Raw genomic sequence first — 55,920 nt, forward strand, 5'->3', positions numbered from 1 at the left:
CTCTGGTCCTCAGGGGAAGTTCTTGGAGCGGTTCATCATGTGAACACATCGGATCGAGATCAATTGCGTATCGACCTGCTAAGCGAAGAAGCAATGAAGACCAGCGCGATCGAAGGTGAGATGCTGGATCGTCTCAGCGTGCAATCTTCCTTGCGCCGACATCTTGGACTGGCTCCCGACAGCTATCCATCCAAACCGCGCGAGCAGGGCGTTTCTGAAATGATGGTGGATGTTTATTCCAACTATTCGGAACCACTGTCACACGACACCCTGTTTCGGTGGCATGACATGCTTCTGTCCCATGACAGGCATCTGGAAACGATTGGATCATACCGGAGCCATGAGGATGCGATGCAAATCGTCTCAGGCAGGCTCGACCGCCCAACGGTGCATTTCGAAGCTCCACCTTCACATCAGGTTCCGGCTGAAATGGACCAGTTCGTAGCCTGGTTCAACCGGACCGCACCGGATGGTCCCGAACCATTGCGCGCACTGATCCGGGCCGGTTTGAGCCATCTGTATTTCGAGAGCATTCATCCCTTTGAGGACGGCAATGGCCGGTTGGGTAGGGCGCTGGCTGAAAAGTCCTTGGCCCAGAATATCGGTCAGCCAAGTCTGATTGCCCTTGCTTTCACGATCGAGCGAGAGCGGAAGGCTTACTACGACCAACTCGAACGCCATCAAAAGACGCTGGAAGTCACACCGTGGCTCGTCTGGTTTGCCGAAACTGTCCTTACAGCACAGCAGGTGACGCTTGAGCGGGTTGGTTTCTTTATTTCCAAGACGCACTTCTATGATCGGTACCGTGATCAGTTCAACACTCGCCAAAGCAAGGTAATCGCCCGTTTGTTCAAGGCTGGGCCGGATGGGTTCACAGGGGGATTGAGCGCTGAGAACTATATCTCGATCACGGGAACATCGCGCGCCACAGCAACGCGGGATCTCCAGAACCTGGTAGAGAAGGGCGCTTTGATCCGAACGGGTGAACTCCGGTACACGCGATATTGGTTAAAGCTAGATCGGGACGGGTAGGGGGCTGAAGTACGGCACGAAGGGCGGGAAGTGGAAGTTCGCTGCAGTCGCTACGCATGCTCGCAGGAAATGCGGAAGCTGACGTTTAGATAGCTTCCCAAGCGAGCATCTTTCTGTCCCGCCGCAAGGCGGCTCCGAGTTCGTACTTCATATGAATGGTCCATGCCGAAACTGGCGCAATGGGCGGGAAACGAACCTTCGTCGTGTCAATCCCGAACTCCGCTATGCGGCCTAAGCCGAGCTAGAGCTTGTCCACGCCGGTCATATTGATTGAATTCCGAAAGTGTGGAAACGTTCATATGGTAGACGCGTTAACGGCGATATTTCACATGAAGCGTATCCTGTTCTCAGTTGTGTTTTGTTTTCTGCCTGCGATGGTGCTGGCGGACAAAGTTGCCTTGGTAATTGGCAATGCGAACTACCAACATGTCAGCAATCTCAAAAACCCGTCGAATGATGCGATCGACATTGCAGAGGCATTGCGCAGGATCGGGTTTGAGGTCACAACAGGTCTTGATCTGGATTACCGCGACATGCGCCTTGCCATACGTGACTTTGGAGAAAAGGCAAAAAACGCCGAGTCGGTCATCGTATACTTCGCCGGCCACGGCATCGAGTTGGACAACACGAACTTCCTGATCCCTGTCAGTGCGGAACTGCGGAGCGACCGTGACATCGAACTCGAGGCAATCCGCCTCAACACATTGATTAGCTCCATCGCGGGCGCACCCGGCTTGAAGATCGTGTTGGTTGACGCCTGCCGCAACAATCCATTCCTCGCGACTATGGAGCGCACAAACAGCACCCGCTCAATTGGACGCGGACTTGCACGTATCGATCCGGGAGGTGTGTTGGTTGGATATGCTGCAAGGAGCGGAACGCTGGCGCTTGACGGCGATGGCCGCAACAGCCCCTATGCTCAGGCTCTGCTCAACCACATCGAGGAACCCGGACTTGAGATTGGCAAGTTGTTTCGGCGAGTCCGCGACAGGGTTTACACTCTGACAGAAGGCTATCAGGAGCCATTTACTTATGGCTCGCTTCCCGCCAGAGACATTTTTCTTGTTCCAGATGCGGCTGCAGGCTCGACGCCAGAGGAAGAAATTGAGCGTGTCGAAGACCAGATTTATGCGGACTTTGAACTTGCGCGTTCGCTCGGAAGGCTTGATGCGATCGAGATGTTTCTGGAGCGATACGAAGGCGAAAGGGATCATTTTGCAGTCGCGCTCGCCCTTTCGTTGCGGGACGACTTGCTTGCTGAGCACCAGAAGGACGAAGTGCCGGGCAACAGTAGTACTGCGCGAGACAAAGTAGCAGCTCTTGTGCCGACATCGCCTCAAAGCGCGAAGGATGATACAGAGACGCGCAGCCTGATCCGTGATATACAAACTGAGCTAAATCGCGTTGGCTGCAGCGCTGGCACAGCGGACGGTGTTGCGGGCCCACGCACGAGATCTGCTTTCTCTCGGTATATCAGCGCTAGAGAGAATCTTGGACTGACGCCTGAGAGCCTCGAGACCAGTGAAACTCTTGCCGCACTTCGAGGAGAGCAAGGAAGAGTCTGTAATCAGTTGGTCGCGCCGTCTTTCGCGACTTTTGATGGTGACTACATTGTCTTAATCAGACGCAGATGGGACGATGATTATTGGCAAACAACCAGTCGGCCCGACAAGGCCTATTTCCCCGGAAAAATCGAGCCACTTGCAGCCTTGCGCATCAATCGCAATGGAGACAAGCTGACCTTGCTATCTGCCCAAGGCTTTGCGGCCGAAGGGCCTTGGTTTAGGGACTTCACTGGCAAATTCGATGACTCCGGTCAGTTGAAATTGCGCTTCACATTGAGTTCGCATTTCGGGCAGGCGACACCCTATAAGGTCAATATAAGCGTCAAACTGCCCGAAGGACTTTCGCCAGGAAGAAGGCTTGTCTACGAGCCGCGCAGGATTGACGGGCAGTTTTTTCTGAATTTTCTAATACGCCGTGTCAGTTGAAACTTTAAAGCGATGTCCTTGCCTGCTCCGCAAGAAGACCGTCGCTCTGGGCTCCTCGTCGCTGTTCGCCGCAGATTTCGCCAAGGTCTTGTTTGGGCCGTCCGCGAAGACGGCCCAAGTTGTTAGATTTCAATGGCCTCTGCGATCGCAAGCGCATCTTCCAGCTCAACACCGAGATACCGGACGGTGCTGTCCATCTTGGTGTGTGTGAAACGGCATGCAAAATTGACCCCTGTATTGGGGTAATCGGCGTCCAAAAGTGACCCCCCTGATATTTCTGTTCAGAAGCTTCCTCAAAGGCTTGAGGGAGCGGTTTGGGGATGTTGGTTGTGGAAACGATTGCGAAGGTCAGGCGGGCGTATTTCATCCAGGGTAAGTCGATCAAGCAGATCTGCCGTGAGCTGCGAGTGTCGCGGAACACGGTGCGCAAGGTGGTGCGTTCGGGTGCAACGGAGTTCAGCTATGACCGTTCGACGCAGCCCCGGCCGAAGATCGATCCCTGGCGTTCCGACCTGGACGAGATGCTTGCCGAGAACGCCCGGCAGCCCAAGCGCCAGCGTCTGACACTTGTCCGGGTCTACGAAGAACTGCGCAATCGCGGCTATGACGGCAGTTACGATGCGGTTCGCCGATATGCGGCCAGTTGGTCGAAGGCGACGCGGGAGGCATCTGCAGCGGCGTATGTTCCGCTGAGCTTCGATCCCGGCGAAGCCTACCAGTTCGACTGGAGCCATGAGACCGTTCTGATCGATGGTGCAACCGTGACGGTGAAGGTTGCGCATGTTCGCCTGAGCCACAGCCGGATGCCGTTTGTCCGGGCTTACCCCCGCGAGACGCAGGAGATGGTGTTCGACGCCCACGACAAGGCGTTCGCCTTCTTCGGCGGCGCCTGCGCCCGAGGCATCTACGATAATATGAAGACGGCAGTGGATGCGATCTTCGTGGGCAAGGATCGCGCTTACAATCGGCGGTTCCAGCAAATGTGCGGGCATTATCTGGTCGACCCCGTGGCCTGCACGCCTGCGTCCGGTTGGGAGAAGGGCCAGGTCGAGAACCAGGTCGGTGTGATCCGACGGCGGTTCTTCGTGCCACGCCCGAAGTTCAAATCCTATGCCGAGCTGAACGCCTGGCTGGAAGATCGGTGCCTGGCCTATGCCCGGGCCAACAAACATCCGGAGCTGCGGGACAGGACAATCTGGGAGGTGTTCGAAGACGAGCGCCCAAGCCTTGTTCCTTACGTCGGCCCGTTCGATGGGTTCCACGCAGTTCCAGCGTCGGTGTCAAAGACCTGTCTGATCCGCTTCGACAAGAACAGGTACTCGGTCGATGCCCGTGCAGTGGGGCGGCCGGTGGAGATCCGCGCCTATGCGGACCGGCTGGAATGCTGGCAGGACGGCCGGATTGTCGGCGGTCACGCTAGGGCGTTCGGGCGGGATAAAACCATCTTTGATCCCCTGCATTACATACCCGTTCTGGCCCGCAAACCTGGTGCCCTTCGCAACGGGGCGCCGTTCAAGGAGTGGGAGTTGCCGGTGCCAATCCGACGCGTGTGGCGCAAACTGGAACACCAGCCCGGCGGCGACCGACAGATGGTCGACATCCTCAGCGCCGTGCTGACCGACGGGATCGATGCGGTCGAGGCCGCATGTGCCGAAGCCCTCAGCCACAACGTTCATTCGGCTGGCGTCGTGCTGAACATCCTGGCCCGGCACCGCGAGCCGCCACCACCCTTGACCATTACCACCCCGGACGCGCTGCAGCTGGCCTGCGAGCCAATTGCAGACTGCGACCGATACGACAGCTTGAGGAGAAAGGCAGATGGAACGTTCAGACGTGATCGACGCGATGGGAAAGCTGAAGCTCTACGGAATGAGAGCAGCGTATGACGAGGTCCTGACCACCGCCGTCAAACGCCAGCATGAGCCGCAACAGATCATAGGGGATTTGCTCACCGCCGAGATCCGCGAGAAGCAAGCCCGCTCGGTCAAATACCAGATGACCATTGCCAAACTGCCCCTGGCCAAAGAACTGGAAGAGTTCGACTTCGAGGCCGCCGAGGTCAACGAGACGCTGATCCGTGACCTGGCAAGTGGGGACTTCCTCGACCATCAACGCAACCTCGTCCTGATCGGCGGCACAGGCACCGGCAAAACCCATCTTGCCGTTAGCATCGCCCGCGCCTGCATCCGAGCTGGCTGGCGTGGGCGGTTCTTCAATGTCGTCGATCTCGTGAACAAGCTCGACGCCGAAGCCCGTGCAGAACGGCAGGGCCGAACCGCCGACCTCATCTCACGGCTCGACTTCCTGATCCTTGATGAGTTGGGTTATCTGCCCTTTGCGCAGACCGGCGGTCAGCTTTTGTTCCACCTGATCAGCAAGCTCTATGAGCGCACCTCGATCATCGTCACCACGAACCTGGCCTTCGGGGAATGGCCCAGCGTCTTCGGTGATGCCAAAATGACCACCGCGCTCCTCGACAGGCTCACCCACCATTGCGAGATCGTCGAGACCGGCAACGAAAGCTGGCGCTTCAAAAACCGCGCATAACGCAAATCCGAAACCCCGCAGGCCCGCCACTGCTGCGTTAAATGGAGACTACGCAGCGCCGGGCCTGCTCAGCATCAAGGGGGTCAATATTGGGCGCCGATAGGGGGTCAGGTTTGAATGCCGATTGACAGGCAGGGGGGCGTGTAAGATGTAGACACATCGCCACCAGATTCAGCTCAATCTCACGTAGCAGCTTCAAGATGTCCTCGTCTGAGAGTCGCTGTATCGCCATGCCAAACCCCTTCTCGCGGCCGGCGCAATGACGCTAGTTTAGGTGGCTAGGACATCAGATTAAAGGTCGGATGCTTGCATTTGACCATGTAACTTAATCTGAACGGATTCAACTTTGTGAAAACCGAGGCCATTTTTGCGTGATAGAGAAATTGTCACCACTCGGTCCAGATTGTGCCCGCATTTGCTATGAGACATAGTAATCTCTATATTTGCCTTTGTAGTAATTATACCCGTCATAGGCGTATTTTGTGGCGCGCCCCTCGTTGACCAGCGTCATCACGAGGCCTGCAATTGGGGCCCCGACAGAGCGCATTTCCTTCAATCCTTCGATAACAGCAGTGCGTGGGGTTTTGTCCCAAGCCACAGCATAAACGACCGCGTCCACCAGTTTTGACAGGATGCGGGCGTCTGTCACCACAAGAGCTGGTGGAGCATCCAGGATCACATGGTCATAGGCCTCGCTCAGCGACTTAATCAGATATTCAAAGCGTTTCGAGGACAGCACATCAGCGGCGTTGATCGCGCTGCGGCGCTCGTTCGCATGAGTTGCCAGCACGTGAACGCCGGAGGTTGGCTCCTCGTAGATCGCGTCCTTGACCGGGGTTATGCCTTCGATCACAGACAGCAATCCGGGTTGTTGCTCTGTGTCCTTGAGCATAGTGCCCAGAGCAGCAATGCGCAGATCGCAATCCAAAATGATCACGGATTTCCCCATCTGACGGCTGGTCATCGCCATCAGCATCGCACTCGTGGTTTTGCCTTCCCGCGGGACACTGGAAGTGAACATGATCACATTTGGTGGGTTGTCCACATTTGACAGCAGAATGCTGGTTCTGAGGTTGCGCACGGATTCTGCAAGAGAGGAATTTGGTTTATTTCGGAGGTTCTCCAAGACAGCGGCGCGTGCCATTCGAGAGCCAACAGAGGGCAGGGTGCCCAAAACTGTGAGACCAGACACTTCTTCCAGCTGTACGGGCGAACGAAATGTATTGTTGAGGAAATCCAGCAAGAAAACAATTCCTACACCAATCGCTCCGCCTAGGAACATTGTCAAAAGCTTCGTGCGGCGTTGTTGCTGTGACTGCGCGCGCAGCGGAACTTCTGCTGGCGACAGGATACGGGCGTCGGAAGTTTGCAGATCGTCCTGCACGTCTGCTTCCTGTAGGCGATTTAAGAAGTTTTCGTATAGGCCCCTGCTGGCCTGGGCCTCGCGTTCAAGCTGGCGCAAGGTGACCTCATCCGCCGCTTGGTCGAAAGCTTTTTGCTCCAGTTCCCTTACTTGTATTATCAATGCGGCTTCCCGTTCCTGTGCAGCGATCAGGTCGTTTTGGGTGGCGGCAACAATTTTTCCAGCTTCTTCAAGAACCTGTTCGAGTATCTGTTCGCGCACCTGCTCAAGTTGTCGCTTGGCAAGCACTAAGGCTGGATTATCTTGAGATACCGATGCGTTCAGCGTAACGACCTGAGCGGCGATTTCGCTCTCCTGTTGCCTGATTTGGGATATCTCAGGCGACGCCCGAAATTCCGAAACCGTGTCAAGCGCATCTGGATCCTCCAAAGCGCTGAGCAACCGGTTGTAGTCGGCCTGAATGCGCGTAGTTTCGCTTTGCGCCCCTATCAGCGTTGTATTTAAAGCCGCAAGTTGCTGTTGAGTTATATCCAGGCTTTGGCCTCTCTCAGCGGCTAGCGCGGAGCGTGCGGCCTCAACTTTGTTTTCCGCAGTTTCCAAATCGACCTGTAACTCCTCCACGCGAACGCTGAGCCAGTTTGTGGCAGCTTCCGTCGCTTCTAGTTTGGCTTCAAGCCGGTCGACGATATACTGGTTGGCAATCGCATTCGCGACATTGGCCGCCGTGTTCCTATCAGTCGAGACGAAAGAAATAGCGAGTACATTTGAACCGCCCACAGGATCCAGTTGCAGACGACGTAACACATTGCGGACAATGACTTGGCGTAGACGCTCTTCCCACGCGAGCTTACGAGCTTCGGCATCGGCGGCCGATGGCGGTGGCGGTGGCGGGGCGATCACGCCGAGATCTTCCATAATGTCGACGATTTCAGGGGGAAGCGTAATATAACTTTTAGCACGGTCCATAAGGCTTGGTACTGGTTCGCGCAAAGTCGGATTGAATTCGGGGTTCTGATCGAGGTTGAGCTGGTCCACCACACGCTCGATCAGATTGGTTGAGGACAGGATAAGCATCTGATCTTCCAGCGAAGCCCTGTCGGAGCCATCTTCGTTCAGAATACTTTCGATGACACTGCTTTGTTCGACGTTAAACATCACGGTGGCGGCTGCGCGATAGGTCGGAACGATCTGGGAATTTGACAAATAGGCGAGCACATAGGCGATCAGTAAGCAGATCGCGATTATCCACTTTCCATACCATAGCTTTAAGGCGATACCACGGATATCAATCGTGTCGTTGATACCCTCCATGGAGGCTGTCTGAGGGGATGGTGTGTTCATTGGGTGTGACAGGATCAAAGGCTCAACTGAATTTTTCACGTTGTACACACCAGAACTAAAACCACTTTGTGACCAAAACAAGAACTCGCGTCCACACCTCTACTACCGGGTATTGATCTGGGCGAGCCAATGGCAGTTTAAAGAGCATTGCAATTTCTTACACTACATTTGTTCCAAGAACACGCCCACAGCAATAGCAGTTTTTTGCTTGCTGTCGCAGACATTCCATTGGCATGCTGAGTCATACACTGAGAGTGTGTTAAAAAGTGTCCAAACTCAATTGGTCGTGCGCGACTTTAAGCAGGTGATGATTTTGGAAATTCTTATCGAGCGGGTTGTCCGCATCTCGGCAATTTTGGTGTTTCTTGTACTTACATGGATGTGCATGGGAGGGGATACGCTCGTTGCTGCTCCAACACCGATTTCAAGCTTTCTTGTTCATTTGGTGATTTTCTTCTTCCTGGGTGCCTTAAGCTATGTGGGATGGGTAGAATTGGCCTCGCGTTTTACTGTTTTGATGATCGTTCTAGCCATAGGGTTTGAAGTCGTGCAAATCGCGCTACCGGGGCGCACTTTTTTCCCCCTTGATCTAGCCGGAAATCTGATTGGAGTGGGGTTGGCCTGGATCTTCTACAAGGTCTTGCTGAATTTTAAGCGGACTATTCGGGTATAGATCCTGCAACTTGGTCTTCGGAAGTCGGTGAGGTTTTAACCGTCGGTTGCGGTGTGATGTTTCTACGTGAACCAGATGTTGAGAAACTCTGCGCCCATCCCATTGCCAGAATAACCGCAAACAAGCCTGCAATCGCAGGCATTTGCAGGCTAAAATCAAAAAGCGAATGGGTGGCCGCCGTCGCAATGACCGCAAGGGCAAAGCACGAAAACGCCCGGTTGCGTTTGCGCGTCACAGTCGCGCGATAAATACGAAAGGTGATGAGCAGAAGTGCGAGATAAAAGGCCGCTACAGCGGGGAGGCCCAGCTCGAACGTATTCTCCAGAAAAGAGTTATGTGCCCGCACCCATTCACCCACGGCCGCTTCGGCGGGTACATACTGTCGGAACACATCGTGAAAAGATCCCAAACCATGGCCCAAAAGCGGGCGGTCCATGATCGCGCGCGCCACTTCCGGATAAACAAGGAAGCGTCCGTTTTCTGCCTCTGTCGCCAGTAACCTGTTGGTCAGACCGGTCGCACTTGTCAGAACAACGAACACAACCACACCCCCAGCAGTGAGCAGAAGCCACGGGTTCCATCGTCGTCCTGAGCCTTTCCAGGTGGCCGCAAACACGACTAGCCCAATCAGCCCTGCGACACCGCCGGCACGTGACTGCGTCAGCGATAGAGCCCCCAAACACAAAAGTGCGCCCAAAGCGTATATCCATGCCCCGTCAAAGAACCGCTCGAGCATTTCACGCAATAGGCTTTGCCATCGATCGTCGTCTGTCCGTGTTCCGCTGGTGACGTGCAGATAGGCTGCAATATTCGCCAGAAAGCCGAAGGCAGCATAAGTGGCATAGCTGTTGCGGTTGACAAATGTTGCGGTAACAACGGGCCCCTGCTCACCCTCCCCCAGAACCGGGTTGTAGCCGGTTCCCATAGTGTAGAGGCCATAGACGGCGAATGCGGTTGAGGCGATGGCTATGATCTTGAGCATCGTGCCTGCGCGAATGCTGACGACCGCAGAGCGGAACGCGATCCAGAAGATCATCATATAGCAGAGGTATCGCATCATGATCTGACGGCCTTGCCCAGGGTCCGCCGAGATGTAGCCTGGTGCGTCGTCCAGAATCTCCCAGACCGGGTGGACATAGGGGGCGGGCGGTCCGGGGATGAGTTGAGCCCAGCTCCATGCGATAACCCCCAGAAAGAGAGTGGCAGGCAGCCATAATCCTCTGGTCTGTTCAGGAAGGCGTTGGGCGCTGTCAATGAACACCTGCACAACAAAGAGCATCAGAACTGCGAGGGACAAGAGTGTCCACGATACCGGCCGGTTGGCGCCAAGCGGTACAGCTGCAAGGAGCACACACACCATCAGCGCCCACATAAGAGCCCATTGCACAAAGGAGAAACGTTCGTGTGGTTTCATTGGGACCTACTTCTACAAGCCCATCAGCCTATGTCCATCATATCCGTGACACCAACTGCGGCCTGGCGCAGTTGAAACACAGTAAAGGCAGATTTCCAGTTTTGTTTTCAGATCATGAAAAGACCACCAAGATCAGTAGACGTCAGAAGGGCAGGGGCTTAGACTGGCGGGCGCTTTGACATGTGCGGGATGTGACTGTGGGAAAGTTCTTGTGTCGTCTTTTGACCGTCGCTCTCGTGATCGCTGCGGTTGTGAATTTCTCAACGGTGTTCGCAACCAGCCCAGCGTTCAACGAAGACGAGCGCCTTGAGAGCGTGGTTGGCGGCTGGCGTGTGCCCAATAGCGCGGCGCACTATGACAAAGCCGAATATCTGCTTGAGCTTGGGTTCACCTATCTCAACGAGATTGGTTTGACCGTTGATCCTGACAATACGGGCGACGTGACGGTCATTGGCATGGAGGAGCTCGAGGCGCGAACCCAAAAGGCACTGGAACTGCTTGAACAATCGCTGCGCCTTGACCCGGCCAATGCCTCCGGCTGGGCATATCTGGCGCAGGCTCAGGGGCGCAGCAATGACATCGATGCCATGCGCAACAGTTTGAAGCAATCATGGGAATTGGCACCCCATAACGTGCAGCTTGCGCCTCTGCGGCTGCAACTCGTGCTTCAGACTTATTATGCTGGTGTTGATGCACCAGAGCATGTGGCACCATTGTCAGAACAGGAAATTACGTCAGCGCGCCGGGATGGTATGGTCCTGAACGCGCAGTCACCGGTCGAGTTTGAAAACTTTCTGCCCAATGAAGATCCTCTTCGTGCCATGTTGGAGAATCTGGGAGACAGAAGCCCTGAGAGCTAACCCGGTAGGGACAGATTTTCTTGGCAGACATGACCGGGCGAACTTCAAGCAGAAGGTAATCTCTTCCGAAGGTGTCGTGAGGACACACGACCACATTTCGCCGCCCTCATCGCAGCGCACATTAGATAACTCACCCTGGACGCACAGCTGCGGCCCAGTAGCCCAATTTTTGACATAAAGAGGGTACACCATTGGTAGGCAGTAACCCAGCAAGGAAACCTTAAATTGACCGGAGCGCGGTGATGTTCAACAGAAAGGACAACCCATAAAATGGCAGTGTTCTTATTCGGCGTAACAGCAGGCTGGATATTTACCTTTGTCTTTTGGTTTGCCTGGTCGTTCAGCCTTTTACTAAGCTTGCTATTGGGTTCGTTGATCGGAACAGCCACAATATTTGTTTTCTTCGTAATGCAATGGATGTTACGGGCATTGTTCAAAGTTCAAGCCCATGGAGATGTCACCGCTAACAGGAACGTGCGCCCTATTCCCCAAAAAGCGATTTCTCGCCCTTAACCCCGTGACCTGACGTCTCTCCTTATCCCCGCTCAGGCCGAATCTGATCATCTCGCAGCGCGTTCACTTGAAATACTGACCTAAGGGTATGTGCAAAAACAACTTAAGATTGTCGCTTGCTCTTGACCTCACCTTTTGCAGGTGGAGCATTTCAACAATTTGATGAATTTTGACCAGATCGTCTTGTTTGGCGTTGATTGGGTGGACATTTGGCAAAATTGTGTTGATTGTGATTTTAACGTTACGTTAACCTAGTAGAAGCGAAGCGCGGTAGAGCTGAGCGTTCACGAGTGAAGGTTTATTTTAAACCACGGGGTAAAAGGATGGTGCGTCCGGTATTTTGATGACGAAATGACTTGAGTGTGTTTAGCCGTAAGGTTGTCAAGTGGTGAGGCTGATTTTTAGCAGCCTGTGTGTAGGAATAGATGTATGCAAAGAATTTCTGGTACGAGTTTGATTTTCGGTACGAGGTTGAGTTCATGAAGGATTTTACTGGCGGTTCAGTTACCAGTGAAAGCTGGCCTTTCGACTCGACAAGCTCTTGCAAATCCGCGCAAAAAGGCAAGCCTGTTTACTTGGCTTCCAAGCGCATCTTTGACATTTTTGTAGGTTTCGCTGCATTGCCCGTTTTCACGGTTCTTTGTGCAGTCATCTTTGTGCTGAACATTTTCTGGAACCGTGGGCCTTTGTTCTTTCGCCAAGAGCGCATGGGAAAAGATCAGCAAAAATTCTCGATGATTAAGTTCCGCACGATGCTGCCGGAAGAAAAAACAACCGAACGTGGCCCCTTCGATAAGTTGGAAGAGTGGCGGATAACCCCATTCGGTCGGTGGATGCGACAGACGCGTCTGGACGAAGTTCCGCAGATTCTGAATATCATCGTAGGAGAAATGAGCCTGATTGGCCCACGCCCGGAGGTGTATGAATTCGCGCAGACTTATTCCAAGCAAATGCCGGGCTATCACATTAGGGAAACGGTACGCCCAGGCATCACGGGCTTTTCGCAGGTCAAGCAAGGCTACACGGACTCTGAGGAAATGGTGCGCCAGAAAACGCTTCTGGACAACTATTACGTACGAGACATGGGCTGGCATCTCGATTTGAAGATTATCTTCTGGACGGTTAGTGTTGTCTTGGGCTCTCAAGGAAAGTGATCAGGCATTTCCCGTGGGGACATGCGCAGCCGTCAGAACATCAATAGCAAAAACACCCCGTATCGAAGGAGATGCGGCCTGCTGTCTGCATTGGGTGCGGGACAATGACATGACCATGTGAGATTCATTGGCCATCTGCTCACGTGGTTCGTTGCAAATCTTTGTGTCCCCAAAACAGATCATGCGACTCTTGCGTGGCCACGAGGCGTGACGGTTCAGCACTCGAGTGCGCCACACGGGCATTCCAGCTGAGCGGAGCCAAAGGAAATTGCAGCAATTGATGTGTGAGGAACAGTCACCCTTCAGGACGACGAATCTACAGACGAGAAGAAAGTGGTGAAATCCGTGCACAACGCCCTAGCTTGGGCTGACGTCGTGCTTGCAATCATGCTTGGACTTGTGTGCTTTCTTCTTCCCGTTTTTGTCGTACTCTTTGGTGATTTTCCAGTTGTGTTCGGCACTGACGAGCTTTTTGCTCATTGTGTAGTAGTAGGGGTGGTGTGGCTTATGCGCAGCCTTCCACGCTTTCAGATCTTTGACAACCTTTTCCCAATGCGCGGCGGTGTAGGACTTGTTCCAGTCATACTTATGGCATCCAACGGTATCCGCATGCGCCGCAGAAACAAATGATCCAAAAAGCCCAAAAACGCAGACTATAGAAAGAGTCTGAAATCTTAACATAACATCACCCTCACAAAGGCCCCTTTAGTATAGTGCATAAGGCGTTACGTGTCCAATCAATCGCGTGACGCGGCAGAGGCGATCTCGGCAATTTGGACGATTTATTGACTCCTCTGCTTCGAATTGAATGCAAAATTACAGCACTCACCGGAGATATTGATTTGCATTCATCAATGACGATCATCCTGCCAGTGGCATCCCGCAACAAGTCAAAGCGTTCGGATCATCTCCAAGTATTTTCTGATGACAATGGCCTCATCAAACTCCCTCTCCATCTTGGCGCGGCCAGCTCGGCCCATGTCACTGCGCGCTTGCGGAGACAGCGCGATAACCTTTTCGATCTTATCTTGAAGATCAGTGGCATCCCGCAGCGCACAGAGATATCCGTTGACCCCATCATCGACCGTGCTGCGGCAGCCGGGTGCATCCGTTGTGATGATCGGGCGCCCTATCGCGGCTGCCTCCAGAAGTGTACGAGGCGTGCCTTCTGGATAAGCTGAGGGCAGAACGACGCAATCGGCCTTCAGAATCTCGCCCGGCACATCATCGGAATAACCAAGATAATTGACATGGCCCTCCGCGACCCAAGTGTCAATTTGCCTACGCGGGATGGCGGCCGGGTTGTCATTGTCGATGCCTCCAAGCAGGCAGAACTCGACATCCGTCCGCGATTTGCGAATATGCCGTGCCGCCTCCACAAATTCGCCGACCCCTTTGTCCCAGAGCATCCGCCCAATCAGCAAAAACCGCAACATGTCACGGCCTGATGGCACGGACAGGGGAGAGAAGGCAAACCTCGACAGATCGACCCCGGAACCGGGCAGAAGATCATGGCGATCATGTTTGATGATACCACTCGTCGTAAATAGGTGGCGATCATCGGAGTTTTGGAAAAAGACCATCCCGGCACGCCCGAGAGCGATCCGATAGAGGGTCTTGGCAATCTGCGCCACTATATCTTCAGATACAAAAACGGTTCCTAGGCCTGCGATATTGTTAATCGTAGGCACACCCATCTTGTGCGCTGCCATTGATCCATAGATATTTGGCTTGATCGTATAGCCCAGAAAGACATCGGGCTGGACAGCTCTGAATGCCGCCAGGAACCGACGATACAGAAAATAATCCGAGACTGGATTCTTATTCATTTTCATAGGAATATCAAAATGCGTGACCCCCATATCTACGAGGTATTCGGTATAGGCATCTTCCGGTGCCATAATCACCACGTCGTGGCCGTCTTGCATCAAAGCCTGAAAGACGTTTTTTCGCAGCCACACATAGTGGCATGTATTGCAGCCCATTGCGATTGTCTTAGACATGTCTCAGCTTCTTCCTAGAGGGTTATTCCATAAAGATCATTTCGCGATCGGATGATGTGAACTCCGCCTTTAGGGTCCGCTCCAGTCTTTCTTCTAAGGTGAATCCAGGATTGAAATCACGAGTCTTGAGTTTTTCCGGCGCGAAGCGTTTGTTTGCATAAACCTTCTGCACGCACACCGAACTGATTACCGCGCAGGAACGGGAAGCAGCAGGAGAAAGGAGTTTTTGTTCGCATTTTCTTGGAATGGAGCAAGAAAGTGCTACGGATGGAGCAGTCTCAACCAATGCTAATTTTCCCTAACGCCTTAAGAGCGCGATAGAAGCGCGGCGAGCTCTCTGGTAGATACGACGGCCAAACACAATGTTTAGCCACCATGCAGCATGACGTTTAAATGAAACGGGAACATGCACTATTGAACCAGTGTCTTCACTGGAAGCATGCAGGTCTTTCCATCCGAGCCCTGAAGAAACAAGTAATCTCGACATACTTCTTCTGTCATACCACTTGTCCGCTATGTCTTCGCCAAAAGGGCCTGCTGAATGATACGGAAAAGACAACGCAACTGTCTCTCCAGTTGTGGATTTAACCGATAGCTCTGCATAATCAAAATGCACAGTCGCGCCATTTACTAACTTGAAACCTTTATATTTGGCGCAGTTTAAGAGAAGTGATACGACTTTACGGGAGTGGCACTCTGCCGAAAGGAAAGTCGGGTAGGCGTTCAAACGAAAAAATTCAGACAAAATTACGTGGTCGTAGTGCTCGATATCGATCTTCGCATAGTAAGGAGTGCCATATTTCTCGAGGGCAGCGGACAGTGTCCTGACAGGCAGCTCTACTTTGGTGTATTCATGCCTTACGCTTTCCTTAGGCCTTGGGAATTGGCCGAGCACGTGCGATCCATTATGGATGTAAAATTCAGCTTTTGTACTATTTGCGTCTCTATCAGCACAAATGATACCATTTTCGACCACTAAGCGACCATCTGAGATTTCTTTGGAGAAACGTTCCTCAATTAATTGGCAAAGAATAGGGTTTGCCTCAAAGGCCACTACTTTATCTGCCTTTAGCAGGTAGTATGGAATATCATCACCATTGTTACTTCCGATGTCAAAAATGGTCTTCATCTTCTTTACCCCTACAACCTCACCTCACGACCGAAAAAGCGCAATAGTGGGTCGCATGTATCCGACAACCTACTACACGCGTAGATGTTCACAACATGCTTCAACACAAACGCTTTCTGCGCGTCCGCAAACCTTGCTGCTTTGATCACCCCCCGCTCTTTTCCCAGCCAGGATTCGCCGCGAAGAAATCCAATCGGCCGGAAATTGGATTTCAGAGCACCTTTAAGGAGCCCGCTAACGCGAAAAGAGCCGTTTTGCCAAGGTACAGATTATCGGGATGATCAAAGTGCGAGAGGTAAGAATACCAAAGCCCGGACATGGCGCAGACAGCGCGCCTCGCTCCTAGGCAATACCTGCTTTCACAAGGCCTTCAAAATAAGCAATTGTCGGAACAAGGCCCTCGCGCAAAGGCACTTTGGGCTCCCAGTCAAGGTGCTTCTTGGCCAGTGAGATATCGGGCTGGCGCTGTTGAGGATCATCCTGTGGCAGTGGCTTGTGGACAATCCTGGATTTCGTTCCCGTAAGTTCGATCACCGTTTCTGCCAGTTCCAGCATGGAGAACTCCCCCGGGTTTCCCGCATTGATGGGCCCCGTCACATCATCGGGTGTGTCCATTAGGCAAATGAAGGCCTCAATCAGATCGTCGCAATAGCAAAAGGAGCGAGTCTGTTGGCCGTCTCCAAAGATCGTAATGTCTTCGTTCTTGAGCGCCTGCATGATGAAGTTCGACACCACACGCCCGTCGTGGGGATGCATGCGCGGCCCGTAGGTGTTGAAAATCCGGGCCACCTTGATGCGTAGGTTATGCTGGCGGTTGTAGTCGAAAAACAGGGTCTCGGCGCATCGCTTGCCTTCATCATAGCATGAGCGAAGGCCGATTGGGTTCACATTGCCCCAGTAGGTTTCGGGCTGAGGATGGATAGTAGGATCACCATAGACCTCAGATGTGGAAGCTTGCATGATCTTGGCATCCAGACGCTTGGCAAGCCCTAACATGTTAATCGCGCCATGCACTGAAGTCTTGGTCGTCTGTACCGGATCGTGTTGGTAGTGGATGGGCGATGCAGGACAGGCTAGGTTGTAGATCTCATCCACTTCCACATAGAGCGGAAAGGTCACATCGTGGCGCATGAGCTCGAAATTGGGTGCATCCATAAGATGACTAACATTGCCGCGTCGACCTGTGAAATAGTTATCGATGCATAGGACGTCATGACCCGCCCCGACCAAACGATCGCACAGATGACTGCCTAGAAATCCGGCACCCCCAGTGACCAAGACACGCTTGGAGGTCGGATTTATTATACCTGTATCACTCATAACCGAACGGCCCAATCTTACTAATTCTCAGCCTTATTATAATTTTTTGTTTAGTCACCCCGCAACTCTTTGTGCCAAAGATAGCGGGCAAGAAACGTCATGGACGACCACCGACATTCTGAACGATTTTAGCGTCTGGCCGTCACTCTCTCGGGATACGCGCTGCCCGTGCGGATCGGGTTCGAGGCAACCGATAGCTATCACCCGGCGCAGGAGCATTACATTGGTCAGCCCAGGTTTGAGCGCTCAAAAGACGGCTTCACGACCAATATCCACTTCCTCGTCAACACGTATGATTTGCCCACATCAATCCGCCTCTGGCTACGCCAATTGTCAACAAAACCTAGCCAATATGCAGGAACGGATATTGTCAAACATGGTATGTTTTTAAGCCTAAAAATGCGCCAATGATTACGTCTGTGCTTTATAAACTGTTTGTTCTTTCGAAGTCCAAAAGTTACAATCTTGGTTGATATCATTCATAAATCGTGATCGAGTTTTAAGGTGTAGATGCTTCTTAGTCTGTCTTCACAATCGAGAAGTGATTATAGACCGTAGAGTTCTTTTGGATATTGGTTTAGCGTTGTCAGTCATATCTTTTGTTAAGTATTCAATTACCTTTACCTTTTCATCGGCTCTAAGGGCAACTTCCAAATGTAGGGGTAGTAACACTGGAATCAGAAAAGGCGCGGGCTTCCAATGAAACCCACATCCTCCCTAAAAAAGGCAAAAAATCCAAACGTTGCCTTCATCCTTTTGGGTGATCGCAAAAAGGCTAGTTCTCGTGTGCGCGGTTATTGGATCGGTGAAGAGCTTGAGACATTAGGACATCAGGTCTCTTACCACCACGCGGCACGACGACGAGACTATGTGCGGATGCTGGCCGTTGCGATACGCCATGACACCTTGATTTTCCAAAAGCATTATTCTCGTTATGATATTGCCCTTTTGCGCATGGCAAAGCTCATGGCAAAGCGGGTTTTTTTTGATATCGACGACGCTCCCTCGCGGGCGGAGCATGGGATATCCCTGAAAAATGCGGCGACCATGATGCGTGAGGCACATGGTGTCTTAGCCGGCAGCTATAATCTCGAGGCCCTGGCGAGAGAGGCCGGGGGCACCGTACATTTCATCCCCTCAGGTATCCGTCTGTCTCAGTATAAGACACGCAGCCAAGGCGACAGCGGGCAAGTTTGTCTTGGGTGGATCGGCAATGGCGCCCATTATGTCGACGATCTGACATCAATCCTTGAGTCCCCACTACGTAACCTTGCCGCGCAGTACGATATCCGTCTCAAAATCGTCGGAGCTTGCGGCGAACCGAAACTCGCAGAGGTCTTCGGAACAATTGACGGGCTGACGCTCGATCTGGTGGATGAAGTGAATTGGGCTGATCCCGAGGCGGTAGCCGCAGCCGTCGCAGATTTCGACATAGGCCTTTACCCCCTTATCGAAAATCCATTCAACATCTACAAATGCGCCTTCAAAGCACTAGAGTATATGGCAACTTCCATTCCCGTCGTTGCGAGTAATGTAGGGGCCAATGGCGATGTCATCACCCATGAATCAGACGGTTATCTGGTTTCATCACCGGAAGAATGGACTGCCTGCCTGTCGCGCCTGATTTCGGACGCTAGTGAAAGGCACAAACTAGGCGCAAACGGCCGCATCAAGGTGGAAAAGCGCTACAGCACTAAGGCTCTGGCAGCTCGGATTTCTGAGCTCTTGTGATGGGTACAGCTGCGGAAACAAAGCCTATCAAGGTTGCATTCGGCTCTGTGCCTAAAGACGGAGGCACCTTCACCTTTTATCGCAATATCCGGCGCGCGCTCGCAACGCGCGGCATCCAGCTTTTCTGTGTGACCGTTGGCGCACCGCAAGCACGGCTATGGGAAGAGGCTTACGTAGATGATGGCTGTGTCCAATTGGCCGCGACCTCCTTCAGTATGAAGCATCAGGCACAGGTTTTCAGCAAATGGTGCACGGACAACGATATAGACTGCGTCATGGCCATCAACTCCGAGGGCATACTATCCGCGATCCCGCACCTGCCCGCGCATATCAGGGTTCTGTCGCGCTGCGCCAATGCGTTTGATCATGGCTATCGCATCACCATGTCAGGGCGGCAGCGGTTGGCGCGGATCATTGCACTGACTCCACGGCTCCGTGATGACCTGGTAGCGGACTATGGGGCGGATCCGGAAAAGGTTGTGCTCATCCCCAATGGCATTGACGCAGCCAAGTTCGAAGCCGCTGCGAAACAAAAACGCGGCACAGGACCAAGGCTGGAACTGGGGTTTCTGGGCCGTCTTGAGCACGGGCAGAAAGGCGTGATGTATTTGCCTACCATCGTCGATGCGCTCCATGCCCGGGGTGTGCCGTTCCGGTTGCGGATTGCGGGCAAAGGCGTGGATCGCGCACGCATGGAAGAGGCGATGACATCTCATATCGCTGAAGGCCGTGTTGTGTTCATGGGCGCGCTGCCCCCGGACAAGATCCCTCAGTTTCTGGGTGAGACAGATATCTATCTCTTTACCTCCCACTTCGAGGGTTGCCCGAATGCGCTTCTGGAAGCGATGATGGCCGGATGCGTGCCCGTCTGTGGCCTGATCCCGGGGATCACTGACTTTCTGATCGAAACCGGGCGCACAGGGGTCGTCAAGGCATTGGGTGATGCGGACGGATTTGCGGATACCGTTGCGTCCTTGCATGCTGATCGCCTCAGGCTTGCAGCCTTCAGCCAGGCTGCCGCAGCCGAGGCCCGTGCACGCTATACCGACCAAGTGGCTGCCGATGCCTATGCCACGCTGATCCGGGAGGTGATAGCCGACCCTGCACCCGACTGGACCCCCCTGCCTTGGAGTACTTTCCGGCCGGATCCCAACTTCCCCGGCTACTGGCGGCACCGTGTGCCAGAGGGTTTGAAATCTATTGTGCGAAAATTCAAGTCATGAGGGTTGTACAAGTCATAAACAGCTTTGGCTATAAGAGCGGTGGCGCCGAGCGACTGGCACAGGATCTGCATATGGATTTACTGGCTGCTGGGGTAGACGCCCATCTGGTAGCACTGCAACAGTGCGAAACCAAGGGGCTGCGCAATGCTGTGTCTTTAGGGTTTTCAAGCCCCTACAAACCAGGCACCTTTCTGGCTTTGCGCAGATATTTTTCTGAAATGAGGCTAAAGCCCGATGTTGTGCATGCGCATCTCTTTCCGACCAGCGCCTGTGTCGCCGGGCTGAAAAGGATCGGCGCGATCCGTTGCCCCGTCGTGTTTACTGAGCATAGCACCTCAAACAATCGCCGCGGATCGGCAATCGGGAACCTGATCGATCCGGTAGTTTATAAGCCGTTTACAAAAATCTATTGCATCAGCGAAGGGACCCGAGATCATTTAGTAACCGCTTACCCTGCCTTGTCAGACAAAACAGACGTTATTCTGAATGGCGCACATCTGAAATTCGATCAGTTTTTTGAACGGCACAAGTCGGACCGGGTAACGATCGTCTCGGTGGGCAGTTTACGTAAAGCCAAAAACTATGCCGCAGCACTGGAAGCGCTTGAATTACTCCCCGAGAACACCTGTTGTTACCGTATTGTCGGGGAGGGTGAGTTGCGAGATGATTTGGCACTCAAAGCGCGCGCTATCAAAACACCCGTGTACTTTGAAGGACATGTGGAGGATGTAAGCCCGTTTTTACAAGGCGCCGATGTCTTCCTTATGACCTCTCTCTGGGAAGGGTTTGGTCTGGCGGCAGTCGAGGGTATGAACGCCGGTCTGCCGGTGATAGCATCCGACATCGCAGGACTGCGAGAAGTGGTTGGAACCGATGGCACATGCGCTGTGCTAGTTCCACCCGAAGACCCCCGGGCGATTGCAGATGCGCTTATGTTACTGATCGATAATCCGCAGAAACGACAGGCGATGGGAGAAGCAGCTTTTCAGCGTGCCGCGCGTTTTGGCAAGGAATTGATGTCGGAGCAGTACATTGCGGCCTATCGTTCCGTCACTTGGGAGGCTGCCTGTGCTTAAGCAACATTCGCACGGCATCATAGCGATGGCGATTTTTGTCTTCGTGCTGACTGCGGTGCCCAAGATGAATGTGCGCGTTGGGCCGATACCCCTTTACTTAATTGATATTCTGATTGTTCTGGTCGTCTACTATGCAAGCCGACGGCCAGCTTTTGGACCTAATGGCAGGCCGTTCCAACGTATTATCCTGACGCTATTCGTCTTTACTATGATTGGAGAGTTGGTCGGCTTTATTTACACCGGTTCAATTTTTGAGCATGTCTACCAGGCTGTACGCATGACACTTGCATTTTTGGTGTTTTATGCGACCGGACAACTCATCAGGACTTCGGATGACTTTGAGCTTGTGATCAAAGCCGCAGCACTTGGGGTGATTGTCACAGCATCGTTGATGATTTTGACATCACTGCCTCAAACCCGAGGTTTTGTAGCAAATTTCGTCCTGAATAATACTTTTCTAGATCCAGCCGGGCGGCAAGCCGCCCAATCGTATCTTGATGCAGGCGATAGTGGAGTAAGAGGACAAACTTTAGTGGGAGTTTCCATTTTGGGGGCCAGTTTCATCAATATGGCTTGGCCTCTTGCCGCGCTTTTGTATAGCTGGCCCGGTCCCATCGGACGTTGGCGGACCGTGGCTATGGCAGCCTGTTTTCTAGCCCCCTTGGGCGTTTTGATGAGCTATTCCAGAGGGCCAATCTTGGGGACAATTTTAATCGTTCTCTTTATTGTCATACTAGGCCTCAACAGAATCAAAAGAGGCATTCTGCTACCCATAGGATTTGGAACCCTTCTGGTTCTGATGGTTGGCGTCAACTCAGAGGTTTTCTTTTTCGATCGCTTAACCAACCGAACCGCTGCAGTTTTTGAAAGCCCTTTGGAGAAGGAGAATGAGAGTGAACGCCTTTTGGCTTATGTTGAACCCTTTGAACACGTAATCGAAAATCCCGCCTTCTTTGTTGCGGGGCAAGGCATCGCTATTAATAAGTCCCGCACCGTCGTGCCCGAAGTAGCGGGGAAAGCCAATCACGCGCTCTTTGCTGCATCCTACTATGCGAATGGCATGATGGCCGCCTTTCTTTATGTGTTTCTGCTTGCCAGTGCGTTCTATTATGCGCTCCAGCATGTGAAAGCTCGGCAATCAGGTACCGGCCAGTATCTCAGCCATGCGTTATTGGCCAGTACGCTTGGATTAGCCCCTTGGGCCATTTTTGGTCATGCTATGGTATCTCAACCTCGGGGCGCCATGATGTTCTACTTTATATTCGGTTTGCTCACCTGCCTGAGGCATTTCCCGATTTATTCAAACAACGCAGAATACAAGGAGACAGGACATGCCCACAGTCGTCGTATTGCTGTCTGACAAACGTTCAGGCTCGACGATGCTGCAGGACGAGCTCTGCAGGCATTCCGGCATTCGTCATGTGGATTATTCACCTCATACCTACTTTGAAACCCATCACTGGCTCAAGGCATCTGTCATTCTAAACCGGCCAGATGTGCTCTATTCGGGTCTTCGGCAATATGCGGGTTACGGCACGCGAGAAAATGCGCGCACCTATCTCATCGATACGCTCAAGGGCAACATGCCTGACTACAAGCCACCAGAAAACGACGAGGAGCTGATTTTCGGAGGCTGGGATGGGTTGTGCAAGACCTTTGCCCAACCGATCTTCTTTGAAAAATCACCACAAATCCTCGCTGAATGGTGCGCTCTCAGTCTGCTTCTGGAATGGATCCAGCGTACGGATATGGATGTGAAGGTCATCGGCCTCGTGCGCAATCCGCTGGCGGTTCAGTATTCTGCGCATGAGTTATTTTCGACCAACTCAGAGAGGCGCCAGTTCGGTTGGCTCAACATCCAGCGCAACCTCTTAAGCATCCAGTCCATGTTACCACCAGACAGGTTTAGGCTGGTACGTTATGAAGACATAATCGCCCAACCGAAACAGGGCTTGGCTGATCTATGTGAATTCATTGGTGTGGAATACGAGGACCAAATTGGGGCTTCGGTGCATACTTCTTCAAAAGAGAAATGGATGGCGAATGAGGACTACACACTACAACTTGACCCTTCGGTCAAACAGATTGCAAAGGCCTTTGGATATCAGGATGCAGAACTAGTCAACCCGCACGAACCGACAGTAGAGAAGCTTGCCGCGATGCGTCCCGATTTCAATACGCTCGCCAGGAAGCAAGTCATTCACTTACGCGACCGGATGATCCGCCCCGTGTATCTGAAACTCAAAGCCGCACTTGCAGAGAGGAAATAAAGACATGTCACGCCCCAGTCTTGCAGCAGTCGCAATCTGCAAGAACGAAGAGAGAAATCTGCCTGGTTTGATCAATAACCTAGTAGAATGGGTGGACGAGATCGTGATTGTGGATGACGGCTCTACGGATCGCAGCCGTGAAATTGCCGAAGCTGCCGGCAAAAAGGTGGTTTTTGTGGAGCGCGCAATGTCACAGGAGCAAGGTTATGCTGGCCAACGCAACCTCGGGATAGAAACGGCGACATCTGACTGGCTATTGCATGTGGACTGCGATGAACGAGTTACCCCCGATCTCGCCGAAGAGGTCTGCGCTGCGATACAATCCACAGAGTACTTCGGCTTTCGTTATCGTCGACTGAATTACTTCCTGCATCGTCCAATGAGACACGGAGGTTGGGGGACTTGGAATCGACCACAACTCGCACGCCGCGGTCAACATAAGTTCCACGGTCGATTACATGAAAGCTGCGAAATTAGTGGGGGTGAAGCCAAGACCGGTCAGCTCTCTTCCTTCATGTTGCACCTGAACGAAGAGAGCTTTGAAGAACGTCTCACCAAAAGCGCACGCTATGTCAAAATGACAGCGCAAGGCTATACAGATGACGGTGCAAAAATTACTGGCGCGAGAATATTTTTGCGGACCATACGCGAGTTCATAAAAAAGTATCTGCTGCAAAGAGGGTTTTTGGATGGGACGCCCGGACTAATCGCCGCCCTGCATTCGGCGACCGCAGAGTTTCGCGCGCAAGCGTTGGTATGGGACAAACAGCACTCCATCCCGCGGGCCGAAATCGAAACCAGCGCGTCAAAACGCATCAATCCGAAGAACCGTTCATTGTGAGTGATTGAGTGCCGTATACGCTGAGCATATCTGCGGTGATACCGACCTATAACCGGGCGCATCTAATTACTGACGCCCTGGATAGCATTGTAACGCAGTCTCGCGCCGTAGTTGAAATTATCATCGTCGATGATGGCTCAACCGACAATACGGAAGCTGTCTTAAGGTCCTGGACTGCAAAAGCGGGGCAAGACATTCCAGTCGTTTATTTGCGGCAAGATAATGCGGGCGGGAATGTTGCGCGTAACTGTGGGATTGTGGAAGCAAAAGGCGATTTAATCGCATTCCTCGATAGTGATGATGTCTGGGCCATCGACAAACTGGAAAAGCAAATGGCCGTGATGGAAGCCGACCAAGACTTGGGCGCAGTTTACTGCGGTATCCGAGAAGTTGTCGTTGGATCAGATGCGCCCCCCGAGGTGCCTGTACGGCCCTATCCGCAAGGCGACGTGCTGGATGCTCTGCTGGTATCTGATGTGACTGCGCCCACGTCCTGCTATGTCGTGCGCCGGGAGGTGTTCGAAACGGCTGGCCTTTTCGATACCAGCCTGCAGGCACGCCAGGACTGGGACATGTGGATCCGAATTGCCAAAGACTTTAAAATCGGGGCTGTTCCCGAAGCTTTGACAGATTTACGCAGTCATGACGGGCCGCGCACCGTCTCCGACCCCACACGCGAACTCAAAGCCTACAAATCAATTTTGGAAAAATATTCATCCCTGCGCGCGACCAGACCGTTGCGCATCCGTCAGGCGGCCCTCGCCTCCTATTACAGGCGCGCTGGACGTGTGCATTATCATCATATGAACGCCCCCCTCCGAGCTATCGGATATCATCTGCGCTCTATTGCAACATGGCCGTTTGTGCCGGACAGTTACGCGGCGCTCTTGGGTATGTTCTTGCCCTCAGGTTTTCGAAAACGCCTGCATACCGCGTGGAATCGCGTTTTCGGCCGCACCGCTTTGTCGATCAAAAGTCACTAGGACCAACCGCTGTGTTAAATGTCGCCTATTTTTCGAACCAGTTTGCGGCGGCCCAAGGGCATGGCATTACTCGCTACGCACATGAGATGTACTGGGGGTTACGCAAGTGCGATGACCTTGCCATCCGGCCCGTGGCGGCTTGGTCCTCGCTGTCACCCGAAAAACTGTCTGCCCTGCGGGCGGATACAGGTCTTGAACTGGTCAGATTGGGGCGCAGACTGACACCGCTGGCCTGGCATTATCTCGATATGCCCACACTAGAGCGCTTGATTGGCGGGCCTGTGGATGTGGTCCATGCGGTCTCCCTGGGATACGCGATTGCCACGCGCAAACCTTACGTGGTGACGGTTCATGATTTGGGGCCGCTCACGCATCCTGAGTATTTCACCAACACCAAACCCTGGATTATGGAGCAAAGCCTGCGGCAAGCCGAAGCCCGTGCCGATGCGATTGTCTGTGTCTCGCAATCCACCGCAGATGAGGTGGAGAGCTATCTTGGTCGCAATGTGGTGGACCGCATTCGCGTGATCAGGGAAGGCGTCTCACCAGAGTTCTTCGGCCCGAGCGATATGACCTGTCTTGCCGGGTTGAACCTGCCGCCCGATGATATCCCGATCATTTTAACGGCGGGAAAGATCAGCCCCCGCAAGAACGTGCAGGGCGTCCTCCGTGCCCTAAAACTGGTGCAGGACAAGATCGACCACCATCTGGTTCTGGTCGGCGGCGCAGGGTGGGAAACCGAAGCTGTGCTCAAAGAGCTGGATGACAGCCGCCTGCTAAGCCGCACCCACCTGCTGGACTACGTCACCGACGCACAGCTTCTTGCTCTTTACAAACGGGCGTCGCTCTATATCCACCCGTCACTTTATGAGGGTTTTGGTCTGACGGTTTTAGAGGCTATGGCGTCAGGCGTGCCGGTGATCACATCAAATACCTCTTCCCTGCCAGAAGTGGCTGGAGATGCCGGTCTTCTGGTGAACCCGGGTAATGATGATGAGATTGCCCAAGCAATACACGCCATTTGCACGGATACCGCACTCAGAGGGAAGAAAATCAAACAGGGTATCGCACGCGCAGGACTGTTTTCTTGGAATGAATGCGCCCGAGAACTAAGACATGTGTATTCAGAATTGAGTCCATACAGTGCATTATAGTTATCGTCTGTTTGGGTTTCCCGTTTTGTCCGAATGCGAGGTTTTCGATAACTTGCGCGAGAAGATCGAAGGACTCGCAGCATTGGCCATCAATCCTAGGCTCTCGACCGAGCGGATGACAGACTACACCTATGTGTTTGACAAAAGAAAGATTATTGAGCACCGCGCTCACAACCAGTTGACTGCTGCCGCAGAGCGTTTATGCAGATTCGTTCGAGCCTCAGAGGTTAAACTATCTTGCAATGTCATAATTGCTGCACAGGAAACGCGCACTCAATGCGAGCCAGTTGCAGCACCAAATTGTGACTATATAAAATGTAGCGCAGATGATCAAAGGCTTGTATTCGACAACAGCTTGCCGCACCCAAAAAGCTCCGAAGTCAAATATGGAATTATAAAGTATAGCTCCAGAAGAAATTCTAACTTGTGTGTATAAAATCATGAACGTTGTTCAAAAATCACTCAAAATGATGGATCGCCGGGAAAAGCGGACAGGTTTTTTTCTTTTATGTCTAACGGTCTTAAAGGGATTGACCGATACCGCCGGGATTGCCTCAATCTTGCCATTCTTGGCTGTTTTAGGACAGCCTAGTTTAATTGAAACAAACCCATTTGCATTTAGAGTATACCAAGCCTTTGGTTTTACATCTGTTGACGATTTTCTCTTTGCGCTCGGCTTATTAGTTATTGTTGTTATTGCCTTGAGTGGTCTTCTAAAAGCGGTAACTGTCTATGCCACTTTAAGATGGATGGAAATGCGCGAATTCGGTTTAGCCCGCAAACTTCTGCAAACCTACCTCAGGCAGCCATATTCCTTTTTTCTAAGCCGGAACACATCTGAGATGGGGTCAGCCATTCTGGTGGAGGTGCGGAATGTCGTCAACGGGATTTATCGGCCCGCCATTAACCTGTTCGGTGCGGCAACCAACTTTGTATCGCTATTTGCACTCCTTCTCTGGGCCAATCCAGTGATTACAATTGTATCGGTTCTAGCCATCGGAGCAGCTTATTTCCTGTTCTTTACCTGCCTAAAAGGGTTAATAACTACTAAAGGCGAGATCATACTTGCAGCCAATCAGTCTCGGTTTCGTAGGATGTACGAAACATTTACGGGGATCAAACAGGTTAAGGTATCTAGCCTAGAAAACTTCACCTTTGCACTTTTTTCAAACCCTTCAAAGGAACTTGCACAGGCAAGAGCAATCAGTTCCACACTAAGCCAGGTTCCGAGATTTGTTCTGGAGGTTGTCGCATTCGGCGGCATCGTCCTACTAACCTTGGTCCTGTTTGAGCAAAATGATGGTTCAATTGAAAAAATCTTACCGTTGCTGGGTCTCTATGCCTTTGCGGGATACAGGTTACTCCCCGTCCTGCAGATCATGTATAGTTCATTTATTCAGCTTAGGTTGAGTATTCCTGCAATAGACAGTGTCTTCGAAGACGTTCAAAACATGGCCAGCTTAGCGCGGCTCCCAAGCGCACAAATTGAGCCAATGCGTCTTGAGACATCGATTAAACTTCAATCGGTTACGTACAGTTACCCCGAAACGGACTCAACAGGTCTGCGTAACATCGATTTAGAGATACACAAAGGACAAAGTATGGGCATTGTCGGCACGACTGGCGCGGGCAAGACGACGCTTGTCGATGTCTTGCTTGGGCTACTTGAAATTCAACAAGGTAGCATTCTCATCGACGAGATCAAGCTTGATCCTAGTAACGTGCGTAGTTGGCAAGCCAGTATTGGATACGTCCCTCAAGATATATTTTTGTCAGACGCGAGTGTCGCTGAAAACATAGCAATGGGAATCGACAAAGCTCATATTTCAACGGAGAAACTCGAGCGCGCGGCACGTGCAGCAAGGCTTTACGATTTTGTCATCAATGACCTCCCGCAAGGTTTCGAAACCACTGTCGGCGAACGGGGAGTACGCCTTTCAGGCGGGCAGAGACAACGCCTCGGAATAGCGAGGGCACTCTATAGCAATCCCCAGGTCATTATCTTTGACGAGGCGACCAGCGCTTTGGACAATACAACCGAACGTGAACTCATTTCGGAGATTTCTCAGATGAGCGGAGAGCAGACGATCATCATGATCGCGCACCGTCTCAGCACAATAAAGCACTGTGACCAAATCGTTATGCTCGACAAAGGCACGATTGTTGGGAAGGGAACATACGAAGAACTTATTGAAGAAAGTCCTGATTTCAGGGAGATGGCTCTACGATAGAAAACAAACCTTCATTTGTATGGGGCGTCTGGCGAAGATGTGTTTTGAGCTTACGTTTAAAGTTTAAACACACTGAATCATTCAACAATACGTGATTTCTGAGCAGATTGCTTCTTTGCAGTTGGTTTGGGAGGATTCTTGGCAGTTAAAATATGCTATGATGACGTGACTTAGGTTAATCTAGTTGGTAAACAACTATTAAGTGTGAATCAGAGTGTAGGTAAAGAGTGTGAAAAGTTTTAAAGAAGATGACATTGAAAACACAGAGCGCAGAGAAGTTCTTGCAGCGCTTGTGAAGTATTCCGCGGTCGTTGGGGGAGCATCGACAGTCGTTCTCTCAGCATCCGAAGCAGTTGCTAAGTCGGCAGCGAGCGGGACTGGTTACCACCCAGACGATGAAGACGATGAGAGAGTCCGCTGGAAGAAAAAAAAGCGGAGAAAAAAACGGAATAAACGCAGACGCGCTTATCGTCGAGCCAGGTTGTTCTGGGGCGATGATAAAAAGGAAAATCGCTAAGGTTGCTTGAGTTGGGCAGGTCGTTGGCTAGATTCGACGCTATCCAATGTGCGTCAAGAAAGCTGCAAACCGTCCCGATTGGGCAATCATTTGTGCTCCACTCGGCTTCGAGCGGCTGTATTGTTGTAACTAATGCTCTAGGCGTTGCAGTGTTGGAACAAGTCAAGTCCGCAGGCGGTGCATCCTACATTGTGAACCAATTGACGGATGTCGTTGAAGTCAGTTCTGCTGACAAACAAGCATATATAAAAGTCGTTTTTGAAATTATTGACACTTGGCGAGCTGCCGGACTCTTTGAAGCGAAACCGGCACCATTTCCCCACCCCGCGAAAGAAAGTCCGGATGTTGTCGCGAAACGCATTAGCTTCAGTGGTCCTGGGGGTCACTTTGTTGTCGAATTGGACAGCGAAATTTTATCCGGTGAATTGAAGCAGATTTTAGCCTGTTGTGATCCAAAGCAGTCCAACGCTCCTGCATCAGAAGTATTTCGATGTGTCACTGATGCACAGGGTGGTTTCGCCTTGAGCCTAAATGGTATTCCAATATGGAGCAGAACCGACCGGGATGAAGCGCGATTCCTTTTGTTGAAGGAAGCGGCACAGGTTCTTTTCACCCCTACCGAAGTGGGCGCGGTACTACATGGTGCAGCTGTCTTAGATTCGAACGGCCGCGCCATGCTTTTCATTGCAGAAAGCGGATCTGGAAAATCCACTCTCAGCCAGGGGCTCATTGCCCAAGGGTTTGGGTTTCTGGCCGACGACCACATTCCTCTTTCGGCTGATGGACAATCGGTGTTTTCCTTTCCAACGGCAGCTGCAGTCAAATCGGGGGCTATGTGTCTACCGGAGATCGAACAATTAGTAGCGCTGCATGGTGAACCCAAAAGTGCACGAGAAAATGTTACGTACTTGTCCCTGCCCGCCGGAGCATCTTTGGGCTCCAAAGTGGATATTGGCGCGGTTATAGTGCCGGAATATGCTGAGAACGGGGCGTTTGAACTTCAATCAATGTCACCTGAAGAAGCCTTTTCAGCTTGCATAGTTTCTGGTGCGCGCGCCTGTCGCCGCGACCCTCAAATCCGACCACTTGCATCCCTTTGTAATGCGGTTCCGTTCTACAAATTACGGTATTCTTCATCGAAGCAATCTATTCCAGCTTGCATGGATATCGTAGCGACATGACCCGCGCCGAAGCACGCTTGTCAGACGCACATCGAGCCGTTCTACTCCTTGCAAAAGCCTATGTTTCGGATGTCGTGCCTCACGAGTTGCCAGTTTTACTGCGCGCAACGCAACCCGAGAATCTAGTGAGAATTGCCCAAGGCAATCATCTGCATGCATTGGTCGGGAAAGTACTTATCGAAGTGGCCGAATTGCGTGAGGCGGTACCAAGGGATTTATACCTATATTTTAAAACCATGTACGAGGCTAACCGGTCGAGATTGTCACTGGCGAGAAGGCAACTTGAACAGATCGACATTGCGTTTGCACGGGCAAAGATTCCATGTGTCGTCATGAAAGGTGGCGGGGATTTACTAGACCCTTTGCACCAGGATCCGGGCATTCGTTTCATAGGAGACCTAGATCTCCTTGTCCCTCGTGAACTTACAGAGACTGCAAAAGCGGCTCTTTACGAAATTGGTGCGACTACGGTACCTTTCGCGCTGTCTCGATCAAACGACAACATCAACCAGCGTGGTGTTGCACACCCCCAGCATCACTTACCTAAGATTTTGCATTCCGATTGGGAACTACCGGTGGAGCTTCATTTTGAAGTTGGCCGAAACCCGATGGCTCAGATTCTGCCGGCCGAAAAAGTGTTGTCCCGCGCCAATGTGACGACATGTGGCAATCTTATGATTATGTCACCCCAAGATCGCGCCTGCCACTTGATTGCACATGCCCATCACCATTCTGGTGAGCTTGATTTGCGTTCATGGTTGGATTGGACGGAATTGCGCAACAGATGCGATCCCATAGCTGTGCAAGCGCGCCTCAAAAAATATGGTTTGACGAGTATTTTTACTGTCTTTGAGGATATGTTTGAATCTCTGAAGTCCCCGGGTGATGGGGAGCTATTACGTTTTAAAAACCCTTCTTCCGTTTCTGCAATCGACAGATTTGGTGGCACGCGCAGTCGTAAGATACACTATGTTTCTCGTTTTTTTGTGTCCAAAGTAAAGGCTCTTTCGAGATCACCCGAATATCGCAGGTACATATTCTCTCGCCTGTTCAACCTATCATGGTGGCATGGCACCTGTAAAAATCACTGGGCAAAAATAAGAAACCAGAGATGAGTGCGCATATCTATCGCCGAACGCTGTTCGTTGCGACGACTGATTGGCCAGTCCGACTATCAGATAGTCTACATCGGTCTTACTCAGAAATTTCAAAGGTTTGGAGGAGCGAGAGATCAAGGTCATCGATCCTTGGGAAGGCTTAGCCGACTGCACGTCCAATAGAATGTCGGTACTACAATCTATATTATCCCGCAAAGAAAGCGTAGATATAGACGGGTAGTGCGGGGTAACTGTCTGACGTCAGTACCAATGGGACAGCTTAGGTCAATTTGATAAGAGAGGATTTCTGGCACATCGTAACCACCAAGGAGTGGAGATGAGACAAAAACCCGGAACCAAGCAGAGCTATAGCGAGAAGGTTGTCAAAGATGTTCGCCGTTTTCCCAAACAGAGCAGCAGATCACTTCAGCGGGAGAGAATCTGTGTCGTAGCGATCAGTACCAATGCGAATACGCCGCTCGACCAAGAACCCTTGGTTTGATTCAAGAGTCGGGCGCGGCCCCAAGTTGTACATTGCTTTCGCAATACAGTTAATGCAACATTTTCCATACCAAATGTTTTAGAGTACTGATTGAAATGATTGATCCTTTTGACCGATTTTGTGCCTGCTGTGCCCAATTTCCACACCGGCCTGCGGTCATAGTCGGCGATTCAGTGACCAACTACGCAGAACTGATGGAACGGGTGCGATCCATTGCGTCCGGCCTTCGACAGCATGCGCCAGCGCTACGTATAGCTATTTATTTGCCCCGTTCGGTTGATGCTTATGCAGCAATGTTTGCGACCCTAGCGATAGGTGGATTTTATGCTCCGCTCAATACTGAGGCGCCAAGTGCACGCAACGGGCTGATCTTAGAAGCTTTTTCTCCTGACATAATTCTGACAACACGTGCCTTTGCCAACAGCGTTGCAGCCATTGCCGGGTCGGCTAAGGTTCTGATTGCTGAGGATTTGATCACTGCCATTCCCTTTGAACCACAATCTGGTGAGTTGGCCTATGTCATCTTCACCTCCGGTTCGACCGGAACTCCTAAAGGCGTGAAGATCTCTCGCACCGCTTTGGCCCATTATCTAAATTGGGTTGCTCGTGCCTTCGACATCAACGAAGGGGATCGCTGGTCACAGCACCCAAACATTGGGTTTGATCTCAGCGTGCTTGACATTTACGGTTCCTTGACCCTAGGCGCAGCGCTCTGCCCGGTGACCAGCGAGCATCAGGCCTTGATGCCCGCGCGTTTCGCCCGAAATACGGGGATTACCATCTGGAACTCAGTGCCAAGCGTCATTGATCTGATGATCAAGGCTCGTCAGCTTACGCCACAGAACTTTGCCACCGTGAGGATGATTACTTTCTGTGGTGAACCTTTGCTGAGCCGTCACGTCGAAGCGCTTTACAATGCTCGACCGGACATTGTGATCCAGAACACCTATGGTCCGACAGAAGCGACTGTGTCTTGCTCGGAAATCCGGCTCTCTCCGGATATGGCCTATGAAGGTACTATCGCGATTGGCGAGCCCGTTAAGGGCACGTCTTTTCTGTTTGCCCAAGGTGACCACATTGCCCGTGTCGGTGATGGGCTTAATGACGGTGAGTTGTTAATTTCAGGTCCGCAGTTAGCCGATGGCTATTGGAACGATCCTGAAAAGACTGCTGAAGCCTTTCGAAGCGTTGTGTTGAACGGATCGCCACTGCGCGTCTACCGCACGGGAGACTACGCCGAGTTGCATGATGGTCGTTTATTGTTCCGCGGACGAATTGATGACCAAGTCAAAATACGTGGCTATCGTCTCGAATTGGATGAAGTCGATGCTGTAGCTTCGCGTTTGGGTCTTAGCATCACCTGCACTGTCAAACTAGGCGATGTATTGCACACGTTTGTTGAAACTGACGCGCCGTTGGTAGAGGCGGAAATCCTTGCTGATCTGGCAAAGGAGCTACCTGATTACGCCGTGCCTGCACGACTCCACGCTATTTCTAGTTTGCCACGCAATGCCAATGACAAGATTGATCGTCGCGCGCTGGAAGCTCTCGTGTGTGACACACAAGCTGGAAAGACCAAACCATGACCACAAGTACCGAAACCGTCGAGCGCCTCATTGAAATCGCCCTGAACATACGCGGGACTGAACCCTCCGAAGCTATCAACGCGAACACTCCACTGACAAACATTCTGGATTCCTTTGCATTTTTTGATTTTCTATTGCATGTCGAAGAAACATTCGGGGTCGAGATTGACACCGAGACCATTCCAGATGGCGAACCGTTGACTGCCAGCACCTTTGCCGGTCTGGTGGCGGCGCAGCAGGGCTAGCGTTAGACGGGAGGCTGCCGCATGGCTTGGTTCGATTTCATGACTCCACCGGAATTGCGCGAACAGGGGCTGGGCTCTGTGGGGCGGCGAGTTCTCGTTCGCAAGACCGTACGTTTTATCAACCCCAAGGCGATCCACATCGGAGACAACGTAATGATCGACGATTTCGCCTTACTTCACGCCGGTGAGCCAATCGTCCTTGAAGGTAATAATCAGATCGGGGCACATTGTGGTCTGTTCGGCCGTTTTGGAGTAACAATGCGCCGCTATGCTACCTTGGCACCGTATGTCAGCCTGTTTTCGGAGAGCGATGATTATTCCGGTGCTTCGATGACCAACCCGACAGTGCCAGAAGATTTCAAACCCGGCTTGATCACCAGATCGGTAGAAATAGGAGAGCACGCGATTATCGGGGCCCAGTCGGTTTTGCTGCCTGGCGCATTTCTCGAAACCGGGGTCGCTGTTGGCGCGCGCAGCGTCGTCAAGGATCGGCTGTCAGAATGGGGTATCTACGGCGGCCAACCTGCGCGCTTCCTCAAGAAACGCAGCCAAGAGTTGCTGGATCTCGCGGCGCTTTATGAGAGCAAGCCATGAACGAACACCCGCACAATGAGACGCAAGATATTCGCCGCAAACCCGACCGCATACGTAACCGCGCTGACTATGAACGCTTTCTCAAAGCAGATCTCGCGGCGCGTGGCATGGAACGTCTGCCGCGTATGTACTGGTACCGTAATCCGATGATACATTATATGGTTCTGCTGCGTCGGTGTGAATATCTTCATGCCACCGCCCGTACGCCCTGGGCCCAAGCCTGGTACAAATTCCTCTCGATCCACCGCCGGCGCGCAGGAGCACGGCTTGGAATAACTTTGACGATTAACACCTGCGGCCCTGGGCTATACATCGCGCATTGGGGATCCGTAGTCATCAGTTCAAAGGCGCAGATCGGAGCCAATGCTAGAATCCATGCTGCCGTGGCCATAACCCGCAGTCCTGTGATAGGCGACAATGTTTACTTTGGTCCTGGCAGTGTGGTGACAGGTGATATTTTTATCGGCGACAATGTCCAGATCGGGGCCAACGCTGTAGTAGCTCGCGATATCCCGGCAGGGGCCACGGCAATGGGCAATCCGGCACGCGTACTCAAATAAGCGAGCCCTGATCAGTTTACCAATGCTGGAAACGACATCATAAAGTGACCCACTTACCGGCTGATGCCAGTAGTATAACATTTGGAATCTAGTTCCAGATACTACAGGAAGACATCGTTGGTTACATTTCCCGAAACCATCAAGAAATAGCCTCGCAACCAAGATCTGCGGCCCCAGTAGCGCTTGTGCAATCTCCGCCATTTGCTCCCGACCGACAGGAACTCTAAATCGGATTGGCTTCCGCGAACCTGCGAATATACGCGAGAAATGCACGGTCGGGGTCGTTGGGTGGATCCATTCCTGCTGACCAGTCACGCCATTGGCCTTCAATGTAGTAGATGTCATACCCTGGATGGCGTAGACGAGCGGTCTCGTAAGTTTCAGTCTTTAAGGCGTCACCTCTTTTTTCTAGCCAGGCCGGGCGTGGCTTGATGCTTGGAGCAACCGATACTTGAGCATTTTCTTCATGCCTTTGAGCCCTAACCTTACGTCCAACGGACGAAAACTTTAGGGCACGTTCTGCGGCCCCCTGCCCTTCTCCGTCCTTCTTCCACCATCGCAATTCGACGTGAGTCACACGGCGCCCGGTCTTTATTGGATCAATCGCCACCATGTAATCCGACAGCGCATTAACTTCAGCAATGGCCGGTTCGATCGCACGGAGCTTCAGGTTGCTCCAGTTGGTTAGCTTACCCTTTGGTACACCTAGAATGCCGCGTAGATCATCGACAGAAAACTTCTCAGACGAGCGCCAGCGCAGATTGCCGCGTTTCTGCACAATCTCATATAAGGTCAGTGCATATTTGGAGCTCAGCGCGAACATGATCTCGCGCTGTAAACGAGCAAAAACTGCTGAATTTGAAATAATTTTGCGCAACCGTGCCGGGATCTCGTATTCAACTAGCCCGTCGTTTCGCACTGTTTCCACGTTACCACCCAACAACTGAACCCGCTCGATCGCAGGTTCGCCATCCCATACGACCTCCACTTTCACAATCGCGGACATCAGCCGCTCAATCGACTCCCCTACCCTGTCGTTCGAGTTATGCGACCCACGCAGCATGGATTTCTGGATCACATGGCTGACAGGCTTGTCGATCGCATCCCAAGCGTTTTCCAAAAGCTGATTGTAGATTCGCCGGTCATTCAAAGTCAGCGGTGTAACCTCAACCACATCCACCAACTCGCCAGGCTTGATCAGGCTCTCCGAGTTTGGCCGTGCGTCTAAAGTACGATATGATTTTTTTGACACGCTCTGCCCAACATATAATTCTTACTTTTGTATGGTTTATAATGTAAGCATAGCCATCACCAGTGCCTCGGTCCAGCACCCAATCTGTAATTTTTTAAATCAGAATCGAGCGAGACTAGATTCAGCGGAATCCCACTAACCCTAATAAAACAAAGGTTTTTCGATTCACCTCTTCCATCCCCAAAAGTAGGAATTAGGTTCATCCCGAAATGTAAGTTTTAGCCATCCGAAACGTAAGGCAAAGCATTCCAATTCGTAAGAGTTTACGCCCGATATGTAAGAGCGTAGTCTTACAAAATATTATTTTTATTACATAATTGCCTATATGAACATTGAATCCATGAATACTGAACAAGATTGATTTTTATTTTTGGACTAAAGGGGGATTGGTACCTGCGGCATCACCGAACATCAAATGCATCCGCATTGCACATTCTATGCTTGAACGGAGCTACCAATGACTTTCGATTGACCTCAAATTCCACTACTATAGCCGTTACCTTCGTTTTTCCCGTTTTTTCTACAACAAGTCTGAAAAACCGCACTTGAGCCGATTCACCAATCCGGGCATGCTTCACGAAAGGCAGATTTCTACAGGACAAAGCCCATGACCACCTCACCCTTGCCCATCGTTGGGCTGGAAGAGATAGAGCAACTAACCGATCGTGCCAGTACCGTGATGGAGCGATTGCGTGACAGGGTATTTTCCCCCGACACAGGAAAAACGCTAAACTTAAACTTCAATGTTCGTTCCGCCGCCGAAATGGTAGGTCGATCAGAGAAGTTGATCCGTGATGCTGAAGCGGACGGCCGTTTGCCTGAACCCGAAAAAGATCCGGTCACTGGAAGAAGGACCGGGTACTCGCTGTCTGACGTAAATCGGATGCGAGAAGTGTTTGGTACCTTACCTCACCGCGCAACAGACGATCCGACACTGGTTTTGTCAATTCAGTCATTCAAGGGTGGCGTTGGGAAATCGACTGTAACAACCCACCTTGCCCAATTCCTCGCGCTCAAAGGCTATAGAGTTTGCGTTATCGATTGCGACAGCCAAGCTTCAACGACCTCGATCTTCGGCCTTAATCCTGACATTGACGTGGATGAGACTGAAGATACGCTTTACCCATTCTTTCAGCATGGTGGTCCGCAGACACTTCACTATGCTTTACGCGCTACGTATTGGCCTGGCATTGCGCTCATCCCTGCAAACCTCGGTCTCTATGACGCTGAGTATGAATTCGCAGCTCGAATGGCCAGGGATCAAGTTTTCGTGTTGGACCGTTTGCGAGATGGGATCAGCACCATAGCCGATCAATTCGACGTAATCCTTCTGGACCCGCCGCCTGCGCTAGGAATGATTTCTCTTTCAGTGCTTCGAGCAGCGAACGCGATGGTGATCCCTGCCCCGCCGAATAATATCGACTTTGGATCCACTGCCCATTTTCTCAAGATGATGGGCGCAACGTTGAACGAACTGGCTCAACATGGCGGAGCTCGTGATTATTCATTCGTCAAAATTCTCGCCACCAAGATGAACGACAACAAATCTGCCCATGCAGCCATCAAACGGATGATGGACGCGGTGTTTCCACAAGACATGTTGGCCAGTGTTCTAAAGGACAGTGCCGAAATTGATAACGCTACGGCTAACTTAGGTACGGTGTACGAGATTACCGGGCCTGCAGCACGCACAGAAACCCACAAACGCTGCCGGGCATACCTGGACGCGGTGGGGCGCGAGGTTGAGGTTTTGATGCGCAAAACCTGGCCCAGCCACCATGCAGCATTGCGCAAGGAGGGAGTGTTATGAGCAAGAAACATGACGCAATTTTCGATGACGTACTAAGCGGACTCGATAGTGGCGCTGCCCCCAAAGCAGAACGCGCTGGCGCTCGATTTCTAAACCGCTCTAACAGGGTTGCGGAACGGTTGTCGGGAGATATCGAGGAAAAGTCCCTGAGGTGGGTCGATCCTGGAGAGTGCCGTATGTGGGAGCGACATAACCGTGCGTATGACCTGCTGTCGGAGGACAACTGTCGAGATCTGATCGACGGAATCCGCAGTCAGGGTCGGCAAGAGTTTCCGGCTATCGTGCGCAAGACAGGCGATTCAAATCAGCCATATGAAGTAATCTGCGGTGCAAGGCGACATTTTGCAATTAGCTGGCTGCGCGCCAATAACTACCCACAGTTTCGCTACTTGGTAGATGTTCGGGAGTTGACTGATGAGGAAGCTTTCAGACTGGGCGACATCGAGAACCGTGATAGAGAAGATATCTCTGACTATGAGCGCGCTCGTGACTATGCAGACGCTGTAGCTCGCTACTACGGTGGAAAGCAAAAAGCGATGGCCGCACGGCTGGAAGTCAGTGAAGCTTGGCTTTCACGTTACCTTCAATTAGCCAAACTGCCGAACGAGATCGTTGCGGCATTCCCTTCGATCCGAGAAATCAAAGAACTGCACGCTCGTACGTTGAAGCCGTTTCTGGGTCGGCCCGAAGATCTTGAGAAGCTGTTGGAAACAGCACATCAGATGGCGACGGATGGGGTCAATCGTGACGGCGCGCAGGTTATGAATGTGTTCAAGGCAGCGCTGAGACCTCCTGCTGCGGCAACAGCGAACTCGGTGATCCTTCAATCGTCACCCGAAAAGTCTGCGATGACATACAAGCGCAAAGGTAAAAAGATCGTGTTGGAGTTTCCGATTGACGCGAGCAAAGATGATCTGCACGAAGCCTTTGCGATCTTTGTAGACAGGCATTTTGCCACAAATCGAGACTGATCTACTTTAGCGACATGGGAAATTGCCAATTGGCAATTTCCTCACGACGTCAACCGTTCCAAAAAATTGCCAATTGGCAATTTTGGCAACCTCTTCACTCAAACAACGTTTTAAGCACTCGCAGGAGCTGCATCTTTGCCAGTGCCATCGAACCAATTACTTCGGCCGTTGGAGAGACTTTCATCCGCGACAAGTTCAATGGCTGAAGGTTGGATTTCGACCTGCGTAGCTTGATTGGGAGCCAGATGAGCAGCCACGCTAATAAAGTAAATCCTACTTGTACTCAGTCGAATTTTTGCCAGCGGCCCTTCGAATCCAGACCTGTTAGTAGGAGTAGGGTGGTCTCAATTTGCCCGCATGGTTAGTTGAGAGCATGGGCAGATGGGTGGATCATGCCGCAATACTGCGTCATCTAAACTCAAGCGATACTGAATAATTTATATGGGCCTTCCGCATTCTCACGGCACCGGTTGCTTCTTGGCAAACAGCTACCCCAACAAATCCGTTGCCGGGTTTTCTGCGATGTCAACGTCGTCATAGTATTTCTGTGCCTGCGCCATGGAGCGATGCAGAGATAAGCGCATGGCGGCCTGGATCGGGGCGCCATCGAGAGCGGCTTGCGTCAGAAACCCGGACCGCAGCCCGTGGGGCGAGGCAAACCCCTCGGGCAGGTTCGCCAGTTTCAACCGACGCTTTACAATCTGCGCAATGGCATCCGGGCTGAGGCGGCGTTTCAGCACCCGGTCCGCCTTAGAGATCGGGCGGAAGAGGGGGCCATCGCTGATCCCGCCCACCTCGATCCAATGCACCAAGGCTTGCGCGGCGCGGCCCTTGAGCACCAAGCGCGGGGTTTCGCCCTTGCTCGTGGTCTTAGTCTCCAGCAGCGAGAGCCAGACCAGGCCTTCTTTTTCAAACGCCTTCAGGCTGACATCCTCGCGCATCAACCCGGAGAGTTCCGACCGCCGTCGGCCACCCGAGGCCCAGCCCAGCATCAGGATCGCCCGGTCACGGCAATCCCGCCGGGACCCCCGACAGGTGGTCAGCAACTGTTCCAGCACGTCCCGGGTGATCGGGTGCTGCGATTTTGGCGCAGTGGGCCGGGCTGCAGCCCGGCGCGCCTTGGCACGGGCCTGCTTCACCTGCGGTGCACCGAAAGGACTGGTCAGGTTCTTCATTCGATGAAAGGCAAGCCAGGAGGCGATGCGCCTGTCCAGCGTCGATGGGGCCGGGCAGGCGAGGGACTTGCGCAGTCCCTGAGCAATCAGCGCTTCTGCGGTTTCACGCGCCACATCCGTTTCTGGTGCGTCATTCAGGTCGCGGGCGTGATCGAGAATGAAGGCGAGGGCGGTGGCCTCAGATTCCGGCCAGTCCAGTGTCGCTGCAAACCGCGCGGACTTCCAGGCGGTGACATAAAGCAGATCCCGTTCATATGCCCGCAGCGTGTTTTCCGGTGTGCCGCGCACATAAAGATCAGTGAGCGCCTCCTGATCAGCGGCGGAGAGGGCAGGGGCGGCGGCGGAGAGGGCAGGGGCGGCGGCGGGGAGGTATGGGGCAGGGGGCTTCATATACCCACTCTGCGCGCATTTCTCGGCAAAATCAATCAAACATGATAAGGGGTACTTATCACGTTTGATTAAGAATTGATGATGTGACTAAAGTAAAGCTCGAAAAGAAACTTTTTTGCGCATAAAAAGGGAAGGGGCCTGTAAACGCTAACAAGCACCTGCAAATGAGCTCAGGTCCAAAAAGTGTTGTGGGACAGTTTATGGATAGTGTGCATTTTTGATGGCGGTAGGTTTGAGCGGTGGCGCTATGGCAACCGGAAATGTGAGAAGAGTGAGCGAAAATGAGTGTAGCTAAGGCGACTGATTTGCAGGGAGCCAAGATAGCCGTCATCTGTAACAACGCGGTTGTGGCCTACCTGAGAGATGATTTGGACCACATTCCTAATCCAAATCAATGGGACCTACCAGGTGGCGTGCGTGAAAATGATGAAACCGCACTGGAATGCGCATTGCGCGAAACAAAGGAGGAATTTGGTATCTGTTTGTCAAAGAGCCCGATTATTTACGAAGCGACATACGTCGCAGAAGCCGCGAGTTTTCTTCCCAGTCGCGAAGTTGCTCTATTCGCAAGCATTGTGTCGGAAGACGTTATTTCGAAGATTAGGTTTGGTGAAGAGGGGCAGTATTGGCGGATGATGTCAATCCACGAATTTGTCATTCGCACCGACACTGTCCCTGAGTTGCAAGCCGCGTTTCGGGTTTTCTGCGAAGGTTGATGGGTGAATGCACACAATTTCTGCGGAAGAATATGACCTCATCTGTTCAAAGAGGTCGAACACAAACAGTCAGCCAGGTCCAAGAGGTAGTAAAATTTGCAATCTCTATCGCAGAGTGCTCGGCTTTTGTTGTCGCAACCAGTGTATCTTCTGCAAATTTTAAACTAGTTCGAAGTCTGAAAATCGCTCCCCTTACTGGTGCTTTTGTTGGCACTTGAACACTTGGTTGAAATTCAACTTGCGCGATGAGCAGAATGGAAGAAAACCAAGAATTGATTCAGGGCACTTTGGGTCGAAACGTTTTATGGACAGGCAAGTTACTTGATGACATCTAGGTCGATTTTCCAATCTTGGCCGACACCGCTCGGCATCGCAGCTAGTTTCGCTATTCTTATTATTATTTCGATTGCAAGTCTTTGGCCATCCGGTGATGTGGTTGATCCGGGTAGCGCAAACAATACTACACATGTAGTAGACAAAATCATGCATTTAGTCGCATACGCGGTGACGATTTTACCATTGGTGGTAGTTAAGCAAAATGTAGGTTTAAGCATTGCGTTGGTAGCTCTAGTTTGGAGCGGCGTAATCGAGCTGTTGCAACCATTTGTAGGGCGATCAGCCAGTACAATCGATTTGTTGTTTAATGCTTTTGGTATAGTCTTGGGTTTAACGGCGGTGAGGCTTCTTAAACTTGCTTTTAAGAACAACTAATCCAATCAAAGCGCGTGATAATCGGAAAGCGGGAGCCCAGTTGTGGCACACCGCTGTGCGGCGTGGCTTTCGGGCGCAGACCCGGAGACCAAATTGAAAATCTATGCGGCCGTAAACTCCAAGGGCGGGGTGGGGAAATCTTCCATGCTCATCGCCTTTGCTTTCGCTTTGCACCATCAGGGCAAACGTGTCCGCATCCTTGATCAGGATTCACAAGGAACACTCTCGGAATGGTTGAATCCGAACAACGGGCTGGAGCCGATCCCTACCGATGAGCTTCTAATCGAGGCCGGGCAATTTGCCGAGGAAGATGCGGAGAATGACAAACTCGCTTATGCCCACATTCTTGAAGCAGAAAAGGCGGGGGGCTTTGACTACCTGCTGATCGACACCAAAGGCGAACCCAGTATGACGGCCGCGATGGCGATGGCTGTTGCCGACATGGTGCTGTGCCCGTCTGATGGATCGTCGGCAGAATACAATCTTATCACAGTGACCTTCAGGATTTATGAAGCTGCGTTGAAGCAAATCGGCAGCAAAGCCGATCCGCATGACAAGTTCCAGATCGTCTTCACCCGACAATCCATCGCGCAGTCAGCCGGTATTCAAAAAGGTAAGCTGGCGCTACAAAAGCGGTTTCGCTGAGTTAGAGATACAGCAGGTAGAGACCTAATCGATCAGGTCGAATGCGCGCCGCATAGCGGGTCGTTTTAGGAAGGCATCTCTACACGAATTACGGTCGACCTAGCCGCCGAGTACCACAAAGAGTAGACGCTATGATTGACGCGACCTATCCAAAGGCACACCATACTGCGACTGATATGGCCGCAAAAAGGGGGCCACCAGATTCGGTAGAGCCAAGGGCAGCTATTTAATCTGTTTGTCAACGCCGGTCAAATATGACAAGCGCAGATATAAGTGGCGAAACCGCACCGAGATCGTGTTTGCTGGTCGGCTCAAGGATTGCGCGCGCGTAGCGACCCGATGTGACCGTTGCCCCGAGGTATTCCTCTCTGCAATCTCCCTAGCAACCGTCAGTTATTGGCTATAGATTCTTACTCTAGGCCACTTGTCGTGTTTTTTTGGTTGCGCTTTCTTGTCATGCTAAATGCCCGCCTAGATCATTTTTCAGTGGTGGCATAACCTGCTTTTGTGGATAAAGCAGAGTTAATCTTGTCTGAAACTGTCTTTTCTAAGTCTTTTTATGCGCGAAACTCTTGTTGTTGATCTGGATCACACGCTTCTGAAAAGCGATGCTCTATTCGAGAGTTTCTGGTCGGCTTTCAGTCGGGACTGGCGCAGTCCATTCCGATCTGTATTGGCGCTGTCGCAAGGTAAAGCAGCCTTGAAGCGGTATCTTGCCCAGGCGGCACAAGTCGATATGACAACGCTTCCCTATGATGCCGAGGTGGTCAATTACATTAAGTCTTGGCGTGAAGCGGGTGGGCGCACGGCCTTGGTCACAGCTTCAGACGACAAAATCGCACAGGAAATTGGGGCGCACCTCAAGCTCTTTGATGAGGTTCATGGATCAGACGGCGTGAAGAACCTCAAAGGGGAGCGCAAGGCACAATTTCTGATCGAGACCTATGGCGAAAAGCAATTTGCTTACATGGGTGACTCCGAAGCTGATCTCGCCGTTTGGAAGCACGCGAAACAGGCAATCACGGTCAACCTGTCCGACACAATGAAGACGCGTGCCACCCAAGTTGCAGGTGAGATCGAGCATCTTGCGACCCATTCGCCAACGATTGCTGCCTATCTCAAAGCCATTCGGCCCCATCAGTGGATGAAGAATGTCTTAGTGTTCCTGCCCATGCTGGCCGCACACCAAATCAATGGGGCCAGTCTTTTTGCCTCATTGCTCGCTTTCATCTCGTTCAGTCTGGTCGCCTCCAGTGTTTATGTGCTGAACGATCTTCTCGATCTCAATGCGGATCGCGCCCATCCGCGCAAGCGCCTTAGGCCCTTTGCCTCTGGCAGCATTCCAATTGCCTCTGGCACATGGATGGCTGCGGGCCTGTTGGGTTTGGGAGCTATGACTGCCGCCGTTCTGGGGCCAGCCTTCTTCGGTGTGATGGTTGGGTACTACGCACTGACCACCGGATATTCGCTATATCTGAAACGGCGCGTCGTAGTTGATATCTGTGTTCTTGCCGGGCTTTATACGGTGCGCCTCGTGGCGGGTGCGGTCGCTACGGATATACCGCTGTCCGTGTGGCTCCTTGCATTTTCGGTCTTCTTTTTCTTGTCCCTTGCGGCGGTCAAGCGCCAGGCAGAGCTGGTCGATAACGTTAAGCAAGGCAAGCTCAAAACCTCAGGTCGCGGTTATCATGTGGACGATCTGCCAATCATTTCGATGGTTTCCATCAGTGCCGGATATGTCGCTGTTTTGGTGATGGCACTTTATGTGAGCTCCCCAGCCGTTATGCAACTCTATGCACACCCCGAGGCGTTGTGGGGCGTATGCGCCATCCTGATTTATTGGATCACGCGCACTGTCATGCTCGCGCATCGCGGGGCGATGCATGACGATCCGGTTGTCTATGCGGCAAAGGATCGGGTCAGCCAGGTATGTTTCTTGTTCATACTTGCTTTTGTTGTGGCAGGAGCTGCGCTGTGACCCTGCGAGTATTGATTTTCAGATATGCTGCATTCGCGATGATGGCTACCATCGCGAATTTGGGTGTCCAGCGATTGGTGCTGACCCAAGGTAGTGATGGGATGACTTTTGCTTTGGCCATAGGGGCTGGAACCTTGGTTGGCTTGGTCATCAAGTACATCCTCGACAAGAGGTGGATATTCTACGATCTCGGCACTGGCGTGAGGGCCCACGGGCAGAAATTCTCGCTCTACACCGCCATGGGATTAATTACGACAATGATCTTCTGGGGTACTGAGACTGCCTTCTGGCTGATCTGGCAAACGGATATCATGCGGGAACTTGGTGCGGTGATTGGTCTGAGCATTGGCTATATCGTCAAATACAACCTAGATCGACTATTTGTATTCACCGACAGTCGTTTGGAGGTGCCGACATGATGTTGTCAGGATGGGGGCGCTATCCGATACTAGAGGCCAGTGTGCATGCACCGCGCAGCATTGCTGCGCTTCAGGACGTGGTGCGCTCGGAGCCTAGTGTGATCGCGCGCGGCAATGGACGAGCCTACGGCGACAGCGCCATCAACAACGCCGCTACCTTGGAGACGCGGCACCTCAATCGCATGTTGGCATTCGATTCTGACGCCGGTCAGTTGATAGCAGAGCCCGGCGTCTTGCTTGGTGACATCATCACCGCGTTTTTGCCGCGGGGATGGTTTCCCCAGATCACACCTGGTACCAAGTTCGTGACGCTCGGCGGGGCCATCGCAGCGGATGTGCACGGCAAGAACCACCACAAAGATGGCAGCTTCCGCACCTGTGTCGATTGGGTAGACGTTATGGGGGCTGCTGGTGCGATCAAACGCTGCAGTCGCACAGAAAACCCCGTTCTTTTTGAACACACCGTTGGCGGGATGGGTCTCACTGGGATCATCACACAGGCCGCGATCCGGTTGCAGCCTGTCGAAACGGCCTGGATACGGCAAAGCACACACCCAGCGCCGAACCTGAAAGCAGCCATGGGTGTATTTGAGGCTAACCACGACGCCACCTATTCCGTTGCATGGATCGATTGCCTTGCCAGAGGGGCGGATCTGGGTCGCTCCTTGGTCATGCTTGGCGAACATGCCGGCCTGAGTGACCTTTCCGAAATACAGATCAAAGCACCTTTCGAAGTGCCCCAGAAAACAAAGCGCACCGTGCCCTTTGATTTCCCGGGATTCGCTCTAAATCCGATCACAGTACGCGCTTTCAATGCGCTCTATTATTGGGCGGGAGCTCGAAAGACTGGGCCGCAAATTGTCGATTGGGATACGTATTTCTACCCACTCGACGCCATCTTGCAGTGGAACCGCATCTACGGGCGCAAGGGCTTTGCACAATTTCAGTGCGTATTGCCGCTTGATGCTTCTGAAGAAGGTCTGTCAGAACTCCTCAAAGCAATCTCAAAAGCAGGCGCTGGGTCATTTCTAGCAGTCCTGAAACGCTTTGGTGTGCAAGACAGCGTGTTTTCTTTCCCGATGGAAGGCTACACGCTTTGCCTTGATTTCCCGATCAACGCAAAAACGCTCGCACTGCTCAACGAGCTTGACCAGATAACGCTTGAGCATGGCGGGCGCTTCTATCTTGCCAAGGACAGCCGTATGTCCGCCGAAACCTTTGCCGCCTCGGACAAAAGGATCGGAGCATTTCGTACGCAGCGCAAAGATTGCGCCTGGCAAGAAAGTTTTACCTCAGCACAATCAGAAAGGCTCGCCCTATGACGAAGCCCACCGTCCTCATCCTGGGCGCGCGTTCTGACATCGGCAAAGCCACGGCCCATGCCTTTGCCGCCCTTGGCCATCCAATTCAACTTGCTGCACGCAGAGCCAAGACGCTCGAATCCGACCAATCCGACATCGCGCTCCGGCATGGCGTGAACGTCACCCTGCATGAGTTCGACGCGCTAGACATCCAGTCTCATGCCTCGTTCATTGATCAGCTACCAGAGTTGCCGGAAATTGCAGTCTGCGCTGTTGGGTTGATGGGCGAACAGTCAGAAAACGAACATGATTTGGACGCCGCAACCCTCGTGATGCGCAGCAACTACGAGGGACCCGCCAGCATCCTCGCGGTGCTCGCAAACCGCTTCGAAGATCGCGGCCACGGCACTCTCGTCGGCATCAGCTCCGTCGCAGGGGAACGAGGTCGTGCCACAAACTACGTATACGGCTCTGCCAAGGCTGGATTCACAGCGTTTTTATCAGGCCTGCGCAACCGGCTTTCTAAAAAGGGCGTGCATGTCGTAACCGTACTCCCAGGATTCGTCGCCACTCAAATGACCGAAGGCATGGATTTGCCCCCAAAATTGACTGCACAACCGAGAGAAATAGGATTGGCCATTGCTCGCGCGGTCGCGAACAAGCGGGACATCATCTATGTGCGAGCTATCTGGAAAACAATCATGGCAATTATTCGAAGCATACCAGAGAAAAAATTCAAAAAGATGAGTATTTAGCTGAGAAAAAAATAATTCTCAACGATCGCGAGCGAACAAAAGAAAAACTTTCTCGAATATAAAAAAGGAGCATTCAATGCGGGCAATCCAGAACCGGAATAGTATTATGAGCTATCTCACAAACGAGATAGTTTTTGTGCCCGTTTTTTTGCTCTGGGGTTTACGTTGTTCTGGAGCACGTTCCAAGTAGGGTATTTCGGAGATGATTTTGAATTTTTGCGCCTAGAAGGCCCTTGGTGGCGTACATTTTCGGAAGCAAACAGGACGGGATTCCTGCGCCCCATAGAATCTTTTGTAATCTATATATCGCAATCAATCTGGGGAGATGATCCTCTCTTTCTGCATATCTTTAATCTTCTTGGCCACATACTTTATTCAATTACTACTTTTTACTTTTGCCTAATACTTACAGACAATCGAGAAGCATCTCTCATTGCCGCTTTTTTTTACGCTTATCTGCCAAGCTGCGGTCTACCCGCTCGGAAATATTGATACAATTTCGCAAGTTTTTGCGAGTCTTTTCGGCCTACTTTCAATCGTTCTGGTTTGCCTGGCGATCCAGAGCTCCGATACTGCCAAAGCTTATTCTCTCAGTTTGGTTGCATTTCTTTTTTCGATATTGAGTAAAGAAGGTGGCGTCGGATATGTCCCTGCTCTTTTTTTAGTCGTTGTATATCAAGTTAGGCGCGATCCAAGCGGGACTAATCGCCAAAAGATGACTAACGTTTTTAAAATATTCTTGCCGTTTCTTTTGGTCTTTCTTGCCTATTTTTTCTTTTACCGAGCGAACGCCGTCGGTGAAATTTCTTCAGATCGATATTCTCTTTCAATTGGATTGAATATCATTAAAAATATTGGCTTAGTCACTGCGGGATTGTTCTTTCCATTTTCTAAGTTTGATATAGTTCTTGCATTGCATAGACAGGACTACTTAGAAGTCGCGTTTTTTGTTTTTCTTTCGTTTTCTTTCTGGATTGCCATCTATGTTGGTGTTCGAGAATTTACGAGAAATCGCGGGTGGGTATTACCGCTTCTTTTCTTGCTACTAGCCTATATCGCCTTAAGTCCCACCTTGCTTACACAAAAAGTTGGCGAGCTATATTTGTACTCATCTCTTCCATTTCTATTTGCATTTATTGGGATAGGACTTTGGCATCTCTGTTCTGACGTCAGGTTTATAGACGTGCCGTAGCCCTTACAGCTGGTCTCATGCTTGTCATCGTGAATGTCACCGCCATCAAATCAAAGGCGAACTATATGGTCAAGGAGAGCACAACATCGACAGCCTTTTATACAGGGATTGAAAACAACCTTTCCATGTACTCTCACGTAAAGGAAATTTTTATCCTAGACAAAACAAATGACGTTGAACCCTATTATTCCGCATTCAGCCGCCCAACGCGCAGCATGATCGGAAACGCGCAAAACTTTTTGGCATCTCAATATCTCGGATTGCCCAGCATCCATTTAATCAGCACCGCGGATTTTAAATCTGGTCAACCTGAATATGCGTCTTCGGTTGTCTTGACCTTAACACCTAACATGCTGCTTGAGTGCAGCGACCCTGTTTCAGAGGTAGATTGCAAGGTTCTGTCCCAGGTGCCTTGGGACTGGTATATAAAATCAAATGACTAAAGCGCGCCGCCCAAAACCAGAATCGCGGGAATTCCCAACAAGCTGATTTTGTGATTCACCCTGATTGGGAGGATGGATCATGTCAGCACCTTTGCCGGAAGCCCTTCGGGCGCGGTTTCAGAGATTGATTGAGGAAGGGTTAAGCGGACGGGCGGCGGCCTTGCGATTGAAGCTTTCGCTAGCCACGGGAGCCCGATGGGCATTGCGATCCGACAGAAAGGTCGGGCGGAGGCAGCGCCTCAGGGGCGACCGAAAGGTAGGGGCAAGCTTGACCCGCACCGACACACGAATGCGCAGGGGCAAGAGATGAGGAAGGCCATCAACGAGCATGTGTGTTTGGTGCGAGAAATAGAGCAACTATAAGATAGCGGCGGTTATCGGCAATAGGGTCCGCTGCGTCGATGTGTCGTATCAAAGTGGAAGTGCCCTTTGTGAAATCGGTCGGCATCGGGCCCGAGTACCGTACCGAACAATCCGCAAGCGCCGGCGTGAAGTTCGCGCATAACTGTGCTTGTCTCTTTGTTCGTCCATCCTTCTTGAACAGTAATCACAGTGCCATCCATGAGTATGAATGACGATATGTCTATGGCACGCCCGTAAGCATGTGCCGAAAGACGAGCACCAGGTTGATTGTTTTGGGTTTTGCAAGCGTAGTGGCCGGATAAACGCAGGCCCTTCAGTCCACCTCCCTGATCCGCAAAGGCCGGTTTTGCTGTATTCTCCAACCATGTCTTCAAGGTAACGGCGGTCTCGCAATCCATTAGCGCCAACTGGCTGAGCAAGATTTCAGACACAATGCGGATGCGAACAGGTTCGGCAATGCCGCATCCCCGAAGTCGCCCTTTAATCGGCTTGCGGTTTTCACCGATGATGGTCCAATCGCCACAAACTACTCCACGTTCGCGCATCTTTTTGCGTCCAACTTCGAATTGGCGAAACTTGCATGGCCGTAAGCGTGGCCTTGGAGAAATTGTTAAATCTCGTTTCGGGTTGGCAGCTATGGCCCCTTCCTCGGAGTTCATTTCAGGATCTTTTGGTAGTTCGTACTCTACTACCTCTTGCAGTCGCCCATTCGCGCCTTCCTCGCAGTCGGGAGCCGCGTTCGCGATACTTGCGCAAAAGATAAACAATGGAAAAAATACCCGCATTGACCAGCAATATACCTTTTGAGCCCGAAAAAACGCCCTGCTGCAAGTTTCTGAAGATTGACGGTATCCGACAATAATATGTGCGAGTCCGTTCGGACTCTTGAGCAGCCTGATCTGGCTGATCCAAATTGATTGTTAGTGCATGATTGGCCTCAGTTCCATCGAGATGATGGTTTCTGGGGCTGGTGGATGATAACCCAAAGCACTATGCGGTCTCTTCTTATTGTAGTGTTTCCTCCATTGTTCGATCAGAATTTGAACCTCGCGCAAGCTGTAGAAGATCTCGCCGTTGAGCAGTTCATCCCTCATCCTCCCGTTGAAGCTTTCGCAATATCCGTTTTTCCAAGGTGATCTTAGCTGTCACTGTACCCTTAATTACTGGGCGCTGGCTCAAAAAGGTTTTTTAAATCAGTGCCTTATTGTGCCTTTAATTTCTGGACTGTATCACGAATTACCGGATTTCACTCTCATTTCCACTCTCTGATGGTTACGATGAGCCTGAAATCCTCCGCTACGCAATCAACCTATTCTGTTCCATGGATGCTGATGGCCTACACTAGGCGACCTGTGGATATCCTGAAATTAAGGGAACCGTGACAGCTTAGTCCCGACACAAGTCCTGAGTTGGTTATTATCGACTTCAATTTTTGTAAAAGAAACCTAAGCTGCATGGGTACGATAGTAGGCATTGGGCTCGTTCAGAGCATGAAAAAAGATACGTTTTCAACCGATTGATCTTGTCGCAGACACTGCTTACTTGGCGTGCAGAATCTGAGCACTTTCATTGCGATGGATTGGAGCAAAAGATGTTGAAAGCCTGGACCGCCAAGCGGCGAGAGAAATATCAAGTATCTCGGCCGATAGAGCCAGAACATCAGTTCTATGCAATCGGTGATATCCACGGTCGTTCCGATCTGTTGGAACGTGTGCTGTTGCAACTGCCTGAGGCCTCCCAGGTTGTTTTCGTCGGGGACTATATCGACCGTGGTGAAGATAGCGCAGGTGTTTTGCGTAGACTTATTGGTCGCCCCAACTCTCATTTTCTCATGGGAAATCACGAGGAGATGCTGTTGGCATTTCTAGAAAATCCACTTGCGAATGGCTCTAGATGGCTGCGCTATGGTGGTTTACAAACATTGGCTAGCTTTGGTGTTTCGAACGTGACGGAAACCTGCGATCCAAACAGACTGGAAGCTGTACGAGATGCTCTTCGCAAAGCGATGGGGCCAGAGCAAATCTTCTGGTTGCGCAACCTGCTCTACCAGTATCAAAACGGCAATGTCACCGTCGTACATGCCGGAGCTGACCCAAAGCAAAAAATCGACCTACAAGACAAACACAATTTTATCTGGGGTCATCATGACTTCGGAAAGGTCATGCGAGAGGACGGTTTATGGATCGTTCATGGTCATACCATCGTTAGTAACCCAGTTGCGGAAAAAGGTATTATCTCGATCGATACTGGTGCCTACGCGACCGGACAGCTTTGCGTTGCCAATATTTTTCATGGTGGTGTCAGTTTCAACGTTGTTGGTTGAGCACTAAAGATTGTGACAGTGAGGCTTCAAAGCCGCCCAGCGTAGCTGCGTTGCTTGAATGAACTAATTACCTTCACCTAGCACCATGGGCCCCTCAGCCCCCGTCATCGCGCAGTTCATCTCATCAAGGTTGCGCTGGTTGATGTATCTTATGCAACTTTGGCAATAGGCATGCAGCTCATGGCCTCAGGATAGACCAAATTCGTCTCTAGGAAGCCGGCTTTGGTTCTTGCGGATAACCCAAGCCGTTTTCGTTTAGCCGTGGGCTTTCTCTTTGCTTGCCTGCATCGCCAGCTCGTCGCGCCGCCAAGCCCCCATGATCAGCTTTTTGACCCCTGCATAGGTTTCGTCAAAGGTTTGACGTCCCTTTGCATAGGTCTCGCGATTAAAATCACGGTAATCGGCCTCGTAGACGGCGGATACTTGCTCGCTTGCCTGGCCGATGAGAGCGGTAAAATCCTGGCGATAGGGTGAAAGCGCCGTACCAAGGTAGGCTTGCATAAGAGCCGAGAACTCCGCCTGCTGTGCCCCATCGTAGCGAGTAACCACTGCGCGCACCGCGTCCCATTCGAAACGGAGTCCCGTATGTCCAAGCGCACGAGCCGCAATATTCTCCTCCTCTTCGATGCTGGTAAAGGTTGCGTGCAGCATATCAAAGAACCGTCCAGTACTCTGGAACTCGAGAAAAGAGGCCCCTGTCGGCACCAGCAAGATATCGGCGGCGGCCAGAGCGTTGATCGTGAGATACCCAAGGGCAGGAGGCGTATCGAGTACCACCAGATCATAGCTGTCCAGCGCCCCGTCGGCCTGCAGGCGCTCTGAGAGCGCATGCCAGAGCTTCCATGATCGGGCCTGCATGCGCCATGCGGGCACCTGAAACTCTGCCCAGTAGAGATCGAGCTGAGCGCCCAGCAGGTCGATGTTGGGCCAGTGGGTACTCTGCACCAGATCTTGAACGCGCCTCTCCATGGCCTGCGCCACCGTGTCATCGAGGGGTAAGGGATTTTCTCCGCGATCAAGACGTCTCTGGTTTTCGCGCCGCAAATGTTCTCCGTAGTGACGAGCCAGCACCGGAAAGACGGTGTGCCACTCATCCGCGACGCGACCACCAAAAATCGAGGTCATCGACCCCTGGCTGTCAAGGTCCACCACCAGAACCTTGTAGCCATCCAGAGCGGCGGACATGGCTAGATGTGCTGCCGTAGAAGTCTTGCCCACACCACCCTTAAAGTTGGCAACCGAAACGATCTTGGACGGCAATCCCTTGGGGTGGTAGGGCAAGTAGCCACGGGTCTTGACCCCTTCGGAGGCAAAATGTGCACGCAGGCGTAGCACTTCATCGAGGGTGAACCATTTAGCTCCGCCTTCGGATTCCGTCCACCCCTGCGGCAGATCTGGATTCTGACGCAGCACCCGGCGAAGATGGGCGGGTGCCACGGGAATGAGATATTTTGTAATTTCCCAGGTGGAGAACCGACGTAAGGTTTTCCGTTTTGTTTCACCCAGGCCGCGTGCGGTGAGGTCATCTCTCCCGCGCCTGCAGGCTTTTGCAATGGTTGCAATGCTTTCAGTGGTTAAAGGATGTCCAAGCGCTTCTAACGCCTGATCAGGGGAAATTCCGTGATAGGGAACGGGGCTGTCGCTGCTCATCGATACTTCCATGTTATGCGTTTCCTTCAATGTAACACAAAAGATATAACATGGAAGTTTTACCCACTTCTTCGCTTATTTTTCTAAGAAAATAAAGGTTTTGTGGAGGCGATACGGTTTTTTTGGTGTGCTGAAGCTACAAATCTCTCGTTAATATTCTGTTATATTTAGTTAAGGAAAATGGGTTTCTCTTAAGCTACTGATTTAGAAAGAAATTCAATCTTCGACTAAAGTTCAACCGACTCCGAAAACCCGAAAGACTGACTCCAATCCCCCGAAAGACCGACTCTGATCCCCCGATCTTTGCGTGAAACCCACTAGGCGGGGCGACGACCTGTGGATAAGTTGGGTGTCACTAAAACCACGAATCCCCAGAAGGGGACGTCAGAAACTTGATCCTGAACATGGGTCGTGAGGCAGATGAGTAAAAAATATGACATCCGCAGCAGTGGGCGATTTTTTTGTATGCGATTTTTTTGGGGCCAGTCCGAAACACGATCTGGCCTCGCTGGAGCATCCACTTTTTTCGCTGTCGACCCGTCCCGACCGTCGTATCCTTAATTATGTCCATAACGATGTGACGGTGACGGTGACACCTTCGGTTCGGGGGCGTGCCACGATCTTTGATGCGGATATCTTAATCTTTTGCATCAGCCAGCTGATGGCGGCGCTCAATGCGGGGAAATCGGTGTCTAGACGGCTGACACTGACGGCGCATGACCTGATGCTTGCGACTGGGCGGGAGACCAGCGGCGATGCCTACAGGCGTCTCAAAGAGGCCTTTGAGCGGCTCGCGGGTACCCGTATCACCACGAACATCCGCACAGGCGACACCGAGGTTACGACGGGTTTCGGTCTCATCGAAAGCTGGGAAATCGTGCGCAAGACCCGGGCCGGGCGGATGGTAGCGGTCTCCGTCACACTGTCCGAATGGATTTTTCGAGCGGTCAAGGCGCGTTCTGTGCTGACCCTCAGCCGCGCGTATTTCGGGTTGCGCAAACCGTTGGAGCGGCGACTTTATGCACTAGCACGCAAGCATTGCGGACAGCAGCAGAGCTGGCGCGTCTCGGTGGAGGTGCTCTTGAAAAAGTCGGGCTCTGTCAGCCCTCGCCGCGTCTTTCGCGCCATGCTGCGTGATATTATTTCCCGCGACAGCTTGCCCGAGTATCAGCTTACGGAAGAGCAAGGTGACATCATCGCTGTTTCGCGCCGCGACATGGTGATAGACGACGGGCGGGGCCTTATGCTGGCGCCGGAGACGCTTGACGAAGCTCGCAAGCTGGTGCCCGGCGCTGACGTCTATGCACTGGAGGCGGAATGGCGGTATTTCGCAGCACGCCGCCCACCAAGATATGCAGATGCAGCTTTCTTAGGCTGGTTGCGCAAAAAGGATATTTAACCGAAGCTTTGCGACTTATGGTGTTCTTTCCAAGTGTGTTCAGCATTGGCCGAGCAGTTGGGAAGGTGCTTTTAGCTAGTTTGAAAGTTTTGCATCGTTCGTTTAGGTGCCTCTGATTTGAGGTTTCTCCAATGGTGTTCCGTTAACGGTGGCCGCATTGTTTAAGGTCTGGTGTGGACGTGTCGCGGTTTGATGCCGCCCCTTTGATAGCAGCTACTGTAGCAAAAGAGACGAACTATGGAACTAAAACGGAAGGACGAATTCCGGACTGATACGGGCCTCCAACCTTTGAGCCCGGGGGGGCCGACGCTCGGCAGTTGATCTGGTCTCTAGTGATCAGTGCCAGAGGTATTTATCACCGTAGTCAAGCGGAAAACTGCCATTTAGTGTCATTGACTTAATTGAGGATCAAAAAGACCAAAAAATATCATACAACTTCAGATGAGGCAGAATTTGCGTACAAAAAAGGTCCGTGATCATGGCAGCGCTTCTAACTGGAGCAGTAGTAGGCTGGATAGCAAGCTTCGCTCTGTGGTTCGCTTACTCGTTTAGCTTTTTTCCGGGTCTTTTATTGGGTGCTGCGTTTGGCACGGTTGTGATATTTCTTATTCTACTGGTGCAATCGATACCTGGGCTTTTTGGTAAACGCTCGAAAACGGAACAACATGCCAACTCGAGGTATACCGCAGTCTAACTCGTCCGTCGGATTGACAACGACCATCTACCACCTGTTGCCGGTGAAAGATTCGGGCGTAACGCGCGGACAGTACTCCTTGGACGCATCGCGCCACCGTAAGCCATTGCAATTGATGAAGATAATCCCGTTCAATACATGCCTGTCATCAACATGAGGCTTGCCATAGGGCTTGGGAAAAAGGGCTCCAGACGAGCCATCTGCTCGTTGTTCAGCCAGAATAGATCAGACAAGCTACCGCTCCGTTTTGCGCAGCCCAGTGGGAATCAATTGGTCCTGAGCCTAGCAGTAGTCATCTACTGATTGTGAAACCTGACCTTTAAAAATTGTACAAGTCCGGATGGGGCAGAATTTTAGCGCAAAAGGGTGAGTGATCAGAGTACGGCGATGATCGGCCGGCTTGTGGTCGTTCGGGTGTCAGTTTTCCCGCCCCTAACAATTCTCAGCCGCGCACTCTTCTAGTGAAGTGTTGCACTCTTGCGGAGTGCTGCTCGCGTGTGTCTGACACTGGAAAGCCAAAATTTCGCCCATCAAGAGACAATAAGAACACGCATTGTGTTTGTGGGCGGGAGATTAGAGTGCAGGTGTGAGAAAAATTGCAG

The 55,920-nt window shown here is 51.9% G+C and carries 47 protein-coding genes and 4 pseudogenes; 37 read left to right on the forward strand and 14 right to left on the reverse strand.

The features are described 5' to 3' along the window. Together ACR0L9_RS18965 and ACR0L9_RS18970 are read left to right on the forward strand one after the other, a co-directional pair. Positions 1-1,032 (forward strand): Fic family protein (locus ACR0L9_RS18965; protein WP_480896408.1); only part of this gene is annotated, 1,032 nt, incomplete at its 5' end. Between the two features lie 329 nt (positions 1,033-1,361). Beyond that, positions 1,362-3,023: a caspase family protein gene (locus ACR0L9_RS18970; protein WP_170417841.1), complete on the forward strand. Its 1,662-nt coding sequence runs from the start codon at positions 1,362-1,364 to the stop codon at positions 3,021-3,023. Positions 3,024-3,145: 122 nt separating this feature from the next. On the opposite strand, the pseudogene ACR0L9_RS18975 reads toward ACR0L9_RS18970, so the two are convergent. Beyond that, positions 3,146-3,229 (reverse strand): annotated as a pseudogene (locus ACR0L9_RS18975) (integrase); the annotation flags it as partial. Positions 3,230-3,343: 114 nt separating this feature from the next. Between ACR0L9_RS18975 and istA the strand changes: the two are divergent. Together istA and istB are read left to right on the forward strand one after the other, a co-directional pair. After that, complete coding sequence (gene istA / locus ACR0L9_RS18980; RefSeq protein WP_480842875.1) at positions 3,344-4,909, forward strand: IS21 family transposase; 1,566 nt, start codon at positions 3,344-3,346, stop codon at positions 4,907-4,909. Then, positions 4,842-5,570: an IS21-like element helper ATPase IstB gene (gene istB / locus ACR0L9_RS18985; RefSeq protein WP_480842877.1), complete on the forward strand. Its 729-nt coding sequence runs from the start codon at positions 4,842-4,844 to the stop codon at positions 5,568-5,570. The genes istA and istB overlap by 68 nt, the downstream gene beginning before the upstream one ends. Before the next feature lie 418 nt (positions 5,571-5,988). On the opposite strand, the gene ACR0L9_RS18990 is transcribed toward istB, so the two are convergent. Then, the gene (locus ACR0L9_RS18990) at positions 5,989-8,244 is read right to left on the reverse strand and encodes a GumC family protein (protein ID WP_480896410.1); all 2,256 of its coding nucleotides are present in this window, start codon (positions 8,242-8,244) and stop codon (positions 5,989-5,991) included. 316 nt (positions 8,245-8,560) lie between these two features. Between ACR0L9_RS18990 and ACR0L9_RS18995 the strand changes: the two genes are divergently transcribed. Further along, positions 8,561-8,947: a VanZ family protein gene (locus ACR0L9_RS18995; RefSeq protein ID WP_480896411.1), complete on the forward strand. Its 387-nt coding sequence runs from the start codon at positions 8,561-8,563 to the stop codon at positions 8,945-8,947. Here ACR0L9_RS18995 and ACR0L9_RS19000 read toward each other — a convergent pair. After that, positions 8,934-10,244, reverse strand: a complete 1,311-nt coding sequence (locus ACR0L9_RS19000) for an O-antigen ligase family protein (RefSeq protein WP_480896412.1) — start codon at positions 10,242-10,244, stop codon at positions 8,934-8,936. The two genes, ACR0L9_RS18995 and ACR0L9_RS19000, sit on opposite strands and share 14 nt — an antisense overlap. Before the next feature lie 338 nt (positions 10,245-10,582). Here ACR0L9_RS19000 and ACR0L9_RS19005 point away from each other — a divergent pair, with 338 nt between their 5' ends. Next, complete coding sequence (locus ACR0L9_RS19005; protein ID WP_480896413.1) at positions 10,583-11,221, forward strand: hypothetical protein; 639 nt, start codon at positions 10,583-10,585, stop codon at positions 11,219-11,221. 992 nt (positions 11,222-12,213) lie between these two features. Then, entirely contained in the window at positions 12,214-12,888 is a 675-nt protein-coding gene (locus tag ACR0L9_RS19010) for a sugar transferase (protein WP_480896414.1), read from the forward strand. 357 nt (positions 12,889-13,245) lie between these two features. Here ACR0L9_RS19010 and ACR0L9_RS19015 read toward each other — a convergent pair whose 3' ends face one another. The 5 genes from ACR0L9_RS19015 to ACR0L9_RS19035 form a co-directional block, all read right to left on the reverse strand. Continuing rightward, positions 13,246-13,569 carry a hypothetical protein gene (locus ACR0L9_RS19015; RefSeq protein WP_480572145.1) on the reverse strand — a complete coding sequence of 108 codons (324 nt, stop codon included), beginning with the start codon at positions 13,567-13,569 and terminating at the stop codon, positions 13,246-13,248. 209 nt (positions 13,570-13,778) lie between these two features. Next, the gene (locus ACR0L9_RS19020; protein ID WP_480896415.1) at positions 13,779-14,891 is read right to left on the reverse strand and encodes a glycosyltransferase family 4 protein; all 1,113 of its coding nucleotides are present in this window, start codon (positions 14,889-14,891) and stop codon (positions 13,779-13,781) included. A gap of 22 nt (positions 14,892-14,913) precedes the next feature. Next, positions 14,914-15,177, reverse strand: coding sequence for a hypothetical protein (locus tag ACR0L9_RS19025; RefSeq protein ID WP_480896416.1), 264 nt, complete (start codon positions 15,175-15,177; stop codon positions 14,914-14,916). 12 nt (positions 15,178-15,189) lie between these two features. Continuing rightward, on the reverse strand, positions 15,190-16,020 hold the full coding sequence (locus tag ACR0L9_RS19030; protein WP_480896417.1) for an FkbM family methyltransferase: 831 nt from the start codon (positions 16,018-16,020) through the stop codon (positions 15,190-15,192). A 342-nt stretch (positions 16,021-16,362) separates the two neighbouring features. Continuing rightward, positions 16,363-17,340 carry a UDP-glucuronic acid decarboxylase family protein gene (locus ACR0L9_RS19035; protein ID WP_480896418.1) on the reverse strand — a complete coding sequence of 326 codons (978 nt, stop codon included), beginning with the start codon at positions 17,338-17,340 and terminating at the stop codon, positions 16,363-16,365. A gap of 168 nt (positions 17,341-17,508) precedes the next feature. Between ACR0L9_RS19035 and ACR0L9_RS19040 the strand changes: the two genes are divergently transcribed. The 16 genes from ACR0L9_RS19040 to ACR0L9_RS19115 all read left to right on the forward strand — a co-directional run bounded on the left by ACR0L9_RS19040 (position 17,509) and on the right by ACR0L9_RS19115 (position 35,131). Further along, positions 17,509-17,751, forward strand: coding sequence for a hypothetical protein (locus ACR0L9_RS19040; RefSeq protein ID WP_480896419.1), 243 nt, complete (start codon positions 17,509-17,511; stop codon positions 17,749-17,751). Between the two features lie 288 nt (positions 17,752-18,039). Next, entirely contained in the window at positions 18,040-19,071 is a 1,032-nt protein-coding gene (locus ACR0L9_RS19045; RefSeq protein ID WP_480896420.1) for a glycosyltransferase family 4 protein, read from the forward strand. Further along, positions 19,071-20,294: a glycosyltransferase family 4 protein gene (locus ACR0L9_RS19050; RefSeq protein WP_480896421.1), complete on the forward strand. Its 1,224-nt coding sequence runs from the start codon at positions 19,071-19,073 to the stop codon at positions 20,292-20,294. The genes ACR0L9_RS19045 and ACR0L9_RS19050 overlap by 1 nt, the downstream gene beginning before the upstream one ends. Continuing rightward, positions 20,198-21,370, forward strand: a complete 1,173-nt coding sequence (locus ACR0L9_RS19055) for a glycosyltransferase family 4 protein (protein WP_480896422.1) — start codon at positions 20,198-20,200, stop codon at positions 21,368-21,370. The genes ACR0L9_RS19050 and ACR0L9_RS19055 overlap by 97 nt, the downstream gene beginning before the upstream one ends. After that, positions 21,363-22,730 (forward strand): O-antigen ligase family protein, encoded by a 1,368-nt coding sequence (locus ACR0L9_RS19060; RefSeq protein WP_480896423.1) that lies wholly within the window; start codon positions 21,363-21,365, stop codon positions 22,728-22,730. The genes ACR0L9_RS19055 and ACR0L9_RS19060 overlap by 8 nt, the downstream gene beginning before the upstream one ends. After that, entirely contained in the window at positions 22,702-23,640 is a 939-nt protein-coding gene (locus tag ACR0L9_RS19065; protein ID WP_480896424.1) for a sulfotransferase family protein, read from the forward strand. The genes ACR0L9_RS19060 and ACR0L9_RS19065 overlap by 29 nt, the downstream gene beginning before the upstream one ends. A gap of 4 nt (positions 23,641-23,644) precedes the next feature. Beyond that, on the forward strand, positions 23,645-24,481 hold the full coding sequence (locus tag ACR0L9_RS19070; RefSeq protein ID WP_480896425.1) for a glycosyltransferase family 2 protein: 837 nt from the start codon (positions 23,645-23,647) through the stop codon (positions 24,479-24,481). Positions 24,482-24,489: 8 nt separating this feature from the next. After that, positions 24,490-25,464 carry a glycosyltransferase family 2 protein gene (locus ACR0L9_RS19075; RefSeq protein ID WP_480896427.1) on the forward strand — a complete coding sequence of 325 codons (975 nt, stop codon included), beginning with the start codon at positions 24,490-24,492 and terminating at the stop codon, positions 25,462-25,464. Continuing rightward, positions 25,416-26,618, forward strand: coding sequence for a glycosyltransferase family 4 protein (locus tag ACR0L9_RS19080; RefSeq protein ID WP_480896428.1), 1,203 nt, complete (start codon positions 25,416-25,418; stop codon positions 26,616-26,618). The genes ACR0L9_RS19075 and ACR0L9_RS19080 overlap by 49 nt, the downstream gene beginning before the upstream one ends. Before the next feature lie 440 nt (positions 26,619-27,058). Further along, positions 27,059-28,849 carry an ABC transporter ATP-binding protein gene (locus ACR0L9_RS19085; RefSeq protein WP_480896429.1) on the forward strand — a complete coding sequence of 597 codons (1,791 nt, stop codon included), beginning with the start codon at positions 27,059-27,061 and terminating at the stop codon, positions 28,847-28,849. Positions 28,850-29,518: 669 nt separating this feature from the next. Beyond that, positions 29,519-30,547 (forward strand): phosphoenolpyruvate carboxykinase (ATP), encoded by a 1,029-nt coding sequence (locus tag ACR0L9_RS19090; RefSeq protein ID WP_480572099.1) that lies wholly within the window; start codon positions 29,519-29,521, stop codon positions 30,545-30,547. Beyond that, complete coding sequence (locus ACR0L9_RS19095; protein ID WP_480896430.1) at positions 30,544-31,662, forward strand: nucleotidyltransferase family protein; 1,119 nt, start codon at positions 30,544-30,546, stop codon at positions 31,660-31,662. The genes ACR0L9_RS19090 and ACR0L9_RS19095 overlap by 4 nt, the downstream gene beginning before the upstream one ends. A gap of 579 nt (positions 31,663-32,241) precedes the next feature. Then, positions 32,242-33,732, forward strand: coding sequence for an amino acid adenylation domain-containing protein (locus ACR0L9_RS19100; RefSeq protein WP_480896431.1), 1,491 nt, complete (start codon positions 32,242-32,244; stop codon positions 33,730-33,732). After that, positions 33,729-33,977, forward strand: coding sequence for a hypothetical protein (locus ACR0L9_RS19105; protein ID WP_480896432.1), 249 nt, complete (start codon positions 33,729-33,731; stop codon positions 33,975-33,977). The genes ACR0L9_RS19100 and ACR0L9_RS19105 overlap by 4 nt, the downstream gene beginning before the upstream one ends. Before the next feature lie 21 nt (positions 33,978-33,998). Continuing rightward, entirely contained in the window at positions 33,999-34,571 is a 573-nt protein-coding gene (locus ACR0L9_RS19110) for an acyltransferase (RefSeq protein ID WP_480896433.1), read from the forward strand. Next, entirely contained in the window at positions 34,568-35,131 is a 564-nt protein-coding gene (locus tag ACR0L9_RS19115; protein WP_480896434.1) for a serine acetyltransferase, read from the forward strand. The genes ACR0L9_RS19110 and ACR0L9_RS19115 overlap by 4 nt, the downstream gene beginning before the upstream one ends. A gap of 223 nt (positions 35,132-35,354) precedes the next feature. Here the strand turns inward: ACR0L9_RS19115 and ACR0L9_RS19120 are convergent, their stop codons facing one another. Next, positions 35,355-36,383, reverse strand: a complete 1,029-nt coding sequence (locus tag ACR0L9_RS19120) for a RepB family plasmid replication initiator protein (RefSeq protein WP_480896435.1) — start codon at positions 36,381-36,383, stop codon at positions 35,355-35,357. A 622-nt stretch (positions 36,384-37,005) separates the two neighbouring features. On the opposite strand from ACR0L9_RS19120, the gene ACR0L9_RS19125 reads away from it, so the two are divergent. Next, a complete protein-coding gene (locus tag ACR0L9_RS19125) occupies positions 37,006-38,193 on the forward strand; it encodes an AAA family ATPase (protein ID WP_480896436.1) in 1,188 nt (395 codons plus the stop codon). Beyond that, on the forward strand, positions 38,190-39,164 hold the full coding sequence (locus ACR0L9_RS19130; protein WP_480896437.1) for a ParB/RepB/Spo0J family partition protein: 975 nt from the start codon (positions 38,190-38,192) through the stop codon (positions 39,162-39,164). The genes ACR0L9_RS19125 and ACR0L9_RS19130 overlap by 4 nt, the downstream gene beginning before the upstream one ends. A 488-nt stretch (positions 39,165-39,652) precedes the next feature. Here ACR0L9_RS19130 and ACR0L9_RS19135 read toward each other — a convergent pair whose 3' ends face one another. Then, a complete protein-coding gene (locus tag ACR0L9_RS19135) occupies positions 39,653-40,729 on the reverse strand; it encodes a tyrosine-type recombinase/integrase (protein ID WP_480896438.1) in 1,077 nt (358 codons plus the stop codon). Positions 40,730-41,010: 281 nt separating this feature from the next. On the opposite strand from ACR0L9_RS19135, the gene ACR0L9_RS19140 reads away from it, so the two are divergent. From ACR0L9_RS19140 to ACR0L9_RS19185, 10 genes and pseudogenes are all read left to right on the forward strand, one after another. Beyond that, positions 41,011-41,445, forward strand: coding sequence for an NUDIX domain-containing protein (locus tag ACR0L9_RS19140; protein WP_480572076.1), 435 nt, complete (start codon positions 41,011-41,013; stop codon positions 41,443-41,445). A gap of 324 nt (positions 41,446-41,769) precedes the next feature. Next, on the forward strand, positions 41,770-42,156 hold the full coding sequence (locus tag ACR0L9_RS19145) for a VanZ family protein (protein ID WP_480572073.1): 387 nt from the start codon (positions 41,770-41,772) through the stop codon (positions 42,154-42,156). A gap of 93 nt (positions 42,157-42,249) precedes the next feature. Further along, positions 42,250-42,801, forward strand: a complete 552-nt coding sequence (locus ACR0L9_RS19150) for an AAA family ATPase (RefSeq protein WP_480896439.1) — start codon at positions 42,250-42,252, stop codon at positions 42,799-42,801. Between the two features lie 247 nt (positions 42,802-43,048). Continuing rightward, positions 43,049-43,207, forward strand: a pseudogene (locus ACR0L9_RS19155) (IS5/IS1182 family transposase); the annotation flags it as partial. Between the two features lie 153 nt (positions 43,208-43,360). Beyond that, positions 43,361-44,779 carry a UbiA family prenyltransferase gene (locus ACR0L9_RS19160; RefSeq protein ID WP_480896441.1) on the forward strand — a complete coding sequence of 473 codons (1,419 nt, stop codon included), beginning with the start codon at positions 43,361-43,363 and terminating at the stop codon, positions 44,777-44,779. Then, a complete protein-coding gene (locus tag ACR0L9_RS19165) occupies positions 44,776-45,198 on the forward strand; it encodes a GtrA family protein (protein ID WP_480572064.1) in 423 nt (140 codons plus the stop codon). Before ACR0L9_RS19160 ends, ACR0L9_RS19165 begins: the two co-directional genes overlap by 4 nt. Then, a complete protein-coding gene (locus ACR0L9_RS19170) occupies positions 45,195-46,520 on the forward strand; it encodes an FAD-binding oxidoreductase (protein ID WP_480572061.1) in 1,326 nt (441 codons plus the stop codon). The genes ACR0L9_RS19165 and ACR0L9_RS19170 overlap by 4 nt, the downstream gene beginning before the upstream one ends. Next, on the forward strand, positions 46,517-47,254 hold the full coding sequence (locus ACR0L9_RS19175) for an SDR family oxidoreductase (protein ID WP_480572058.1): 738 nt from the start codon (positions 46,517-46,519) through the stop codon (positions 47,252-47,254). Before ACR0L9_RS19170 ends, ACR0L9_RS19175 begins: the two co-directional genes overlap by 4 nt. A 433-nt stretch (positions 47,255-47,687) precedes the next feature. Beyond that, complete coding sequence (locus ACR0L9_RS19180) at positions 47,688-48,446, forward strand: hypothetical protein (protein ID WP_480896442.1); 759 nt, start codon at positions 47,688-47,690, stop codon at positions 48,444-48,446. Between the two features lie 17 nt (positions 48,447-48,463). Beyond that, the gene (locus ACR0L9_RS19185) at positions 48,464-48,889 is read left to right on the forward strand and encodes a hypothetical protein (protein WP_480896443.1); all 426 of its coding nucleotides are present in this window, start codon (positions 48,464-48,466) and stop codon (positions 48,887-48,889) included. 374 nt (positions 48,890-49,263) lie between these two features. Here the strand turns inward: ACR0L9_RS19185 and ACR0L9_RS19190 are convergent, their stop codons facing one another. Together ACR0L9_RS19190 and ACR0L9_RS19195 are read right to left on the reverse strand one after the other, a co-directional pair. Then, positions 49,264-50,037, reverse strand: coding sequence for an extensin-like domain-containing protein (locus ACR0L9_RS19190; protein ID WP_480572052.1), 774 nt, complete (start codon positions 50,035-50,037; stop codon positions 49,264-49,266). 135 nt (positions 50,038-50,172) lie between these two features. Next, positions 50,173-50,388 (reverse strand): annotated as a pseudogene (locus ACR0L9_RS19195) (integrase core domain-containing protein); the annotation flags it as partial. A 455-nt stretch (positions 50,389-50,843) separates the two neighbouring features. Here ACR0L9_RS19195 and ACR0L9_RS19200 point away from each other — a divergent pair. Then, entirely contained in the window at positions 50,844-51,575 is a 732-nt protein-coding gene (locus tag ACR0L9_RS19200) for a metallophosphoesterase (protein ID WP_480572049.1), read from the forward strand. A 255-nt stretch (positions 51,576-51,830) separates the two neighbouring features. Here ACR0L9_RS19200 and ACR0L9_RS19205 read toward each other — a convergent pair whose 3' ends face one another. Continuing rightward, entirely contained in the window at positions 51,831-53,237 is a 1,407-nt protein-coding gene (locus ACR0L9_RS19205; protein WP_480896445.1) for an AAA family ATPase, read from the reverse strand. 421 nt (positions 53,238-53,658) lie between these two features. On the opposite strand from ACR0L9_RS19205, the gene ACR0L9_RS19210 reads away from it, so the two are divergent. Then, complete coding sequence (locus ACR0L9_RS19210) at positions 53,659-54,624, forward strand: replication initiator protein A (protein ID WP_480896446.1); 966 nt, start codon at positions 53,659-53,661, stop codon at positions 54,622-54,624. A gap of 724 nt (positions 54,625-55,348) precedes the next feature. Here the strand turns inward: ACR0L9_RS19210 and ACR0L9_RS19215 are convergent. After that, a pseudogene (locus ACR0L9_RS19215) lies at positions 55,349-55,551 on the reverse strand (transposase); the annotation flags it as partial. Positions 55,552-55,920: the final 369 nt, after the last annotated feature.

The sequence above is a fragment of the Ruegeria sp. I3 genome (genome assembly GCF_056532525.1).

Bases quoted from the DNA above. Each gene is read 5' to 3' on its own strand.
- ACR0L9_RS18970 (WP_170417841.1), top strand. From the start codon at position 1,362: ATGAAGCGTATCCTGTTCTCAGTTGTGTTTTGTTTTCTGCCTGCGATG.
- istA (WP_480842875.1), top strand. From the start codon at position 3,344: ATGTTGGTTGTGGAAACGATTGCGAAGGTCAGGCGGGCGTATTTCATC.
- istB (WP_480842877.1), top strand. From the start codon at position 4,842: ATGGAACGTTCAGACGTGATCGACGCGATGGGAAAGCTGAAGCTCTAC.
- ACR0L9_RS18990 (WP_480896410.1), bottom strand. From the start codon at position 8,244: ATGGAGGGTATCAACGACACGATTGATATCCGTGGTATCGCCTTAAAG.
- ACR0L9_RS19010 (WP_480896414.1), top strand. From the start codon at position 12,214: ATGAAGGATTTTACTGGCGGTTCAGTTACCAGTGAAAGCTGGCCTTTC.
- ACR0L9_RS19015 (WP_480572145.1), bottom strand. From the start codon at position 13,569: ATGTTAAGATTTCAGACTCTTTCTATAGTCTGCGTTTTTGGGCTTTTT.
- ACR0L9_RS19020 (WP_480896415.1), bottom strand. From the start codon at position 14,891: ATGTCTAAGACAATCGCAATGGGCTGCAATACATGCCACTATGTGTGG.
- ACR0L9_RS19030 (WP_480896417.1), bottom strand. From the start codon at position 16,020: ATGAAGACCATTTTTGACATCGGAAGTAACAATGGTGATGATATTCCA.
- ACR0L9_RS19035 (WP_480896418.1), bottom strand. From the start codon at position 17,340: ATGAGTGATACAGGTATAATAAATCCGACCTCCAAGCGTGTCTTGGTC.
- ACR0L9_RS19045 (WP_480896420.1), top strand. From the start codon at position 18,040: ATGAAACCCACATCCTCCCTAAAAAAGGCAAAAAATCCAAACGTTGCC.
- ACR0L9_RS19050 (WP_480896421.1), top strand. From the start codon at position 19,071: ATGGGTACAGCTGCGGAAACAAAGCCTATCAAGGTTGCATTCGGCTCT.
- ACR0L9_RS19065 (WP_480896424.1), top strand. From the start codon at position 22,702: ATGCCCACAGTCGTCGTATTGCTGTCTGACAAACGTTCAGGCTCGACG.
- ACR0L9_RS19070 (WP_480896425.1), top strand. From the start codon at position 23,645: ATGTCACGCCCCAGTCTTGCAGCAGTCGCAATCTGCAAGAACGAAGAG.
- ACR0L9_RS19085 (WP_480896429.1), top strand. From the start codon at position 27,059: ATGAACGTTGTTCAAAAATCACTCAAAATGATGGATCGCCGGGAAAAG.
- ACR0L9_RS19095 (WP_480896430.1), top strand. From the start codon at position 30,544: ATGACCCGCGCCGAAGCACGCTTGTCAGACGCACATCGAGCCGTTCTA.
- ACR0L9_RS19100 (WP_480896431.1), top strand. From the start codon at position 32,242: ATGATTGATCCTTTTGACCGATTTTGTGCCTGCTGTGCCCAATTTCCA.
- ACR0L9_RS19105 (WP_480896432.1), top strand. From the start codon at position 33,729: ATGACCACAAGTACCGAAACCGTCGAGCGCCTCATTGAAATCGCCCTG.
- ACR0L9_RS19110 (WP_480896433.1), top strand. From the start codon at position 33,999: ATGGCTTGGTTCGATTTCATGACTCCACCGGAATTGCGCGAACAGGGG.
- ACR0L9_RS19115 (WP_480896434.1), top strand. From the start codon at position 34,568: ATGAACGAACACCCGCACAATGAGACGCAAGATATTCGCCGCAAACCC.
- ACR0L9_RS19130 (WP_480896437.1), top strand. From the start codon at position 38,190: ATGAGCAAGAAACATGACGCAATTTTCGATGACGTACTAAGCGGACTC.
- ACR0L9_RS19135 (WP_480896438.1), bottom strand. From the start codon at position 40,729: ATGAAGCCCCCTGCCCCATACCTCCCCGCCGCCGCCCCTGCCCTCTCC.
- ACR0L9_RS19140 (WP_480572076.1), top strand. From the start codon at position 41,011: ATGAGTGTAGCTAAGGCGACTGATTTGCAGGGAGCCAAGATAGCCGTC.
- ACR0L9_RS19145 (WP_480572073.1), top strand. From the start codon at position 41,770: ATGACATCTAGGTCGATTTTCCAATCTTGGCCGACACCGCTCGGCATC.
- ACR0L9_RS19160 (WP_480896441.1), top strand. From the start codon at position 43,361: ATGCGCGAAACTCTTGTTGTTGATCTGGATCACACGCTTCTGAAAAGC.
- ACR0L9_RS19170 (WP_480572061.1), top strand. From the start codon at position 45,195: ATGATGTTGTCAGGATGGGGGCGCTATCCGATACTAGAGGCCAGTGTG.
- ACR0L9_RS19175 (WP_480572058.1), top strand. From the start codon at position 46,517: ATGACGAAGCCCACCGTCCTCATCCTGGGCGCGCGTTCTGACATCGGC.
- ACR0L9_RS19185 (WP_480896443.1), top strand. From the start codon at position 48,464: ATGCTTGTCATCGTGAATGTCACCGCCATCAAATCAAAGGCGAACTAT.
- ACR0L9_RS19190 (WP_480572052.1), bottom strand. From the start codon at position 50,037: ATGCGGGTATTTTTTCCATTGTTTATCTTTTGCGCAAGTATCGCGAAC.
- ACR0L9_RS19200 (WP_480572049.1), top strand. From the start codon at position 50,844: ATGTTGAAAGCCTGGACCGCCAAGCGGCGAGAGAAATATCAAGTATCT.
- ACR0L9_RS19205 (WP_480896445.1), bottom strand. From the start codon at position 53,237: ATGGAAGTATCGATGAGCAGCGACAGCCCCGTTCCCTATCACGGAATT.
- ACR0L9_RS19210 (WP_480896446.1), top strand. From the start codon at position 53,659: ATGACATCCGCAGCAGTGGGCGATTTTTTTGTATGCGATTTTTTTGGG.